48 protein-coding genes and 2 pseudogenes (1 of these 50 cut by a window edge) are annotated in these 45484 nt (G+C 67.1%); 30 read left to right on the top strand and 20 right to left on the bottom strand.

Translation table 11 applies throughout. The features are described 5' to 3' along the window. Positions 1 to 111 precede the first annotated feature (111 nt). On the top strand, positions 112 to 1185 hold the full coding sequence (locus tag ACFWDI_RS26210) for a hypothetical protein (protein ID WP_385307324.1): 1074 nt from the start codon (positions 112 to 114) through the stop codon (positions 1183 to 1185). Between the two features lie 83 nt (positions 1186 to 1268). Here the strand turns inward: ACFWDI_RS26210 and ACFWDI_RS26205 are convergent, their stop codons facing one another. From ACFWDI_RS26205 to ACFWDI_RS26155, 11 genes are all read right to left on the bottom strand, one after another. After that, positions 1269 to 1967, bottom strand: coding sequence for a hypothetical protein (locus ACFWDI_RS26205; protein WP_385307322.1), 699 nt, complete (start codon positions 1965 to 1967; stop codon positions 1269 to 1271). 93 nt (positions 1968 to 2060) lie between these two features. Beyond that, the gene (locus tag ACFWDI_RS26200; RefSeq protein ID WP_385307320.1) at positions 2061 to 2504 is read right to left on the bottom strand and encodes a hypothetical protein; all 444 of its coding nucleotides are present in this window, start codon (positions 2502 to 2504) and stop codon (positions 2061 to 2063) included. 82 nt (positions 2505 to 2586) lie between these two features. Continuing rightward, positions 2587 to 4311: a relaxase/mobilization nuclease domain-containing protein gene (locus tag ACFWDI_RS26195; protein ID WP_385307319.1), complete on the bottom strand. Its 1725-nt coding sequence runs from the start codon at positions 4309 to 4311 to the stop codon at positions 2587 to 2589. Next, complete coding sequence (locus ACFWDI_RS26190) at positions 4308 to 4847, bottom strand: plasmid mobilization protein (protein WP_385307317.1); 540 nt, start codon at positions 4845 to 4847, stop codon at positions 4308 to 4310. Before ACFWDI_RS26190 ends, ACFWDI_RS26195 begins: the two co-directional genes overlap by 4 nt. Before the next feature lie 128 nt (positions 4848 to 4975). After that, the gene (locus ACFWDI_RS26185; protein ID WP_385307315.1) at positions 4976 to 5143 is read right to left on the bottom strand and encodes a hypothetical protein; all 168 of its coding nucleotides are present in this window, start codon (positions 5141 to 5143) and stop codon (positions 4976 to 4978) included. Between the two features lie 164 nt (positions 5144 to 5307). Beyond that, a complete protein-coding gene (locus ACFWDI_RS26180; RefSeq protein WP_385307313.1) occupies positions 5308 to 5499 on the bottom strand; it encodes a hypothetical protein in 192 nt (63 codons plus the stop codon). Next, positions 5496 to 7196, bottom strand: coding sequence for a hypothetical protein (locus tag ACFWDI_RS26175; protein ID WP_385307311.1), 1701 nt, complete (start codon positions 7194 to 7196; stop codon positions 5496 to 5498). The genes ACFWDI_RS26180 and ACFWDI_RS26175 overlap by 4 nt, the downstream gene beginning before the upstream one ends. Then, positions 7193 to 7834, bottom strand: a complete 642-nt coding sequence (locus ACFWDI_RS26170; protein ID WP_385307309.1) for a WhiB family transcriptional regulator — start codon at positions 7832 to 7834, stop codon at positions 7193 to 7195. The genes ACFWDI_RS26175 and ACFWDI_RS26170 overlap by 4 nt, the downstream gene beginning before the upstream one ends. A gap of 223 nt (positions 7835 to 8057) precedes the next feature. After that, positions 8058 to 8747 (bottom strand): hypothetical protein, encoded by a 690-nt coding sequence (locus ACFWDI_RS26165; RefSeq protein WP_385307307.1) that lies wholly within the window; start codon positions 8745 to 8747, stop codon positions 8058 to 8060. Positions 8748 to 8752: 5 nt separating this feature from the next. Next, positions 8753 to 9658: a helix-turn-helix domain-containing protein gene (locus ACFWDI_RS26160; RefSeq protein WP_385307306.1), complete on the bottom strand. Its 906-nt coding sequence runs from the start codon at positions 9656 to 9658 to the stop codon at positions 8753 to 8755. Then, entirely contained in the window at positions 9655 to 9810 is a 156-nt protein-coding gene (locus tag ACFWDI_RS26155; RefSeq protein WP_385307304.1) for a hypothetical protein, read from the bottom strand. Before ACFWDI_RS26155 ends, ACFWDI_RS26160 begins: the two co-directional genes overlap by 4 nt. 1021 nt (positions 9811 to 10831) lie before the next feature. On the opposite strand from ACFWDI_RS26155, the gene ACFWDI_RS26150 reads away from it, so the two are divergent. Continuing rightward, positions 10832 to 11278 (top strand): Secondary metabolite protein, encoded by a 447-nt coding sequence (locus ACFWDI_RS26150; RefSeq protein WP_385307302.1) that lies wholly within the window; start codon positions 10832 to 10834, stop codon positions 11276 to 11278. Positions 11279 to 11323: 45 nt separating this feature from the next. Here the strand turns inward: ACFWDI_RS26150 and ACFWDI_RS26145 are convergent, their stop codons facing one another. Beyond that, on the bottom strand, positions 11324 to 12154 hold the full coding sequence (locus tag ACFWDI_RS26145; RefSeq protein WP_385307300.1) for a helix-turn-helix domain-containing protein: 831 nt from the start codon (positions 12152 to 12154) through the stop codon (positions 11324 to 11326). A 277-nt stretch (positions 12155 to 12431) separates the two neighbouring features. Between ACFWDI_RS26145 and ACFWDI_RS26140 the strand changes: the two genes are divergently transcribed. Genes ACFWDI_RS26140 through ACFWDI_RS26130 form a run of 3 tightly spaced genes read left to right on the top strand, consistent with a single transcriptional unit; the run spans position 12432 to position 15341 of the window. Further along, complete coding sequence (locus tag ACFWDI_RS26140; RefSeq protein ID WP_385307298.1) at positions 12432 to 12977, top strand: regulator component; 546 nt, start codon at positions 12432 to 12434, stop codon at positions 12975 to 12977. 17 nt (positions 12978 to 12994) lie between these two features. Then, the gene (locus tag ACFWDI_RS26135) at positions 12995 to 14158 is read left to right on the top strand and encodes an MAB_1171c family putative transporter (protein WP_385307296.1); all 1164 of its coding nucleotides are present in this window, start codon (positions 12995 to 12997) and stop codon (positions 14156 to 14158) included. 4 nt (positions 14159 to 14162) lie between these two features. Beyond that, on the top strand, positions 14163 to 15341 hold the full coding sequence (locus tag ACFWDI_RS26130) for a cytochrome P450 (RefSeq protein ID WP_385307294.1): 1179 nt from the start codon (positions 14163 to 14165) through the stop codon (positions 15339 to 15341). 34 nt (positions 15342 to 15375) lie between these two features. Here ACFWDI_RS26130 and ACFWDI_RS26125 read toward each other — a convergent pair whose 3' ends face one another. The 3 genes from ACFWDI_RS26125 to ACFWDI_RS26115 all read right to left on the bottom strand — a co-directional run bounded on the left by ACFWDI_RS26125 (position 15376) and on the right by ACFWDI_RS26115 (position 16471). After that, on the bottom strand, positions 15376 to 15729 hold the full coding sequence (locus ACFWDI_RS26125) for a hypothetical protein (RefSeq protein WP_385307292.1): 354 nt from the start codon (positions 15727 to 15729) through the stop codon (positions 15376 to 15378). Positions 15730 to 15785: 56 nt separating this feature from the next. Further along, on the bottom strand, positions 15786 to 16067 hold the full coding sequence (locus ACFWDI_RS26120) for a hypothetical protein (RefSeq protein WP_385307290.1): 282 nt from the start codon (positions 16065 to 16067) through the stop codon (positions 15786 to 15788). A gap of 80 nt (positions 16068 to 16147) precedes the next feature. Next, a complete protein-coding gene (locus ACFWDI_RS26115) occupies positions 16148 to 16471 on the bottom strand; it encodes a DUF6087 family protein (protein WP_385307288.1) in 324 nt (107 codons plus the stop codon). A 326-nt stretch (positions 16472 to 16797) separates the two neighbouring features. On the opposite strand from ACFWDI_RS26115, the gene ACFWDI_RS26110 reads away from it, so the two are divergent. After that, entirely contained in the window at positions 16798 to 16953 is a 156-nt protein-coding gene (locus tag ACFWDI_RS26110) for a hypothetical protein (protein ID WP_385307286.1), read from the top strand. 401 nt (positions 16954 to 17354) lie between these two features. Continuing rightward, positions 17355 to 18011: a hypothetical protein gene (locus ACFWDI_RS26105; protein ID WP_385307284.1), complete on the top strand. Its 657-nt coding sequence runs from the start codon at positions 17355 to 17357 to the stop codon at positions 18009 to 18011. 9 nt (positions 18012 to 18020) lie between these two features. Here ACFWDI_RS26105 and ACFWDI_RS26100 read toward each other — a convergent pair whose 3' ends face one another. Together ACFWDI_RS26100 and ACFWDI_RS26095 are read right to left on the bottom strand one after the other, a co-directional pair. Beyond that, positions 18021 to 18899, bottom strand: coding sequence for a hypothetical protein (locus ACFWDI_RS26100; RefSeq protein WP_385307282.1), 879 nt, complete (start codon positions 18897 to 18899; stop codon positions 18021 to 18023). Positions 18900 to 19046: 147 nt separating this feature from the next. Continuing rightward, entirely contained in the window at positions 19047 to 20642 is a 1596-nt protein-coding gene (locus ACFWDI_RS26095; protein ID WP_385307280.1) for an ABC transporter ATP-binding protein, read from the bottom strand. Here ACFWDI_RS26095 and ACFWDI_RS26090 point away from each other — a divergent pair. From ACFWDI_RS26090 to ACFWDI_RS26070, 5 genes are all read left to right on the top strand, one after another. Next, positions 20641 to 21021, top strand: a complete 381-nt coding sequence (locus tag ACFWDI_RS26090) for a DUF6177 family protein (RefSeq protein WP_385307338.1) — start codon at positions 20641 to 20643, stop codon at positions 21019 to 21021. The two genes, ACFWDI_RS26095 and ACFWDI_RS26090, sit on opposite strands and share 2 nt — an antisense overlap. 776 nt (positions 21022 to 21797) lie before the next feature. After that, complete coding sequence (locus ACFWDI_RS26085; RefSeq protein WP_385307279.1) at positions 21798 to 23312, top strand: N-6 DNA methylase; 1515 nt, start codon at positions 21798 to 21800, stop codon at positions 23310 to 23312. Continuing rightward, complete coding sequence (locus tag ACFWDI_RS26080; protein ID WP_385307277.1) at positions 23305 to 24513, top strand: restriction endonuclease subunit S; 1209 nt, start codon at positions 23305 to 23307, stop codon at positions 24511 to 24513. Before ACFWDI_RS26085 ends, ACFWDI_RS26080 begins: the two co-directional genes overlap by 8 nt. A 1-nt stretch (position 24514) precedes the next feature. Continuing rightward, a complete protein-coding gene (locus tag ACFWDI_RS26075; protein ID WP_385307275.1) occupies positions 24515 to 27589 on the top strand; it encodes a type I restriction endonuclease subunit R in 3075 nt (1024 codons plus the stop codon). Between the two features lie 158 nt (positions 27590 to 27747). Then, positions 27748 to 28302, top strand: coding sequence for an HD domain-containing protein (locus ACFWDI_RS26070; protein ID WP_385307336.1), 555 nt, complete (start codon positions 27748 to 27750; stop codon positions 28300 to 28302). Here ACFWDI_RS26070 and ACFWDI_RS26065 read toward each other — a convergent pair. Further along, entirely contained in the window at positions 28290 to 28757 is a 468-nt protein-coding gene (locus tag ACFWDI_RS26065; RefSeq protein WP_385307273.1) for an NUDIX hydrolase, read from the bottom strand. The genes ACFWDI_RS26070 and ACFWDI_RS26065 overlap by 13 nt on opposite strands. Continuing rightward, on the bottom strand, positions 28744 to 29517 hold the full coding sequence (locus ACFWDI_RS26060) for a helix-turn-helix transcriptional regulator (RefSeq protein ID WP_385307271.1): 774 nt from the start codon (positions 29515 to 29517) through the stop codon (positions 28744 to 28746). Before ACFWDI_RS26060 ends, ACFWDI_RS26065 begins: the two co-directional genes overlap by 14 nt. Positions 29518 to 29613: 96 nt before the next feature. On the opposite strand from ACFWDI_RS26060, the gene ACFWDI_RS26055 reads away from it, so the two are divergent. From ACFWDI_RS26055 to ACFWDI_RS25970, 18 genes and pseudogenes are all read left to right on the top strand, one after another. Then, complete coding sequence (locus tag ACFWDI_RS26055) at positions 29614 to 30306, top strand: HAD family hydrolase (RefSeq protein WP_385307269.1); 693 nt, start codon at positions 29614 to 29616, stop codon at positions 30304 to 30306. Positions 30307 to 30411: 105 nt separating this feature from the next. After that, positions 30412 to 31314, top strand: coding sequence for a radical SAM protein (locus ACFWDI_RS26050; RefSeq protein ID WP_385307267.1), 903 nt, complete (start codon positions 30412 to 30414; stop codon positions 31312 to 31314). 61 nt (positions 31315 to 31375) lie between these two features. After that, the gene (locus ACFWDI_RS26045; protein WP_385307265.1) at positions 31376 to 31948 is read left to right on the top strand and encodes a hypothetical protein; all 573 of its coding nucleotides are present in this window, start codon (positions 31376 to 31378) and stop codon (positions 31946 to 31948) included. Next, positions 31866 to 32528: a class I SAM-dependent methyltransferase gene (locus tag ACFWDI_RS26040; RefSeq protein ID WP_385307263.1), complete on the top strand. Its 663-nt coding sequence runs from the start codon at positions 31866 to 31868 to the stop codon at positions 32526 to 32528. Before ACFWDI_RS26045 ends, ACFWDI_RS26040 begins: the two co-directional genes overlap by 83 nt. A gap of 11 nt (positions 32529 to 32539) precedes the next feature. Further along, positions 32540 to 33127 carry a class IV adenylate cyclase gene (locus ACFWDI_RS26035; RefSeq protein ID WP_385307261.1) on the top strand — a complete coding sequence of 196 codons (588 nt, stop codon included), beginning with the start codon at positions 32540 to 32542 and terminating at the stop codon, positions 33125 to 33127. 19 nt (positions 33128 to 33146) lie between these two features. Beyond that, on the top strand, positions 33147 to 33521 hold the full coding sequence (locus ACFWDI_RS26030) for a hypothetical protein (protein WP_385307259.1): 375 nt from the start codon (positions 33147 to 33149) through the stop codon (positions 33519 to 33521). A gap of 227 nt (positions 33522 to 33748) precedes the next feature. After that, positions 33749 to 33983, top strand: a pseudogene (locus ACFWDI_RS26025) (NUDIX hydrolase); the annotation flags it as partial. After that, positions 33980 to 34368: pseudogene (locus ACFWDI_RS26020) on the top strand (NUDIX hydrolase). The pseudogenes ACFWDI_RS26025 and ACFWDI_RS26020, both read left to right, overlap by 4 nt. A gap of 521 nt (positions 34369 to 34889) precedes the next feature. Continuing rightward, positions 34890 to 35219, top strand: a complete 330-nt coding sequence (locus ACFWDI_RS26015) for a hypothetical protein (protein WP_385307257.1) — start codon at positions 34890 to 34892, stop codon at positions 35217 to 35219. A gap of 766 nt (positions 35220 to 35985) precedes the next feature. Next, positions 35986 to 37191 carry a tyrosine-type recombinase/integrase gene (locus ACFWDI_RS26010; RefSeq protein ID WP_385307255.1) on the top strand — a complete coding sequence of 402 codons (1206 nt, stop codon included), beginning with the start codon at positions 35986 to 35988 and terminating at the stop codon, positions 37189 to 37191. Between the two features lie 203 nt (positions 37192 to 37394). Next, positions 37395 to 38660 (top strand): 4-carboxymuconolactone decarboxylase, encoded by a 1266-nt coding sequence (gene pcaC / locus ACFWDI_RS26005; RefSeq protein ID WP_385307253.1) that lies wholly within the window; start codon positions 37395 to 37397, stop codon positions 38658 to 38660. A gap of 12 nt (positions 38661 to 38672) precedes the next feature. Further along, positions 38673 to 39305 (top strand): MBL fold metallo-hydrolase, encoded by a 633-nt coding sequence (locus ACFWDI_RS26000; RefSeq protein WP_385307251.1) that lies wholly within the window; start codon positions 38673 to 38675, stop codon positions 39303 to 39305. A 97-nt stretch (positions 39306 to 39402) separates the two neighbouring features. Continuing rightward, entirely contained in the window at positions 39403 to 40182 is a 780-nt protein-coding gene (locus ACFWDI_RS25995; protein ID WP_385307249.1) for an exodeoxyribonuclease III, read from the top strand. Between the two features lie 58 nt (positions 40183 to 40240). Continuing rightward, entirely contained in the window at positions 40241 to 40693 is a 453-nt protein-coding gene (locus ACFWDI_RS25990) for a DUF6278 family protein (protein WP_327326899.1), read from the top strand. Positions 40694 to 40845: 152 nt separating this feature from the next. Further along, positions 40846 to 41589: an amino acid ABC transporter ATP-binding protein gene (locus tag ACFWDI_RS25985; protein ID WP_327326900.1), complete on the top strand. Its 744-nt coding sequence runs from the start codon at positions 40846 to 40848 to the stop codon at positions 41587 to 41589. 15 nt (positions 41590 to 41604) lie between these two features. Beyond that, positions 41605 to 42528, top strand: a complete 924-nt coding sequence (locus tag ACFWDI_RS25980; RefSeq protein WP_385307246.1) for a glutamate ABC transporter substrate-binding protein — start codon at positions 41605 to 41607, stop codon at positions 42526 to 42528. Positions 42529 to 42535: 7 nt separating this feature from the next. Beyond that, entirely contained in the window at positions 42536 to 43180 is a 645-nt protein-coding gene (locus ACFWDI_RS25975) for an amino acid ABC transporter permease (protein WP_385307244.1), read from the top strand. Next, complete coding sequence (locus ACFWDI_RS25970; RefSeq protein ID WP_385307242.1) at positions 43177 to 44034, top strand: amino acid ABC transporter permease; 858 nt, start codon at positions 43177 to 43179, stop codon at positions 44032 to 44034. The genes ACFWDI_RS25975 and ACFWDI_RS25970 overlap by 4 nt, the downstream gene beginning before the upstream one ends. Positions 44035 to 44070: 36 nt before the next feature. Here ACFWDI_RS25970 and ACFWDI_RS25965 read toward each other — a convergent pair whose 3' ends face one another. Next, a protein-coding gene (locus tag ACFWDI_RS25965) for an alpha/beta fold hydrolase (RefSeq protein WP_385307241.1) crosses the window boundary here: on the bottom strand, positions 44071 to 45484 show its 3' portion. Its footprint extends 188 nt past the window's final position; 1414 of the gene's 1602 nt are visible here — the last part of the coding sequence; its start codon lies beyond the right edge, outside the window; its stop codon occupies positions 44071 to 44073.

Below are 45484 nucleotides of genomic sequence, written 5' to 3'. Positions count from 1 at the left end.
GTTCCACTCTCTTCACGAGAGTGGAACCACCGGGCCTTCGCCGTGCCCCGGCAGCCGCGAACCTGACGGCACCCTGGAACCAAGATCAAGGCCGTGCATAGGATCACCGTCGTGGCAGGCAAAGTAATCGGCAAAGGCCCCTTGCGCGGCTACCTCCTGGAGGAGGTGCTGGCCTGGTTGTTGCGCTCCAGCGGCTTCGAAGTCCTCACGGCCGACGACGACAAGGACAAAGAGCCGTGGAAGGTGCTGAAAGAGGACAAGAACGGCCTGCTAGTCCGCGGGCGTGGGGCATGGCACCAGGTCGACGCGCTCGGACAGTTCCGGTACGTCCCGCCGTTCTCCCTGCCGGTCCGCCTGTTCGTCGAGGCAAAGTACCTGACCACAGCTCCAGTTGGTCTGCCCACCGTACGCAACGGCCACGGCGTGATCCACGACGTGAACGAGGGCGAGACCACCACGCTCACCGCCCCGGGGACCGGCCGGCCACGGACGCGATACCGCTATAGCTACGCGATCTTCTCTACGTCCGGCTTCAGCCCGGAGGCACAGGACTACGCGCTGGCCCACCAGATATCCCTGATCGACCTCTCCGCACCGGACTTCGCCGTACTGCGGAATCTCGTCAAGACCACGGCAGACACCATTCACGCAGCACTCGAAGCCACTCCCGCAGCCGAGCGGCCGAAGGTGCACGAGATACGGGCGTATCTTCGCGGCCCGCTGCTGGAAATGGCCGCCGGCGATGTCGACCTGTCCGACACGTTTCGCGCGCCACTCGATTACCTGGCTCAGGCCCTGTACAGCCGGTCGCAGTTGGGTCTTGTCCTGGCCTTTCCTGCCGCGCCGTTCGTCCTGGGACTCGCCTCGGATGATCTGTACGGCTTCGTGGATTACGCGAGGGGGCATCCTACGCATGCGGTGCGCCTGCGCCGCATCAATCAGGCAGCGTCACATCCCGTTTGGGAACTGCGCTCCGCGGAGCACCCAGAGGCATACGCGTTGAGGTTCGGTCTGCCGGAGCGGGTGGAAGCCTGGATTGTCGAGCAGGACGAAGGAATGCCCTCGCGAACGCGGTATATCAAGCGCAGCATGCTGTCGACCATGACCCTGTACTGGATGGACGGGGAGCACGCGCAGACCTTCCAACTCCGTTACGAACCAGGCGAACTCCGTCTCGACGGCTGATCGCCCGATACGACGAAACCCCGGTGTCCGGGCCTGTCGGGACTGAGGACAGGCCCGGACACCGGGGAAAGCGGAGGAGCGGATCAGCGTGCGGTGCGCGCCTTGGCGATCGCCTTGTCCAGGTGGGCATCCACGAGGCCCGGCGAGCCGGAGACGGTCACCAGGATATTGCCGGTGCGGATCGCCGTCTGCTTGACGACACTGCGCTGCCCGCCGGCGGAGAAGGTGAGCAGCTGGCTCCACTGCTCGTCGCCGAGGTCCGGCGCGGCCGACTTCTCGGTACCCATGTCGACGACGGTGCTGCCCGACGCCACCTGGTAGGAGGGGCAGGAGAGCATCGCGTCGAAGACCTTCCCAGTGCCCTTGGACAGCTTCACGGCGCTGTCGCTGTACAGCTCCTCGCTGACCTCGGAGCTGCTGCTGCCGGTGTAGGTGAAGGACGCCTTCGCCTTGCGGGTGAAGTCGAGGCCGGAGCCGGTGGCCGCGTCGCTGCCGAGCTTCTCCAGCGCCGGGCAGCCGATGACCGTGACGTCGTCGTTGCGGCGAGCGGTCTCGGGCTTGCGGTTGTAGCCCTCGCCCAGGTCGCTGTCGTTCAGCAGCCGCTTGTTCAGCTGGGCCGAGGACAGCGGCACGGATGCCGAGGGGGTGCTGCCGCCCCGGTGTACGGGTGCGGAGGATGCGGCCGAGGAGTCGGCGGGCTCGGTGTGGCTGGCGCAGCCGGTCAGGGCGAGGACGGTGAAGACGGCGCCGAGGCCGAGGGTGGTCGTGGTGGAACGGCGCATGCGAAACCCCTTGGTGATGCGAGACGGATGGTCTGACCGGGTCGGCCCTCCGGGTGCCGACGAACGCAGGGGTGGGGAAGGGGTTTTGCGCTTTCAGTGGCCGAGGTGGCGCAGGCCGTCTTCGAGGGTGGGGTGGAAGTGGTCGACCGGACCGGAGTTGCGGTTGTACCAGGCGGTGTCCAACCGGGTCTCCTCCGCTTCGTGGCCGGCCTCGCAGCGCAGCCACACCGAGTCGTCGCGCATGTTGAAGACGATCCAGTTCCGGTACGCACCGCAGTGGCACGCGTGGACCTCGCTGTCGATGACGAGCGGCTGGTCCCAGCGCATCATGAAGCCCGAGACGTCCTGGCGGGACGGTGCCCGGAAGTCCGGCGGCAGGAAGTCGGGCACCACCGTGGCCGCCGGCGCGGCCGGGGCCGGCGCAGCGATCGGGCCGGGTGCGTCCGGCAGTGGCCACTCGGTGTGCATCGCCAGCACCGCCTGGCCGGAACGCTGGGCTTCACGGAACTCTCGGTCCGCACGGTTGCGTCGGAACATGCCGTCTCCATCTCTGTCGTCTCGCCTGCACGAGGAGAGTGCCGTAAGTCCCTGACCTGCTGCAACTCTAAGAATGTTGAATTCAGCGGGACTTGGCGGAGCGCTCCTTGCGGTTCGTCGGACGCTGCGCAGTACTGCGGGCAGCGGTGGGCGCGGTGGCCGTGGGCTCGGGCACGGCGGAAGCGTCGGCGGGCAGATCGGCCATGCGCCGCAGCCGCCACACGAGCACGTCGCTGATCGAGTCGGCGGTGTCCAACTCCCGCCGCTCGGCAGCCTCGGCCAGGAGCGCGGCCGGGTCGTGCCCGGCGCTCTCGACGTCGGCGAGCGTGGCGGCCAGGGCGTACCAGCCTTGCTCGGTGAGGACCTGCTCGGCCAGCTCCGGCACCGCCTGGCGCAGGTAGGCGGTCTGCTTGCGCTGCAGGGGCTGGGACAGACGCCGACCGCGCTGGTGCATGACGCCCAGGTACATCGGAGCGGCGGCCTGGTAGGCGGCGCGCAGGTGCTCGGCGGCCTGGCGGGCAGCAGCGGCCTGCTGGGCGTGCTCCTTCATTCCGTGCCAGTGGGCGGCGGCGGTGACCAGGAAGAACACCATGTCGATCAGCATGGCGGTGGTGGCGCCGCCCTCCCCGCGGCCGAGCGCCGGACCGCCGTGGACGAGGTCACGGGCTGCCTGCCGCAGACCGCGGGCGTGCCCTCGCCCGGCCCGGACGTGGGAGCGGGTAGCCCGCTCGAACGCGAAGGCGGCGTCTCGCAGTTCGCGCCGGGTATGCGCGGCCGAGGTCTTGGCGAGCGCGTCGAGGACCTCGCCGGCCCCGGCGAGCTGCGCGGCGATCTGCCCGTCGTCGCCCTGGTCGACGACGAGCACGGCCTGCCAGACCGCCCACGTCGCCTGACGCCGGGCGGCCGACGGGCTGACCCGGGCGGAGCCGGAGGAGCGGTCCGTGGTGGCCTCGCGGTCGGGTTCGGAGGCGTTGGTGGCCCACCGTTCGCGGATACGCGGCAGGGAGAGGTCGGGCGCGAGGGTGGAGCCCGAATAGTAGATCGGCTCCTGGTCCTCGTTGCGGTCGTCGGACAGCGCGACCTTGTAGCCGAGCAGATCGCCGGAGGGCGCGACGCGCTGACTGACCAGGAGGCCGGAGGCGGCAAGCCGGTCGAAGAACTCCTGCTCGCTGGCGACGCCGGCGGCGGCGCGGCGCACCGCCTCCCGCAGTTCCTCGCGCGGGGTGCGTTCCTTGCCCTGGCGGTTCGCCTTATGGCGTTCGGCGCTGGTGGGGCGCTTGGCGGCGGTTCCGTCGCCGGTGTTCAACCGGCGTAGCCCGTAGTCCACTTCGATCTTCCGGGCCTCGGCCTGGGAGCGGGCGCCATCTTGGCGGATGCGGGCCTGGCGGCCGTCATGGCGGACGACGGTGGCGATGATGTGGATGTGGTCGTCGGCGTGGCGGACGGCCGCCCAGCGGCAGGCGGCGTCGTCGCCTTCGGGGGCGATGCCGGTGGCGGCGACCATGCGGCGGGCGATGTCCGCCCACTGCTCGTCGGTGAGGATCGGGTCTTCGGGGGCGGCGCGTACGGACAGGTGCCATACGTGCTCGGCGGGCCTGTCGCTTTCGGGCAGGGCCATGACGGGCTGGTCGAGCAGGCGCTGCAGGTCGCCGTACGTCGCCTTGGGGTCGCGGCCGGGGTCGGGGGCCAGGCGGTCCCATGCCGCGACGAGGTGGGGGTCGATGTGCTCCTCGGCCTTGCCGGGGCCGTACAGGTAGGCCACCAGGCCGCGGGTGTCATCGCCCATGTCGTGGACTTTGGGGATCATGCAGCCGGACGCTCGCCGTCCAGGTAGCGCTGGACGAAGGCGTCCACACGCAGCGACACCTTGTCAACGGCAGCGAGTACTGCCCTGGCCTGCGGCGCGGGCTCGTCCGAATTCAAGGCTGCCGCAACCTGGTTGAGGTTGTTGCCGATCCGGTTCAGCGCGGGGCGTAGGGCGAACAGCTCACGCATCATTTCGCGTTCGCCGGCGACCTCGGCTTCCGTGCGCGTCAGATTGCGGGCGGCGCTCAGTGCAGCGTGGGCGAGGAAGCCGGACGGTGTCATGGCACACGCTGCCGCGGCGTCGAGCACAGACTGCTTCTCGGTGTCGTTGAAGCGGCTGGCGATCAGATGCGTGCGTTTGCTGGACTTGGTCTTTGGCGTGCGATTACGCGCAGGCGGCTGGCTCGGCGGCGCACTCGCGTGCTGTGCGCAGTGCGGGTTGTGGCACGGGTGAGTCATCTCCTCCTTGGGATGCGAGCCGCCCTCGGTCGCATCCCCACGGTCCAGTGCCCCCTGGCGCTGGACCGCCTCCGCCACCCCCGGGGCGGAGGACGCGAGAGTAATACTCCCAACGGGAGTATTACTCTCGCACCAACTTGCTCGCGTTGAGGTCGAGTTGGTTTCCGGCTCACCTGGCGCGGGGGTGGGGTTTGTCGTGGGGTTCGTCATCGGGTGCGGTTCCTCGTGGTGCGGATGCGGTGCTGGATTTCGGCGGCCAGGTCGACCATGGCGGTCGGGCCGTCGAGGACGTGGATGGGGGATTCGGTGCGGTGCTGGATGAGCCACTGGCCGGTGGGGGCCAGTACGGCTGCGTGTAGGAGTTGGTGGTGCACGAGGACCTCCGCCCAGGCGCCTGCCTCGGCGGCGGATGGTGCGTGTGTACGCGGGTGGCGGGCAGGAATGGCGATCCCTCCAGGGCGGGGGCGGTGGCCCGGCGCAAGGCCGGGCCACCAGACGGATAGCGGGAGCAGGCGCCTGACCTGCTTCTTTGTGGCTGTTAGCCGCACTCGGGGCAGTGATCGAGGTGCCGGTTCAGGGCGCGCGCCATGTTCTGTTTCACCGAGATGGCGTTCTTCGCGCTGGTCTTCGCCGGCGAGGTTCCCTGGTGGCGCTCGGAGTGACTCCGCAGGAAGCGGATGTCTTGCTCGAAGCCGGACTTGATGCGCGTGAAGCGCTGGCAGGTCTTCATCGGGTCGTGCTCCTTGTCGGGGTGGTGCCTGCCTCGTCGCGCAGTCGCTGCAGAACCGGTGTCAGGCGTTCGTTCCGGCCGCCCTGGAGGTTCTGGGCGCGGAGGATCTCCCGCAGCTGGGGACGGTTGACGGTTGCGTTTCCGTCGCGCTTCAGCAGCGCGGGCACGTGGGGACGGACCCGCTCGACCATCTCCTCGACGGTCAGCTGCGGCTGCTTGCGGGACCGTTTGGACTGGGTGCCGCGGGGACGGTTCCGGGACGCCTTCGCCTTGTGCTTTCGCCGTACGGGGACGGTGTGGGGACGGTCCCCGTTGGGCTTGGTCCCCGATTTGGTGTCGGGGTGTTCGCGGTCCCCGTCGTCGTTGGGGACGGTGTGGGGACGGTCCCCGTCGGGCTCGGTCCCCGTTCTGGTGTCGGGGTGCTCCCGGCTCTCCTCGCCGACGGGGACGGCCGCCGGGGACGGGCCTGTGCCCCCCTGAGCAGCGGCTTCGCGGACGCTGTCGGCGCTACCGCCCGCGTCGTCGCCAGCTTCGTCGGTCCCGGGGACCGGGACCTCTCCGTCCCCGATCGCTGCTTCTTCGCCCACGCTGGGCAGGCTCGAGGCGTGCTCGTCGGCTCGGTCCCCGTTGGTGTTGGGGACGGTGTGGGGACGGTCCCCGTTGGGCTTGGTCCCCGTCCCCGTCCCGGCTGCTGTGCTGCCGACAGGCCGGTCCCCGATCGATGCGGTGCTTTGGGGACCGGAGTCGGGGACGTTGCTCAGCCACGGACTCGCCTGCTCCTTGTTCGCCGCCGGAGTCACGAGGGACGGAGCGAGAGGGGACTGGTCCCCTCGAGGCTCGTCCTGGTCTTGCGCGGGCTGGATCCAGGGGGACGGCAGGGTCACGGTGGCGAGCGCTGTGGCGTGCCGGCGGGCGGCCAGCTGCTCCAGAAGCGCCCGACGCTGGTGCGGGTCGGTGCCGACACCGGATCGCGTGAGAGCAGTCTGGAGCCGACGCGTGATCCGGGTGTCCTTCTCGCGCTCCTTCTCGGACATCCTGGCCAGCCGGGAGGCGAGGGCCACTGCCCGTTGAGTGGCGCGGTCCTTGGTGATCTGCGCGGCATCGCGGTTGCGGGTGGCGACGCCCAGGCGGGAGAGGAGGCGCTCACGTACTTCGCGTCCGAGCGTGGCCAGGAGCCCCTGCGAGGCGGCGTCCGGCTTGTGCAGCCGCAGCTCGATGCCCATGGCCAGGTGCCAGAGCACGGCCGCCATGACCGGGCCGACGAAGGCCCGCACGGTGCCGCCCACCGTGCCTGACTCGGCGTACGCAGGGATGACCTGCACCCCGGTGATCACCCAGACCAGGGCGCCCGGGAGGCCGGGCGCTCCTTGGGTCTTCAGGTTCTGCCGGGCCATCAGCGCGGTCGCGAACAGCGCCAGCTCGGCCGCGCTGAACATCATGGCCCGTTCCACGGCGCCGGCCATGTCGAGGTAGTCGGCGGCGAAGCGCCAGCTGGTGTCGGCGCTGTAGGCGGTGCAGTTGAGGGCGGCGAGGGCCGCGACCCAGACCGCGGGGGTGCCGGCTCGCGTGCCGCCCGCCCGGGTCCGGTTGCGCTGCATCGACCATCCGGCCAGCACCAGGGCGAGCACGCCGACGGCTGTGACCACGTAGACGGGCTCGATGCCGGAGGGGAGGGACAGGGCGATGGGGTGAGTCATGCGGCCTTTCGGAGAGCGGCGATCAGGGCGTGCGTCTGCACCTGGCGGGGCACCTGCACCGGCGAGGCGGCGTCCTCGTCCTCGGCGCCTTTGTCCTCGGCGTGCTCGTCGTCGGCTGCCTCGGCCTCGTCTGATTGCCCCCAGTAGCGGTCGCGGTCGGCGACGGCGTGTGCGGCGTTGCGCATCAGGTCTCGGGCCCAGTCGAGGTCGAGCCGCAGTGCGTAGGCGAGGCGCTCGGGGCTCCAGCCGCGCGTGTAGGCGTGGCGGGTGACGGCTTCGCGCTCGGCGTCGCTGAGGTGGACGTCACGGCCTTCGAACGCGGCCTTGACGCGGCTGTAGTCCAGGCGCTTGTTGACCCGGGCGTGCCAGGGGCGGCGCTCGTCCTCGGTGAGCCCGCCCCACATGCCGTGTCGGATCTCGTTGTCGAGCGCGTAGTCGAAGCACGCCTTCTTCACCGGGCAGCTGCCGCAGATCGACTTGGCCTCGTCGATGGCCGCGCGGTCGCGGGACGCGTGGAAGAACAGCGCATCGATGGTCTTGGCCAGCAGGCGGTGGCACAGGCCCCGCTCCTGCCAGCTGTGGTCGGCGATGCCCCGCAGGGCCGGGGCAGGAGTGTCGTTGGTGGTCTTGTGACGCAAGGCAGTCTCCGGAGGTCGCCTCGTCGGGCGGGTAGCGCGGCACCGGTGGTGGGCGGGTGCGGCTGGGCGCGTCTTCGAGGCGGGCAGGGGCACGGCGGCAGGCCGCACCGGAGGCGGATCGGTTGCGAGGAGTCGGCTCAGCGGCCGGAAGTAGGCAGGCGCATCGCCCTGCTCCGGGCTCCGTGTCGGAGCCGGATCAACCGGGCGAGTGGGCGGCTGGCGATCACGCCGCTACCTGCTGGGCGCGTGCTGCCACGGCGAGGTCCACGCGGCTCGGGTGCGGGGTGGCACGCGAGGCGTTGCCCCGGGCATCTCCGTCGAGGCCGACACGCCGGCTGCGACAGGGCTCGCCCTCGCTGGCCTGGCACCACGCGCATCGCACACCGAGCACGTCGGGGCCTCCGGCGGCGATGGCCGCCTCGCGGGCCGCTCGGGCGGGCCGGAAACGGGCCAGCTCGGCGCGCACGGCGGGCGGGATACACGAGCCGATGGCCGCCAGGCGCGCCTCGATGTCGGGGTGCGGGCCGCCGCTGGTGAGCTGCCGGTGCGTGGCGGGGGCGGTGGCCCCTGCGGCTACCGCGTGCCGGGTGCCTACCAGTTCGGCTCGCCAGGCGGCCGGGTCGTCCGGGTTGGCGGCCGGGGTGGGGTCGGTGTGCCGGGCCAGGCGGTCGCGGCGGTAGCTGCGCCACTGGCGGGCGACGTCCACGGGCAGGATCGGGTACGGGGAGGCAAGCACATGGGCCTTGATCGCCTCGCGCACGTCCCAGCCGTGGTCGGTGGTGAAGGGCACGTCGCCGAGCAGTTCGTGCCACTGGGCGATCTGGTCACGGGCCTCGCCCGTGTCGGTGCGCATCGTGCGCGGGTCCAGGCGGCCGAGGTAGGCGAGGACGGCAGCAACTTCACGTGGGTTCAAGGCAGTTACTCCGTTCCGGTCGGTTCGTCGAGCGCGGCGAGCAGGGCGGCGGTGTGCGCCTCGGCGCGGGTCATGCCGGCCTTGGTGGCGGGGGTGCCGCCGGGCAGGGCGTAGAGGTTCGGTCGTCCCGGTGCGGGGTTGTGCTCCCGGGCGATCCAGGTGCGCCAGTCGGCGCCCCACGTGGCGGTGGAGCGCGGGCTCCAGGCCGCCCGGTGAGAGCGCCACTTCGCATCGGCGGCCTGCAGGCCCTGCTCGCCGAGGCGGGCGAGGTGCCCCTCCTGCTGAGCCCAGGAGCGGCTCGCGTCGTCGATCTCCCAGTCCGCGGCGGGGACGAGGTCGGCAGCACCACTGCTGCTGTACCTACGGTTCACCTTCGGTTCACTACGGTTCTGGGGGTCAGAATCGGACCCGGGGCGGGGTCGGGATCTGACCCGGGCTGGGGTCGGATTCTGACGAGGGGGTGCAGGATCTGACCCGGTCAGGTTCTGACGAGGCGGGTCGGATTCCGACCCGGTCTTGGGCCAGATGCGGTGTTTGCGCAGCCGGTTCTCGTCCAGCTCGGGCACCGGATCGGCCCCGGTCAGGGGCTCGACGTACGCGTCGGGGTCGTCCTCCCGGGCCGCCGCGACCTTGGCGAGCCACGCTGCGGCGCGCGGCAGCCGGTAGACCGTGCTGTGCTGCGGCCCGTCGAAGTCGTCGAGCACCTCCAGCTCGCCGCTCTCGGCCAGGGCGGCCAGCGCGCTGCGCACGGCGTTGCGGCTGGCGTTCGTACGCCTCATCAGCGAGGTGAGGGACGCCCAGGCGACGCACTGCTCGTCCGGTACCCGGTCGGCGATCGACAGCAGGACCAGGCGGGCGTTTCCGCGACTGGTACTGGACTCCCACGCCCACTCGCGGGTGTCCCGGCTCATCGGGTCACCGCCGGATCGAGGCGGGCGCCGAGGGCCGACGGCGGCGCGACGGCGCCGAGCAGCCGGTGTGAGGGCAGGGCGCCAGGCGGGGAAGCGAGGATGGCTGCCGCGCTGGCCGGGGGCTCCGGCCTTTTGCGCAGGGCAGGCGGCATGTAAGACTCTCCTCCGTAGTGAAACCCGCGCCGGTGTGCCCCGTAGGAAAGGGCCGGTGCGGTGAAGGTGGGTGTGTCTCCCGCCCTTGCCGGGGCAGGAGTGACATTTGGCGTTCGGCGTCCGGGAGTTACCGCTCCATGGACGCCGTCGCTGTTTTCTGGGCGGCCTATGTCACCTGTCTGGATCCCGCGTTCCGCATCTCGCTCCTTCGCTGTCTGTCACCGGGCGGGCTGCCCGGTGAGGGACGACGAACATATGCAGGCCCTGCGCCAAGATCCAGACCTTGCTAAAGAACTCTCCACAACTCGCGACGAGCGCCGCCGCTGCCCGGTCCTGGGCACTCCGGCGTTGGGGGGGCGAGACCTGTGGGCCGCCTGCGGACGGGGCGTGACACCCGTCGGATCGCAGTCCGCAGCAGGAGACACATGCGGCATTCCTCTCGGTGACCACTTGCCAGGACAGGGAGCAGCCGGTTAGGTGATCTTCACGCCCGCCTGGTGGAGCGGGGCGATGTACTGTCCGGCGTCCGGGAGTACCGCTCTCGGGCGCCGCCGCTGCAATGCGGACCTACACGGCCTGGTTGGTACCTGCTGCCGCGCTCCTCGTGTTCGTAGCGCCGGGCGATGTGCCCGGGGGACGACGAACATACGCACGGACCCGTGTCAAGATCCAGAGTTGGTTCTTAACCTCTGTACCAGTTGCAGAGAGTCACCATGTGTGTCGTTCGTGGACGCCCAGGTCTGTTCGCAGGGCGCCGGGGGTTTGGTGACTCCCCGATGCGAGCGCTCTGCGCCCTGTCGGCCGGACGGCCCGTTCGCGTACATCGCCAGTCCTTCCCGGCCGGTGGTCCGTTCTTTACATCCGCTACCGATCAGCTGCGAAACACTGCACTGGATGGAGCGGGGGTAAACGTACACTCCAGTTGCGCCTGTTCGTCAACTGTAGTGTCGGAGTCTGGGACGGTGGGGGTGCGATCGCCACTGGAGTGGATAGGATGGAGGCTATGAGGGAGGGGTGGAGATGACTGAGAAGAACGAGCGCGCCTTCGCGGAGCTGCTCGACTATCTGTTCCGGGAGGTGCACCCGAAGGGCCGCGGCCCCTACACATACGCGGAGGTGTCACAGGGCATCCGGGACACCTCCGGCGTCGCCATCTCCGCGAGTGCCATCCAGCAGCTCCGTACCGGGACGAACACGAACCCGAAGATGCAGACCATCCGAGCGCTGGCTGGGTTCTTCGGCGTGACCCCGGGCTACTTCTTCGACGAGGCGGAGGCCGAGCGGCAGCGCGCGGAGATTCAGGTGGTTGCCGCCATGCGCGATCAGGGAGTGCGCCGGGTCGCCTTGCGTGCCTCCGGTCTCAGCACGTCGAGCCTGCACATGCTGAACGCCGTGATCGACCAGGCCCGCCGGCTAGAAGGGATGCCGGACGAGTCGGATGACTCGGGTCTGCTCGACGAGGAATGATCTGGCCGCCCAATCGGCAGCGCGCATCGGCCTCCCTCTTGCCGATCAAGCGCTGCCGGTCCGGTGGTCCTCCATCAGCACGATCACCCGGAGGTGGTCGCTGCGCACGGGTTGCATGGCGACGATACGCACAGCGACCTCCCGCCCCTGGTGGTACGGGAGCCTGAGCCGGCGAAGGTCGCCGTCGGGGTGATCGACCATCTCACGGCGATCCCACATCTCCCGTGCTTCGGGCGAACCGGCGAGGATGTCGCGCTCCAGGTCCCGCAGAGCCTTGTTCGTTGGGTGGTGGGCTCGCTCGTAGCGAATCTGCCCCAGGTAGGAGCGGGCCCAGTCCTGCTCCCAATTCACGAGCTGCTCCCGGGCCTCCGGCGTGCGGAAAGTCCATCGCATCTGATTGGCCTGGTAGGCGGCCCACGGGAACCAATCCAGCCATGGCCGGTTGAAGCCGAGCATGTTCCAGGCGAGGTCCGTCGCGCAGGCGGGATTGGGGGCCTGGTTGTCCAGAAACTCCTGGAGCGCCTCATCCATCTCGGCCATCGCGTCGGCTTCCGGCGCGGTGGCAAGTGCCGGCGGATGGCCAACCGCCCCCACGTAGAGCGTGCGACGTTCCGCGGGGCTCAGCCGTAGCACCGACGAGATCCGGTCGAGGAAGTCGGCGGAGTATGCGGCTTCCTTGCCTCGTTCCAGGGAGCCGTACCAACGCTCGCTCACACCAGCCAGGCGAGCCACATCGCTCTGCGTCAGCCCAGCACTCCGGCGGCCAGAGACCTTCAGGCCCGGAACTGTTCGGGGGCTTGTGCGGCTCCGCCACGATCGCAGCAGTTCGGGCAGGTACTCGCCGTCGCCCTCGACCTGCCCCTCCCGGGGGTCCATCATCTGAGTTTAGGTCCCATGATCAAGTGACATTCGCCACGACACACCCCGTGTGCCGGTCAGAGGATTTGCGGGCGGTCATTCCGCGTAATCAGACATAGCGGATATCAAGACAGATAGGTCCTGTCGGGCCGGGGTGGCCTTCCGGATCCAGTCACCATCTGTAACCGGAATTTCTGGTTCCGGGAAGCGTGACTTCCGCCTTCCTCTTGGCATCCTCATGCCTGCGCCCACCAGTAAGTCGCTACACGGCCGAGGCCGAGGAGGGGGGATTGGCATGCCCTTGCCAGAAATCGATGAGAGTCGACTGCGCAAATCATGCGAAAAGAAGATCGATCGTCTGCGCCTGCCGCATCGATTCAGTACGCGTGAATTGCGCGACGCGATAGCGACCCTGCGGGGGAAGCCGATCATCCTCAATCCCTTGAGGACCCTCGGTGCGGTCGACGCGCCCTGCGGCATAAGGATCGAGACCCCATCAGCCGACCTTCTCTATTGCGAGGAAGGTACGTCCGTCCACCACCAGCGGCACATCCTCACACACGAGCTGTGCCATGTGTACTGCGATCACCCCGGAAGCCTGGAGGTCGACGCCGAGACAGCCCAATCCCTCGGTGTTAACCCCACGCTGGTGATGCGCATGTCGGGACGCACGAGTTACTCGACAGCTGACGAACGCGAAGCGGAAATGATGGCGACGGTTATCCGGCAGCGCATCTACCGCGCACGCGAGACCCCTTCCCGGCAGCCCGAAAAAGGATCGGACAGCTGGGACGCACTCTTCGCCCAGCCCATTAAGAAAGGCCGGTTCCGCCCGCGATGAATGCAGTTTTTCTGGGCATGGCCTGCTTGCTTGCAGCGGCTGCCGGCTACTGGGTCTTTGGCCGAGGTACGCCCCGCCCGACCGGCACGTGGGCCATGGGCGCGCTCCTCGGCTCATTCGCCCTGGCCTTCGCCTCCTACGCGCCATGGTTCGAGAACGCTGTCGAAGCAGTGGTGCCGCACGCGGCCCGGCTGCTGAGCAACTGCGCTTCCTTGGCCGCTGCCACTGCGGTCCTGGCGGTCTCCTTCCAGCTCAACTTGGACCCCGAGGAGGCACGGCGCCGAGTCCGACTGCGCCTCGTTCTCTTCACCACGTCAGCCTTCGGCATGACTGCGCTGTTCGCGTACGAGCAGATGACACACCGCTCTCCGCAGGTATACGCGCTCTACCTGCTCCTGTTCATCTCCTACCTCGGCTTCGCCATCGTCGACTTTCTGCGGCAGGCGGTGCGTCAGTCGAAGTCGACTCGCCGAACGAGCGTCCGGCTGGGGCTGCGGATGGCGGCAGCAGGCTGCGCGTTCGCGCTGGTCTACTCCGCGTACAAGTTGACGGTCCTCATCTCCTTGGGATTGGGATTCCATCTCGTACCCGACCACTCGGAGTGCACGTCGCTCGTCGTCGCGCCGTGTGTCTTCAGCGTGACGTCGCCGGCGCTCGCCGTCCTGCTGATCTGTCTCGGTCTCACCCTGCCGGCTGTGGTCTACCCGATCAGCCAGGCCCGCCGCCGCCGGTGGGAGGTGCAGTCCTTCGAGGCGCTCGGGTCTCTCTGGCTGGACCTGTCGGCCGCGATGCCGCAAATCGTCCTGTCATCTGCAGACTTCGCCGAGGACACCACCAAGGACGTCGACTTCCTGCTTCAGCGGCGGGTCATCGAGATCAGCGACGGCATCCTCGCGCTCCGCCCCTACCGCTCGCGCAGAGTGCAGGAGATGGCCCAGGAGACGTTCGACGTCGGAACGGAAGAAGGTGCCGCGGCTGTCGAGGCGGCTGTCGTGAAAGCAGCGCTGGCGTCCTCGAAGGTCGGCCGGTATGCCGACGAGATTGCCCTGCCGCCGGGGGACGTCGCTTCGCGCACGGACCTTCGCGCGGACACGAAGTGGCTCCTCCGGGTGGCCGAGGCATACACGAACCGAGTTGGGCGTGTCGCCGACGATGGTCAGCCGGAAAGGATCGGAGCCTGACAGCATGACCGACCCGACGCAGGATCCCCGTTTTCTCCAGGACCCCTATCCCACTTACGCGGCTATGAGGTCCACGTGCCCGGTGCAACCTGTGCCTACCGGCTCCGGTGGGCACTCCAGCTACCTGGTCACCGGCTACGCGGAAGCGCGGGAAGCTCTCGGTGACGCTCGGCTCTCGAAAGACACGGCCGCATTCTTCGCGGACAAGGGGTCACGGCGCCGCCTGCACTCTGCAGTTGCACACAGCATGCTGGCCAGCGACCCGCCCCAGCACACCCGGTTGCGCAAGCTGGTGATCAAGGCATTCACGACCGGGGCTGTCGCAGAGCTGCGTCCGTTCATTGCCCGAGTCACCAACGACCTGCTGGATCAGTGGCCCGCCGGCGAGCAGGTCGACCTCGTCGCCGGCCTGGCGGTGCCGTTGCCCGTGATCGTGATCTGCGAGCTGCTTGGCGTACCGGAGGGAGATCGAGCCGACGTTCAACGCTGGTCTGGAGAGTTGTTCGCCGCCGGGAAACCGGACCTCATCGACGCGGCTTCGCACTCCATGGCCGGCTACATGACCGGCCTTATCGCCGCCAAGCGCGCGCGTCCGGGCGATTCACTCCTGGACCGTCTCATCTCGGCACGCGACGGCGACGACCACCTCAGCGAGGAGGAGTTGGTCTCCCTCGCAGTGCTACTTCTGGTCGCCGGGCACGAAACCACAACCAATTTCCTCGGCAATGCCGTCCTGGCGCTGCTCCAGCACCCTCAGGAGCTGGATCGCCTGCGGAGAAACCCGGACGATGTGCCAGCCGCATTGGACGAGCTGCTTCGGTTCGATTCTCCCGTCAGCGCAGCCACTTTCCGGTTCACGACAGAGGCTCTCACTCTCGGTGGCACTGAGATCCCAGGAGGTGTCCCCGTGCTGGTGTCGCTTGGAGCCGCCAACCGCGACCCTGAGCGGTTTCCCTCACCCGACCAGCTCGATTTGAACCGGGACGCAGCTGCCCATCTCAGCTTCGGTCACGGCATCCACCGCTGCGTCGGCGCCCCCCTGGCGAGGGCCGAGGCCGAGATCGCACTACGAGCGATCTTGGCCCGGTTCCCCGGAATCCGCCTTGCCGCACCGCCTGATCAACTTGGCTGGCGGCGCACCCGCCTTGTTCGCGGGCTGGTGTCGCTCCCCGTCCGGATGTAAGCGATCAACGGAACTTCAGCAGTGGCGCGGCAGCTCAGTCGCTGGCAGGTGCATGCTGTGACATCTCGTTCCGACCGGGTGACATGACCAGCTCGCTTACGCGTGCCTTCCAGTACACCGGCAGCCCTGCGGCCTTCCTCGCCCGCCGGTACGTCAGAGCCCACCCCATGTCCCGGTCGACCGTTCCGTCCTCCGTCACGCTGGCGTGCCACCACAGCCAGCCGAAGAGGTGCTGCCGGCCATCCGTACATGGCGGGGCGAAGACGTAGGTCGTGGTTGCGCTGAGCTTTGCCATCGACTCGGCGATCTGCGCCTTGCCGCTGAGCGCGACAAGGTCGCGCCGCACCTGTTCCCTGGCAGCCTGCACGACGCCGCGCACGAAGCTCACGGCCCACATGGCGAGGACCAAGGCAACAATGGCACAGAGGACCGCCCAACCCCCGCTCACTGGCTGGCTCTTACAACTTCATCGGAGAAGGGCGCGCGGCACGCTTCGATCGTCTCAGCGAGGGTGGAATGCACCCGCAGTCCGGGGCGGGCGTAGCCGAGCTGTGCCACGACGTTTGCGCGGCGAACGTATTGAGGGTCGGAACCGACCACCAGCGTGATGCCGTGGTCCGCGACGGCCATGCCCAACCCCGGGGCGCGGGTTGCTACGGCGAGTTGCGCACGCCAGGCCAGCACGCTCTCTCGCCGGGCGGTTTTCCGGTTGAACCAGTCGGGCACGGCGTCTTCCCCCTCGTGAACAGCTCGCGCGTCACACGCCTGTCTACCCGACCGGCCCATCCCGCCACAACGCGGCGCGGTCAGCGGTCTCCCTCCGCCGGAGCTGTACGACGATGCCGGGCCCCGGCCTCTCCCCAGCGGCGGACGGCCCCACTCGGTGGGAGCCTCCCTGACGGCCCGAATCGGATAGAGCGCGGCCTGTGCCGCAGCCAGATCGTCGACGACACCCAACGGCACACCCAGCCGATGCCGTCCCACTCCTGGATCACCCGTGGTGCGTGCGGCTCGACATGCTGGGCACGGTGCGATCCCGACGTCAGCGGCACTGCCCGCAGCTTCCCCTTCGACTGGGCCAGGCGCTCCTCGCGCCGATGCGCCCATTCCTCCAGCGGCTCCTCGTCCATCGCGCCGTGCTGACGCAAGCGTGCCCGCCGCACCAGCCTGGGCCTGTGTTTCCCCTACGGCGTACGAGCGGCGCGCCGCCGGTGAGGTTCCCGGGAAATCGCACTGGTAGGACACTGGGACGACGACCAGAAGAGGGGCGCGTCAACTGGACTCGACAGCAACCGTGGTTGAACCGACTACCGTCGAGAGCACGGTGCGACACGATCGCGAGGTCGTGCAGGTCTGCCTGACCCTTCATGTCTCGTAGCCGCCCCGCGACGACAGCGGACGTGCGGCGCATCTGCTCGACCCGCCGCACGCTCTGTACCTCAGCACGAGTGCTTCCGTGGTGATCGCCGATGCTCGGGCGGTCCGTTACGAGGAGTCCTTCGGCATGCTGGAGGACATGGTCCGTGAGCATCCCGGCGCCTTCATCGTTGGCACCGTGACCAGCAGCCGCTGCGCGCTCGTGTGGGTCAGGGCCCAGCCCCGCTCGGTGTGAGAACCCACTGGATATACCGTGCGTGTGCACAGCAACGACCCCGGTCCGGTTGAGTTCTACCCGTCCGCGGTCTACGGCTGAGCCCGCTGGTGGGCGGAGCAGCCCAGCGTGCCGAAGGACATCCCGGCCGGCCTGCTGCTCGCGCGGCCACCCGCCCGTTTGGACCTAGTTGTAAGGGGTGAAACGCACCAGCTGTAGGTCGCTCATGCCGAGCGGCCCCGCCCTTACACCTTCCACGATCCGGAGGACCCCACCGAGTGGCGCTGATCGGCCACGGGAGAGCACGCCGAAGCCTCACAAGGGGGCTAGTTTCCGCCATCCTGCGGCGATCAGGCACGCATCACTCCGGGCGACCGATACCTTCCCGAGCGGCAATAAGGCCACTACCAGGAAGGTGCCCCATGCAGCGGTTCACGCCGAAGTTCCAGGGCGAGCCGTGGACCGACGGATTGGAAGTCATCCACGCCTACGTGCTACCGCGGCCCGGTGTTGACGATGAGCTACTGGCCCTCGCCCACGGCTGCCGCCCTGCGCTGCTGGACCACCCCATCGATCCAGCCTGCCCGCCGCAGGCCGGCGACCCCGGCACCCTCCACGTCACCATCGAGATGATCGCCGACACCCCCAGCGCCAGAATCAGCGCAGAGGAACGCCAAGATCTCATTCGCGCACTGCGCAAAGAACTAGCCGATGCGGTGCCCTTCGACACCGAGGTGGGCCCCCCGATCGGCAACATCGCCGGCGCCGTGCTCGACCTGTGGCCCGAGCACGAAGCCGCCGTCCTCCAGGAGCGGGTGCGCTCCGCAATCCGTACAGTGCGCGGAGACACGGCACTGCAGCACAATGGCGGCCGACTTCACATGTCACTGGGCTACAGCTACGACACCGGGGACTCGGACGTCCTGAACAGCAGGCTCCGCAACGCCATCACCCCGCGCCGCGCACCGCTGCACGTGGACACCGTGCACCTGCTCAATGTCCGCTACGGCATCGCGGCGGACACCGGTGGCTGGCGTATGTCCTGGGTGCGCATCGCTGAGATCGCACTCGGTCGCTAACCCCCGACGTCAGAAGACGACATGCCCGCGGTGGAACTGCGAGAGCACCACGAGCAGTCCGGTTTCGCCCGCCTGCCCGACGCGGGCGGCGGGGCTATCTGGGTCCGGCTCCGGATACTCGTAGCACAGGGCGCGCCAGCGGACCATGACTGGATCGTCGGCGTCGTCCATCCGGTGCCCCAGGGCTTCCAGCCGGTCGGTCCACCGCTCCTTGAACTGCGGTTGCCCGGTGTCGCGCCAGTCCCCGGTCAGCTCCTCCACGTCCTGCCGTGTGATCGCGGAGACGGGGACGGAGCGTTCCTTGGCCAGCAGGTGGAAGCCGATGGCCAGGGCCCCGGCACCGTCCACGTACTCCTCACCGGATGTCGTGGGATATCCGGTGGTGCTGATCTCCGTGTCGCCGAGGGCTGGTGCAACCGCGGAGCGCGCCCGATCCCACGCGTCACGCCACAGCTCGCTGCCTTCCCTGGCCGCTTGGGCGGCCAGCTCGTCCAGGCGTTCGCGGACCGTGAGCTTCGGTTGGCCGCATATCGGCAGCGCGGCGAGGTGATCCCGCGTGTAGTAGCCGAGGGCGAGGTCCTGTCGCATGTACACGGCGTGCAGGCGGTTGATGTTGATCTCCACCCGGCTGGGCCGTATGGCGCGCAGGCTGCGGTTGAAAGCGGCGTCGTGTACTTCGCCGGAGCGGTAATAGGCCGCAGCGGAGTGCGGCCAGTACCTTTCGCCAGGCGCCCGAAGATTGATGCCGTTCACCGTCGACACGGCCTTGCGCACCATGGGCGTTCTCGGAGCGCTCGAAGGCGACTGCCACACGGCCTGCTCGGTGTGGCTGCCGGCGTCTTGAGTCGACAGCGGTACGGGCGATCCGCCCTTGTGGCGCCGAGACACGCCACGAACGTGCTCCGCTCAGATCAATGGGGAGCGGCCAGGGCGTGGGCGTGCCGGTATACGCCGTGGCCCATCCCGCCACTTGGGCCGGAATCGGCGTCGGCGGCACGGGGGGCGCCTGGCGGGAGCGGGCGGAGGGATATGAGCTCATGAGGGCGTGGTGGAAGACGAGGTATCGGAAAGAGAGGAGCGGGGGGACGGAACCGGGGTGCCGTTGGAACGGGGCTGAACGAATTGGCTTGCTTGAAGATCAAAGAGCTCGGCGTAGACCCCGCCGTCTGCGAGGAGCTGGTCAGGACTGCCGGACTCCACGAGGCGCCCGCCGTCGAGGACGTGGATCAGGTCGGCGTGCCGCACTGAGGCGAGCCTGTGGGTGATCAGGACCACCGTCTGCCCGGCCTCAGCCAGAGCCCGAATGGCAGAGAAAACCTCCAGCTCAGCACGGGCATCGAGCGCCGCGGTCGGCTCATCCACGACCAAAATGTCGCCCTTGCGGTATGCGGCTCGCGCGATGCCGATTCTCTGCCACTGACCGCCTGAGATCTCGTGCCCGCCGCGGAAGCCGCGGCCGAGAAGGGTGCCCAGTCCGCGCGGCAGGCTGTCGATCACCTTGCCGGCCCCGGCCTGGTCGATCGCCTCCTGAATCCGGTTGGTGGTGAGCGGCACTTCGGGGCGGCCGACGCTCACGTTGACGCGCGCGGTAAACGTCCAGCGAACGAAGTCTTGCGCCACCATGGCGACGCGTCCGGCGAGTTGGTCGCGGTCCGCCTGAGCGGTGTCGACGTCGTCCCAGCAGATGCGTCCCGTGGATGGCTGGTACAGCCCGGCCAGCAGCTTCACCAGGGTGGTCTTGCCGGCGCCGTTGACACCCACGAGGGCGACGATCTTTCCCGTGGGAATGGTCAGGGAGAGGTCGGTCAGGGCCGGTTTGCTGTCCTCGCCGGGGTAGCTGAAAGACACGTTCTCGAAGCGGATCTCCCGTGGCTGCTTGGGGAGGTCCCCACCGCTGGTGGGGATGGCCCGCCTCTCTGCCTCGATGTTGAGCTGCTCAAGGTCGCCGACGAACAGGGCTTCGGCATTCAGGGAGTTGAGTTCCAGCACAAGGGTGTTGAGGCTGCCGGAGCCCGAGCGAATGGCGATGACGGCGGTTCCGGCGACGGCGAGGGCCATGATGCCGGACAGGAGCAGTGCGCCGAGGGTGAGGTAGGTGGCGATTGTGGCGAGACCCGTCCCGGTGGCGGCGATCAGAAGCGTGCGGCCCTCTAGCCGTGCGAGGCGGGCTTGTTCGTCCTCGGCTGCCTCCGACATGCCGCGGAAGTGCTCCAGCAGAAACGGCCCGAGCCGGTGCACGCGGATCTCGGGAGCAGCCTTCGGATCGACGAGCATCCTCGCGATCACCTGGCAGGCCCGCGAATGCTGCACCCACGTGTGGTACGAGCGGTAGCGGCGCTGGGCCGTGACCAGCGCCGACCAGGCACTGGGCAGCGCCATCAGCACAAGCATCGGCAACAGGCTCCAGTGGAGAACGGCGAGTACGCTCATCGCCGCGACCAGTGAGAACAGGGCGTTGATGACGCGGGTGGAGAGCTTGATGGCGCGCCGCGCCGCCATCGCCCCGTACTGCGCCGAGTCGAGGAGACGGTGGAAGGCGTCGTCTTCGATCGCCGACAACTCCACCCGTGAGGCGCGTGTCAGATAGGTCTCGGTCGCGAGCCGCACCACCGCAGGCGTCGAAGAGGACATCACTCTCACGCTGGGCTACGACACCAGCGAGATCCCACCCCTCGACACCATCGAAGCCCTCGCCGAGACACTGGCCACCGAGCACCACCTGACCTCCATGCTCACCTCGCTCCGTCCCGCGCGCCGCGACCTCACCGTCCCCCCGCACTTCGAGGCGCCCCCAGTCCCCCTCTCATTCACGCTCGGCACCGACGCAACCCACGGCATCGGGCTGAACCACGCCCGCCGGCCACCCCTGAACTCGCACATCATCCTGCTCGGCCCCGCTACCCGCCCCGCCCTCCACTACCCCCTCGGGAATGGCACCAACGCCCATGCGTGGACGGCACTCCAGCGGCTCACCCAGCACCTGAAGAAGGCGCAGCCCAGATCCCGCTAAAGGACAAAGGATTGGTATCTGATTCTCCATCAGCCGCCGTCGCGGATCCCCCGAATTTATGGGAACCCCCCAACGGCCCTGCTGCCAGCAGCCCGACGCCCAGTGCCTCGCAGCCCCATCGCCACTGGCGCGATGGTCCGCTTCCCGCGCATTTGCTCGTCCACCGCTCTGCACGCCCACTGCACGCGTGTCCACCGGCGGCCCTCAGCAACGGTGCTCGGGCTGGTCCGTCCCTGTGACACAAGGCAAAAGGCAAGGAAAAAGACCAGGTCACGGTGAGTGAGTCCTGGGCCTTTCCGGAGCCGCCTCCGGGATTCGAACCCGATACCTACGCATTACGAGGGCCTGCAAGATCATCCTGGACTGTGCGGGACCGTGCCACAGAATCCTGTTTTCGCTGATCAGAAGCCCATAGCCGTGACCGCCATGCCGCCTGGTCCACCAGGGTGCCAACCCGTCCGCTCACGCATCGCTCACGCGGTGCCAGCCTGGTGAGGGCCTACCCGAGCTCAGCAAATGGGCCACCCTGCGGCTCTTCGGCCTCCTTCTTGAGCCTTCATGTTCAGCTCCGAGGAGAAGGGCCCGTCTCATACTCTGTGACTCGGACGCGGAGACGCAGAGGTGAACTCTCAGTTTGTCCGCGATCACGCTCGGTTCCGGACTGTGGGTGCTGGTCATCGTCTACAGGTCGTTGTTGCCTGCCGTACCGGACTCCCGAAATGTCAGTGCCCTCCTCCATAATCGGGGTACCGTCTTCAACGAAGGACCTCATCTCTGTGACGATCACCCAGCACGAGCTCGAATCACGGCTGTGGGACGCCGCGAACGCGCTCCGCGGCCCCGTCGACCCGGCTGACTTCAAGACCTACGTCTTCCCGATGCTGTTCTGGAAGTGGATCAGCGACACCTGGGTCCACGAGCACGACGCGGCGTTCGATGCCTACGGCGACGACCTCGACGACGAGATCGAGGCCGACTTTCACCGGTTCGAGCTGCCCGAGGGCACGCTATGGAGCGAGGTCACCGAGAAGTTCACCAACCTCGGTGCGGAGATCGCGAAAACCTTCCAGCGAATCGAAATGGCCAACCCCCGCTCGCTCGCCGGCGTCTTCGGCGACGCCTCGTGGGGCAACCAGGAGCGGATCCCGGAGTCGGCCCTGCTGGGGCTCATCCGAGCGTTCAACAAGATCAGGCTCGACCCGTCGACGGTCTCGCATGACCTGCTCGGCGCGGGCTACGAGTACTTGCTAAAGAACTTCGCCGACGAGTCGGGCAAAAAGGCCGGCGAGTTCTTCACGCCCCGTGAGGTCGTGAACCTGCTCGTCGGGATCCTCCAGCCTGAGCCGGGCGAGTCCGTCTACGACCCGTCCTGCGGCTCCGGCGGGATGCTTGTCGCGACGATCAACCAGCTGCGCGAGTCCGGCAAGGATCACCGCACGCTCAGGGCGTACGGCCAGGAGATCAACCTGACGACGGCCTCTATCGCCCGGATGAACTTGTTCCTGCACGAGATCGAGGACTTCGACATCAAGCGCGGAGACACCCTCCGCGCTCCAGCGTTCAAGGCCCCCAGCGGTGCCGTCCGCCAGTTCGACACCGTGATCGCCAACCCGCCCTTCTCGCTGGCGAATTGGGGAGCGGACCGCTGGTCCTCGGACCCGCGAGCCATCTGCGGCGTTCCGCCGGCGAAGAACGGCGACTACGCCTTCGTCCAGCACATGGTCTCGTCGATGAAGCCTGGATCCGGCCGCGTCGGTGTGGTGATGCCTCACGGCGTGCTGTTCCGCGGAGGCGCGGAGGCGAATATCCGCCAGGGCCTCATCGAGAAAAACCTTCTGGAAGCCGTTGTCGGGCTGCCGCCCAACCTCTTCTACTCGACCTCGATCCCGGCGTGCCTGCTGATCTTCCGTGATCAGAAGCCTGTCGAACGCAAGGAGCACGTCCTCTTCATCGACGGCTCGGCCCGGTTCGTCAAGGGCAAGAAGCAGAACCGTATGTCCGAGGCTGACGTCAGGGCTCTCATCGAGGCGTACCAGACAGGCAACGACCCGGACGGTGAGGGTGGGGCGAACGTCCGGCTGGTGCCGTTCGAGGAGATCGAGCAGAACGGCTTCGACTTGAACATCGGCCGCTACATCAAGGTTGCTGCCGAGGAGACTGCCGATCTGGGTGCAGCGCTCGTCGCGTATGCCGATGCTCGCCAACACCGGATGAATACCGAGGCTGTCATGTTCGAGCGGCTCGCAGCGGCAGGAGTCGACCTGAGCGTGTTCGGGGTGCCCAGTGAGTGAGTGGGAGGGGGTCCGGCTCGACGAGGTCATCGCGCTGGACGTCGACGCGGTCCCGGTCACGGCGACGACCTCCTATGACATCGTCGGTGTCTTGAACCGCGGTCGGGGCCTGTTGTTTCGGGAACCGATCACTGGCAGTGAGACCTCATACAAGACGCTGAATCGCATCCGTCCAAACCAGATCGTCTACAGCCGCTTGAAGGCGTTCGAAGGGGCGATCACCGTTGCTCCGAACGATCTTGGCGAGGTTTACGCGTCGCAAGAGTTTCCGACATTCACGTGCGGTGAGCGAATGCTTCCCGAATACTTCCGACTCCTTACCACCACAAAACAACTGTGGGAGCAACTGCAGGCGTTGTCGACCGGCATGGGTGGCAGGCGTGAACGAGTCAAGCCTGCTGACTTTTTGACGATGGAACTTGCTCTCCCCTCCTTGTCGGAGCAGCGCCGCATCGTTGACGTCGTGGTCGCGGTCGATGCGTTGGTCCAAAGGCTGGCGATTGAGACGGTGGCGGCGGAGATGGCCCTCAAGGCAACTCGTGATTCGCTACTCACGGCAATGAATGGCCCTGAAGTCCCGTTGAAGATGTTGACGACCAAAATCGGTAGCGGAGCTACCCCACGTGGAGGTGAAGCCGCGTACGCGATAGAGGGCGTTTCACTGATCCGCTCCCAGAACGTGTACGACGGTCGGTTCGAGTGGAATGGCTTGGCGAAGATCCTTGACGACCAAGCTCGCTTGCTCGACAACGTAGCTCTGGAATCGAGCGATGTCCTCATCAACATCACGGGAGCCTCAGTCAACCGGGTCGCAATTGTGCCGGACGAAGCACTACCTGCACGGGTGAACCAGCACGTCGCAATCTTGCGATGCAATCGAGATGTCCTCGAGCCGTCGTACCTCGCTCACGTGCTCAGACGTTCGGATCTGAAGGCTGCCCTCGATGTCATGTCCGGTTCCGGCACCACTCGGCAAGCTCTTACGAAGGCTCAGTTGGAGACGTTCAGTATCCCTTCCTCGCCGGTCGACGAGCAGCGGGCGGTTGCAACAGTCTTGGACGGCTTCCTTTCCGAGAGCGCTGCCGCCCATTCAGAACTCGCTCAACTCAGGGCGTTCCGCTCGGCCCTTCTGACCTCTCTCCTGAACCAGGAGATCGAGATTCCCGAGTCCTATGACGCTCTGCTCGAGGAGGTTTCCTGACATGGGTTGGACAGAAGCGAGCACGATCCAGCGTTCACTGCTCGAGTGGGCGGAGGAGGCCGGCTGGGAGCGTCTCCAAGGGGAAGGATTACCGCGCGATGAGCATGACGTCATCGTCGAGGACTGGGCACGCGAAGCCTTGCTCGCGCTGAACCCGGAGCTGGTCGACGACCCCGAGTCGGCGGACCTCGTTCTGCATGAGCTCAATCAGGCTGTCCTCGATGCGCACAACGGTCTCGTTGCGGCCAACGAGCGGCTGACCGTGATGCTTCGTGGCGACCACTCATTCACGACGATCGACGGTAGGCATGTGCCTCGTCGGCTGATCGACTTCAAAGACCTCAACAACAACCGCTTCACCGTCGCTGACGAGGTCACCGTCAACGGTGCGACCAAACCGCGCCGGTTCGACGTCGTCTACTACGTCAACGGGTTCCCGCTGGTCGTTGCCGAGACCAAGACGCCTGTGAAGCATCAGGTCTCATGGGTCAACGCCGCGAAGGACCTTTACGACGTGTACGAGGAGGAGTACCCGAACTTCTTCGCGACGAACGTCTTCAACGTCGCCACCGAGGGCCTGGAGTTCCGGATGGCTCCGATCCGCGCGGTCCCGGACCCCGACTCCGAGATCTGGGCCCCGTGGGGGTCCACTGAGGACGACCCAAAAACCGTCACGGGCCCGGCTCGAGTCGAGCGGTCCGCGCGCTTGCTGCTGCGGCCGGAGACGATCCTGCCGATCCTCAAGGACCTGGTGATGTACCGGCACGCTCGGGACGCCTCCGAGGTCGACATCAAGTTCTTGCCTCGTTACCCGCAGTTCGAGGCGGCTCTGGCGATCCAGGCCAAGGTGCTCGCAGGCCGTCCTGGCGGACTGATCTGGCATCACCAGGGATCGGGCAAGACTGAACTCATGGCGTTCGCCGCAGCCCGTTTGCTGCGCGATGACGCGGTGACGGGGAAGTTCGGGAGCGCGCCGACGGTCATCGTGATCGCCGACCGTAAGGATCTGGTCCGGCAGACGGCGGAGATGTTCGAGACTGCCGGCATGCCGCGGATGTCGGTGCCCCGCAACCGGCGGGAGCTGCACACTCTGCTGCGTAGCGGTGAGCCCGGTGTGGTCATCACGACGGTGCACAAGTTCGCTGAGGCCGGCCATCTGAACAACCGGTCGAACATCGTGGTCCTCGTTGACGAGGCGCACCGCTCGCAGGAGGGGAAGTTCGGCGATGCGTGGCGTGCGGCGGTGCCGAACGCGAAGTTCTTCGGTGCGACGGGTACTGCGATCGAGGACAAGGACCGTTCGACGTTCAAGCTGTTCGGCGACCCTGACGACCCGGACTTTGTGATGTCGCGGTATACGCCGGAGCAATCCATCGCCGATGGGTTCACCAAGCCAGTGATCGTGGAGGGCCGGTCTGTCGGGTTCAACCTCGACAAGGAAGCCTTGGACGAGGCATTCGACGAGCTGGCCACGGAGGAGGGCCTGGACGAGGAGGAGAAGGTCTTCCTGTCGGGGAAGGCTTCTCACATCGAGACGATCCTCTCCAACCCCGAGCGCGTGGCTGCTGTGTGTGCCGACATCGTCGACCACTTCCTTACCTATGTCGCGCCTCTGGGGCAGAAGGCTCAGGTCGTGGCCTACAACCAGCGCCTTGTGATCGCGTACACCAGGGCCATCGAGGCCGAGCTGGAGCGCCGTGCTGCAGTCATGCCGGATGGACGACTCCGTGAGGTCGGTGTGGTGATGCACGTCGCCGACAGCAAGGAGACCCCTAAGGAGCACAAGAAGCACCTGCTCACGCCGGAGCAGGAGGAGGCGCTTAAGCGCCGCTTCAAGAAGGTCGATGACCCGATGTCGTTCATCGTTGTCACCGCGAAGTGGATGACCGGCTTCAACGCTCCCATCGAGGGGGTGCTGTATCTCGACAAGCCCGCTAAGGACACGAACCTGTTCCAGACGATCACGCGGCCCAACCGTCCGTGGAAGAATCCTGTCACCGGTCAGCGCAAGGACTTCGGGCGGGTCGTCGACTACATCGGGCTCGCGAGGGCCATCGGCAAGGCAGTTGCCGGCCCGAAGGTGAAGGACGACGAAGAGGACGAGCTCAACGTCACCGACGCCTCAAAGCTGGCGGGGAAATTCGTCGCCGACCTCACGCGTCTGCTCCATCTGTTCGACGGCATCGACACCAGTGACTCCTCGTTCGAGTCGCTCGCCGAGGCCCACGAGCGGATCCCCGAGGGCGGCGCGCAGCGCACCGAGTTCATCGAGACCTACGTCGCGCTGCAGACGGTGTGGGAGTTCCTCGACCCGCACCCGATGCTCCGGCCATTCAAGGGGCAGTACTTCTGGCTCGCGAAGGTGTACGAGTCGATCCGGCCCAAGGACGTCTCCAAGACGTTCCTCTGGGCACGTCTCGGCGCGAAGACCACTGACCTCATTCACGGTCACATGACCGATGTGGGCGTTAGGTCGATGCCGTCGAAGACAGTCACGCTCGACGCTGCCGGTCTGGCGCTGGTGAAGAAGATCGCCGAGCAGCTGAAGCTTTCCAAGCAGCAGACGCCGGAGTCGAAAGCCGATGACGTGTATCAGGAGGTCCTCGACTCCATCGAGGCGCGCCTCAGGCGTCGGCTCGCCGATACCGAGAGCCCGGCGTATCGGTCGCTGGCGGAGCGGATCGAGAAGCTTCGTGCCAAGGCGATCGAGAACGTCGAGGACTCGCTGGCCTTCCTCGAGGAAGCTCTGAAGATCGCTCAGGATGTGGTCGCCGCAGACCGGGCAGCGGAACAGGGCGACCAGGGAGCGCTCGACCGGCTGGCCGATCCGAAGCGTGGGGCGCTCACTCAGATCGTCGCGGAGAACACACCGCCCGGGCTGCACAAGATCGTCCCTGACATAGCCTCCCGGATCGACTCGATCGTCGTCGAGGTCGCCTATGCCGGTTGGAGCGCGAGCGACGCGGGCGACAAACGCGTCCGCCGCGAGCTGCGTTCCGTCCTGAAGGAGTACAGCTTGCCCATCAAGGGCGAACTGTTTGACCGAACGTACGAGTACGTACGGGAGAACTACTGAACGACGTCCTCGCGGAACTCCTTCGGATACGGCTTGGGCATTGCGACATCCTTCCAGCCCGCCTCTCAGCCAGCCAGGTCAGGTGTCAACCGCCCCTGCAGCAGTCCCGTAAGGCTTGAGCAAAACGCGCCCTGGGCACGAACCACGACATGGATGACATGTTCGGTGAGTGGGCGATGGAAGTAGCGGAAGCCGAACTCGGCAGTCCGCTTCCACGGCGGTGGGCACACACACAAGGAGTGGCTGAACGCGCGATTAAAGTGCGTCAGGTTCTCGGCGTAGACGCTGACCTGCTCCTTGCCGCTGCCACGCTTCATGACGTCGGGTATGCACCCCGGCTCGCAGTGACCGGTTTCCATCCGCTGGACGGGGCCCGGTTCCTTCGCGACGAGCATGGGGCCGAGGAGCGGCTGGTGCGACTGGTAGCCAACCATTCGTTCGCGCTCCTGGAGGCCGAGGAGCGGGGTCTACGGGAGGAGTTGTCCACCGAGTTCCCCTTGCTGGACCACCCGCTGCTGGTGGACGCCCTCGTGTACTGCGACATGACCACGACGCCCGACGGGGGCCGGACCACCGCGCAGGACCGGGTCGCGGAGATCGTCAGCCGCTACGGGGACGACAGCGTGGTCGGGCGGTTCATCCGTCGGGCGGCACCGGAGATCTTTGCCGCCGTAGAGCGAGTGGAAGCCGCCGTGGCGGCTCAGCCGAGGTAGGGGTAGGTGCCGGCGAGGTAGTCCCCGATCTGCTGGCGCATGCTCGGGTGAATGTCGTACTGGTCGAGGTCGGCCGGCTGGACGAAGCGGACGCCGTCGGCCTCGTCGTTGATCGTGGGCGCTCCGCCGACGGGGCGGCCGATGTAGGTGTTCTCGTACTGCTGGCGAATCTCGCCGTCGGTGTAGGCGACGATGTGGTTCGGGTTGGTATAGACGCCGAGGAATCCGGTGAGCTCCGCGATGATGCCGGTCTCCTCCAGACACTCGCGCACCGCGCACTCGGCCGCGGTCTCGCCGATGTCCTGGGCTCCGCCGGGGAGGGCCCACTGGCCGGTGTCGCGGCGACGCTGGAGGAGGATGGCGCCCGTCTCGTCGGAGACGAGCAGGTTGCTGGCCGGGATGAGGGTGTTCGCCTTCGGAGCAGAGGGGTCGTTGTAGTACTCAGTCCTGCCCATGGTCAGCGGTCCTCTCCTGGTCGGGTGCCCATTGCCTCGCAGCGGCCCAGACGGCGTCGAAGCTTTCAGCGTAGTTGTCGAACCACCCTGTATCGCCTGCCCTCTTGAGGTGCAGAAGGGGGTTGGCGCTTGCCGGTTGACCCCAGATGTGTGGGTTGACGAGCAGGTTGTCGTCGTAGCGGAACATGGACGTGTAGAGGGTGGTGTCGTGGAGTCGTACGCCGCACCCGGCCTCGCCCAGCAGCGGACGGTAGTACGTCAGTGAGGCGCGGATCTTGGCGGCGAGGGTGTCGCCGATTCCCTCCTCACGACCCCGGATAGCGGCTGCCTGCCCGTCCGGATCGCCGAAGCACAGGCGCACCCGCACTCCCTCGGCGGCACGTTCGGAGAGCATCTTGGCGACGTGGGGGTTGGACTGGGCGAAGAAGGTGCCGGAGAAGACGAGGACGCCGATCTCGTGCCGGGCCTCTCGCAGCAGTGCGAGCCACACGTCCCGGGGCACGCTGGCCCGGTTCTGGTAGGTGCCGACCAGCTCGGTGCCTAACCCGTCCCTCGGCCGGCCTGGGCGCTTGGACGGCTCAGGCCAGAGGAAAGTCTCTTCGACGCGCAGGTGTCGCGCGACGCGGAAACGGTGCCGGGCATGGGGAATCCGTCCGCCCAGCCATCGGCTGACCGTCTTGGGGTCTACCTCGCAGACCTCGGCAAGCGCATCGGGCGAAACGCCGCGTTGGCCGAGCACAGTGCGCAGTCGGTTGTTCACAGCAGCTATCGAATCGGCACACCGCGTGATCGCGCAAGGACGTTTTGGGACGCAGTCCGCTGAAGTGGAACCCCGCCGACTGCCTACTCTGGCGGCATGGAGCTCTTCGTCCTGTGGGACATCGACCACACCCTCATCGAGAACGCAGGGGTCAGCAAGGAGATCTACGCTGCTGCCTTCGGTGCCCTCTCGGGACGCGAGCCCACGGAGCCCGCGCGTACCGAGGGGCGTACGGATCGGCTGATCATGCGCGACATGTTCGTCCGCGAAGGGCTGCCCGTGCCCGACTGGCACTTCATCGAGACCGCGCTCGCCCAGGCGGGGGAAGCGCGCCTGGAGGAGCTGCGCAGGCGCGGGACTGCCCTGCCCGGTGTTCATGAGGCGCTGGAGGCCGCCTCTGCTCAGAAGGGTTGGGTCTCCTCCGTACTTACCGGCAACATCGCTGCCAACGCTCGCGTGAAGCTTGCTGCGTTCGGCCTCGACTCCCTGCTGGATCTACCGGTGGGCGCATACGGAGCGGACGCCGAACTCCGTCCCCATCTGGTCGCTGTAGCCCGCGAGCGCGCGCAGCGCCTTCATGGTGTTTCGGCCGACATCCCCACCGTCCTCGTCGGAGACACCCCTCGTGACGTGGAAGCGGCTCTGGCCACAGGCTCAGGCCTCCTCGCCGTCGCCTCCGGCATCCACACCCCGGAGGAACTGACCGCCGCCGGCGCCGGCGAAGTCCTACCCGACCTATCGGACACGAGCCGTGTCCTCGGCATCCTGGAGTCCTTCGCAGGTCACTGAAAACGTCCCAGGACGTCCTCGGACCGTCCCTGAACGCGGTGTCGAGGTCCCCGAGCAGAAAGCCACTATCAGGCTCCCAACAGGCAATCAGCCGAAGGAGCCGATGTGATCGAGGAAGTCACCGGGATCAGGAAGATCCGGATGCTGTACCTGCAGCTGATCTACCGCTGCAACTTCACATGCCTGCACTGCTTCCACGGCAAGCGGCTCCAGTACGCCGACGCCTTTACCGTCGAGGAAGCCACGGATCTCCTCACCCTGATGCGGGACCAGTACGGCACGGAGGCCGTGACCCTGCTCGGCGGAGAGCCGTTCGTCCACCGGGACCTCGCGCGGGTCGTCCGCCACGCCAAGGAGGAATTGGGCCAGCGCGTCGAAATCTGCTCCAACGGGTACCGGATCGAGCGCCGCCTGACCGAGATCGCTCCCTACCTGGACTTGCTCAGGGTCTCGCTGGAGGGCGTCGGGTCGACCAATGACGGCATCCGAAGGCAGGGCAGCTACCAGAGCGCCCTGAACGCGCTCAGTCTGGCGCGGGATCTCGGCGTTCCGACGGGTGCGACCATGACCGTTACCTCGCGGAACATTGAGGAAGTCCTGCCCCTCGCGAGCGTCTTGGCGCAGCTCGGGGTCCGGCAACTCAAGCTCCACCACCTGCGGCCGGTCGGCAACGCCGCCGATCACCCCGAGCTGCTGGTCACCTCCCCCTCCGCCTACGGCCGGCTCCGCGAAGAGCTGGCGTCAGCCGACCTGCCCTTGGAGGTGATCGTCGACGAGGACCTCTCCGAGCACGTCGCCCCGCAGGTGTGCGCACCGTCCAGCGGTCCTCGCGAGATCGACCGCATCGAGGTCGACCCACGCGGTGCGTTGACCATGTCCTGCAAGGCCGTGGGGAAGGACGCGCACGCCTTCTGGTACGAGAAGGCGGCAGGACGCATCGTCCACAAGCCCTCGTCCGCCGACGAGCTCACCCTCGCGGTGCCGGACGTGGTGTACGGCAGTGCCTGATCACCCGCGTTTCGAGAGCCTAGAAGGATTACGCGGCACCGGTAAGTCCACTCTGGCGCCGATGCTCGCCGCCGCCCGACAGGCCGTACTCGTCGCTACCGTCCCGTTGCTCTACCAGCCGCTCAGACAGGCGGTGGACGAGCGGACGAACGTCGAGGCACGGATGTGCCTCTACCTTTCGGGTCTGTTCATAGCGGCCGAGGAGATCCAGCACCATCTCGACGCCGGCGTCCCGGTCGTCGTCGAGAGCTACTTCGCCCGGTGCCTTGCCAACCACCGGGCCCTGGGCGCCCGGCTCGGATTCACCCTGCCGAGCTGGCTGCCGACACCCGTCACGTACCACCTCGTCTGCGACAACGACGAAAGACAGCTTCGCGTCGCTGGACGAAACAAGCCGGCGTCGCGGTGGGACTCACTGATCGAGACCGTTACGGACCGGGTGACGGACGCCTATGCCTCGTTCCCGATGCATCGCGTCGACACCACGGGGCGCAGCCCCGACGAGGTCCTCCGCGTGATCATGGATACCGATACGCAAGGAGCGCACTCCCATGCAGACACAGAGCCTGTGGGAGCACACCCTCACATTCTTCCCGCAGTTCCTCGCCACGTTGCGGGAACGTGTCGCCCCTGACGCCACCGTCGCGGTAGTCGGCGCGAGCGACGGCAAGTTCGTCTTGCCCCTCGCCGCCGCCGGCTACCACGTCGTCGCCGTCGAACGCGACGCGGTCGCCCTCCACGGGGGCGACGTCCACCTCCCGGGTGACAGCCAGGCACACGCATTGGGCCTGATCGATCGACTGAAGCTCGAAGAACTCCACGAACGGGTACAGGTCGTTGAGGACGACTTCCTCGACGGCGACCCCCTGGGCCTGCAGTGCGAGGCGGTCTGGACAAGCTGCTCGTGGCACTACAGTGCCAACCACCACCGCCCGCTCGCCGAGTTCGTCGACCGCATGCAGCGCCTGGTCCGCCCGGGCGGCGTGTTCGGCGCGGAGTTCATGATGCCCGTCGAAAGACGCCACCACATGATCGAGCACTACACCTCCCCAGAGCGCCTTCACCGCCACTTCCTCGGCGACTGGGAGGTCCTGCTCACCCTGCGCACCACCGAGTTCACCGAGCGGCCCCACGTCGGCCAGCTGCACGACCACACCCACTGCATGGGCCTGCTGCTTGCGGCCCGGACGTCCACCCTTACCGACCACTTCTGAGAGAAGGCCCCATGAAGCACGAGTACGAGGCGAAGTTCCTGGCCGTGGACGTCGCCGGCCTCCAGGCCAAGCTGACCGCCCTCGGTGCCGTCCAGGCGTTCCCCCGCACGCTCCTCACCCGCAAGATCTTCGAGAACGACTCCCTTGACGGCGGGGCCTGGATTCGGCTGCGTGACGAGGGCACCCGCTCGACGCTCACGCTCAAGCAGGTCACCGACGCCACGACGATCGACGGCACCAAGGAGATCGAGACCGAGGTCACGGACCTGCACGCCATGGCCGACATCCTGCGCCGGGTCGGCCTCACCGAGGTTCGGTACCAGGAGAACTACCGCGAGGAGTGGCGCCTGGGCGAGGTCGCCTTCGACTTCGATACCTGGCCGGACCTTCCCACCTTCCTGGAGATCGAGGGTCCCGACGAGGCGTCGGTGCGCCAGGCCGCCGAGCTGCTGGACCTCGACTACTCCGAGGCCCGGTTCGGCAGCGTCGACGAGATCTACAAGAGCGAGTCCGGCCGCGACATCCTCGCCGAACCCACCCTCCTGTTCTCCGAGGCCGAGAAGCAGGAGGACGCTTCTCCTACGGCCCAGGACCGTTGATCACGGAGGCAGACGAGCGATGCTGACGGAAGTCGCCTTACAGCACAGGGTGATCCCCGGGATCGCCGAGTTCGCCCGCGGAGGACTGCTCGCACCGGCGGCCACCGACGACGGCAACGAATGGGTCGACGGATTCTGCTGGCTCTACTGCGGGCAGCGGTGGACGCGCGTCCTGTGGATCGGCCCCGCCAGAGTCGCCGGGGCCCAAGCGCCGATGTACGCGTGCGGCGCCTGTATCGGCGAGTTGCAGGAACGGGTCTGGCAGTCCTTCTTCAACGAGGGCCGCCAGGCCGGTTCCACCCGGCCGAGCGAAGCCGCCGCAGTGGGACAGTCGACCTCCGGCAGGAGAACCGGCAAGCACCGGGGCCAGAGCAGGTTCTTCCGCCGAGGTTAAGCCCCCGCCCTGGTCACGCAGGTGCCCGCTGTACCCCGCAGCGCGAGCCCCGTGGCCAGGGCGGGTCTTGGTGTGGACGCTTTCGGCGGAGGACTGTCCAAGACGAACGACCCGATGCTTCCCACTACCTGCGGCGTCGGTCGACTCGGATCGGACACAACGGCAACGGCTCCAACATGCGGAGAGTGAGCGGCTGACGAACCAGAGACCACCACGATGCGCGAAGCGACGCGACAGGAGTCCACTGCGCGGTACGGAAGCACCTCGGGAACCGCCGTGCACGCAGCGACCGGCGTCCTGTGCGAGTACTTCCTCTGTGAGTACCTGGCCGACGAGTCCGCCAACAGCGACACGGCCGAGAACATCGACGTGATGTGGGTCCCCAGGAACGCGGTGCCCCGCTTCATCTCCGTCGATACGATCTTCCCACCCATCCTGGCCGTCTTGGAGGAGGAGACGTGACGCAGCAGAACACGGACGAGCGGCCAGGTGTCGCCGCCGCCATCGGGTTCGCCGCCGGGTGAGTGAGGGACAGCTCTCCTGGCAGTTCCCGGCTGGCGAGGTCGAGCCCGGTGAGGAGCGCGAGGACGCCGCCATACGGGAGACCGAGGAGGAGACAGGGCTGACCGTGGCGGCGGTCAAGCTGCTCGGCGAACGCGTTCACCCGAAGACGGGCCGCCTCATGTCGTACACCGCCTGCCAGATGCTGAGCGGAACCGCTCACGTCGCAGACACCGAGGAGCTGGCCGAACTTGCCTGGGTCGCCCACAGTGACATCCCGGAGTATGTGCCCTACGGACTCTTCGAGCCGGTACAGGAGTACCTCGACGGTGCCATGCCGTCCTGAGTCGCCCCAGAGCTCTTCGGCGTCTCGTTCGGTGGGCAGCGCAGTGTCGTCAAGCAGACGGCTATCCGTGTCGGTGACGTCTTGGTAGTCGTCTCGGGAGCCCGCGGGGGAGTACGCGAGATATACCTCGCCCATGCTGCCGGAGCCGAGCTCCCGAGCCACCGTATAGCGGCCAATCTGAGTGGGGCTCCCGCTCATGAGCTCAGTCCACGCCTTTCCACGTCAGCATCTGTTTGGGCCACCTATTCCGCTAGTTTGCCTGGTTTCCGAGCACTCTCGGCAACCAGTCCCGTCCCAGTGACCATGAGAAGAAGGAGAGATGGCCGTGATCCAGGCTCTCAGGGACTGTGTGACCCCGAGCGCCGGACGTTGGCTTGAAATCGGTGTTTTGCATGCCCATGCCCAGAAGTGCGATCGCCTTCACGGTTCAGGCCCGCTGGCAGCAGCTCTGAGCCATGCAGGTGGCACGACACACGCCCGATACATCCCACCGATGCTTTCCTGCCGCCACAGGTGCCGGGTTGGTAATCGTCGAACACCGTGCCGACAACTCGATCGCTGTCCAGCTCCTGGAGCTCACCAACGTCCCCGCCGCCCAGCGCCCGCTGCGCATCGAGCTGGGCGTTCTCGGGGCGCTGGGAGGTGGCTGCCGCACCGCCTGCTCCGCGCACGCCGCGTACGACGACGCCGGCACCCAAGTGCACGTCATCGCCTCCGTGTTCGCCCCCGAGGGCGGCACGGCGGTGAACGTCAAATTCGCCCAGCCGGCCGGAGGCGACCAGGCCGTGGTCGACAAGGTCGCTCAGAGCCTTCGTGACGGGGGCGCCGGCACGCTCCTCCCGCCCGGATAGGTCCGGGGCGGCGCACGTCTCACGCGGGGCGTTGGCAGGGTATTCGCCCACGGCAGACGAGAAAGAGCCCCAAGGGACTGGAACCACCCCGGTGACCATGTCAACGTACAACCTCCCCGGAAAACACCAGGTCAGAGACACTCCATGCGGTGCAGATGCCAACCGTTCCGGCATCGTCCTCCCTCTCCTGTCTCGCGCCACGGTCCCTACCAAGGAGGTCCACCTGCCGAAATCCGCACTTCGATCGGCCCGCGTCACCGCACCGATCCTCCCCGCGCTCGGCGCCATCAACGCATGGACCGCTCAGACGAAAGCCGACTACGACGCCCTATCCACAGCCCTGTGCCTCTGCGTTTGCGCGGCCGGCCTGTTCGGCGAGGATCTGGCCCAACGCGGGTATCGCCAAGACCTGATGGTGCTCGCACATGTCGCGGCCCACCCAGATGCTGAGACCCGTGGCATTGCCCAAGCCGCCGGTGCCCCCGAACGCGTCGTGACCCGTAACCCTCAGCCGACTCACCGAGGACGGGCTCGTGGCCCTGGTCGAAGACGACGTGCACCCCGCGCTCAGGTCCTACCGACTGACCTCGTAGCCCTCGAATGCGGGGCGGAATATAGGCCACGATCCCCGGTTACCGAAACCGGGGATCGTGCAGACCATTGAGGGAGTTCGTACGCGGCTGTGCTTGGCGGTGGAGCCGTAGCGGATGGTGCCGCCAGTTCGCCTAGGCGCCGTTGTGGAGATATGTCCGCCTGTTCGAGGAGAGTGAGTGTTCTGCCCGATCCCATCAAGAAGCTTCCGCCGAACTCGAAGGGGAAGGTTAGATACCGATTTGTTGTCGACGTAGGAATCGACCCTGAAACTGGGAAGCGTAAGCAGTTGAGGCGCACCTTCGACTCCTTGAAGGAAGCTAGGGCTGAGTACGCGAACATAACTAATCGGCGGCATGAGGGGTCGCTTGTGCCGCCCAATAAGATCACCGTGAATGAGTGGCTCGATCGATGGCTGGCCATGAAGGCGGAAGACCTCGAAGAAACCACCATCTACAACTACAGGATTACCCTTGACCGAGTTCGTGGGAGGCTCGGCAATATCCGCCTCCAGGACCTTACTGAAGAGCACGTGGAAGAGTGGAGGGACTGGGTGCTGGCGCATGGCCGTGTGCGTGGCAAAAGGGCCGGAACGTCGCTCAGTGTCACGAGTGTGGATATGAGCCTCGCTCGGCTGAAGGAAGCGCTGGGGAGAGCTGTTGCCCGGCGATTGTTGTACGTCAATGTCGCTGCCCACGTGACAATTCCCCGGAGGGCGCGCAAGGAAGAGCGGAAGGGGAAAGAGGAGGTGCCGCCCTGGAACGTCCAGGAGGTTCAGAAGTTCATCCATGGCATTAGGGATGAGCGTCTCTATGCTGCGCTCCTTCTTTCGCTGATGGGGCTTCGTCCAGCTGAAGTCTGCGGCCTCCGGTGGGAAGACGTTGACTTGGAGAACGCCACGATCGTTATTGCCAACACGCGCACGATGATGGGTAACCGGTACGTGGTGGAGAAGGACACCAAGTCTCTTGCGGGTGAGCGGGATCTGCCGCTGCCAGCTCTGGTGCTGGGCGCCCTCAAAGCATTCCGGGCTCTCCAAGCCGAGGAGAGGCTCGCTCTGGGGGAGGCGTACACGGTGTCCGGCTATGTGCTGGTGCACGAGGCGGGCGATGCCTTCACGATCAAGCAACTTCGCCGGCGCGCGTACCGGCTTATGGAGCTTCTCGGGCTCCGTCGCGTCAGGCTCTACGACGCACGCTCGTCGTGCTTCACCTTCTTGGCCAACAACGGTGTCCCGGATCACATCCTCGCGCGATGGGCCGGGCATACAAATATCAAGACGACCAAGCGGTGGTACGTCAAGCCGGATGTAGAGGATCTTCGCGGAGCCGCCACCACTTGGGATGCCCTGCACGGGGTTGCGGTGGAGGGGCAAGCGTGAGCCATGCGGACTACCAGCCGAACGACTTGCCGAGCCGTATGGCCAGCAGGATTGAGGTGGGTTCGGAGTCCGGCTGCTGGTTGTGGATCACTCTCGTCGGCAGGTCCGGCAGCGCCGGAGCGGGACACGGCCCGCTGGGTCCACCCCCGGCGATGTGACATCTCGTGACAGATGAGAGGGTCAGGCGGGTGAGTGAGACACCGATGAACACCCTGCAATACCGCTTTGACGGGCCAGAAGACGCCCCGGTCCTGATCTTGGGTCCCTCACTGGGTACCACATGGCACATGTGGGACCGGCAGATTACCGAGCTCTCCCGCCGGTGGCGGGTGTTCCGGTTCGACCTGCCCGGCCACGGCGGCGCGCCCGCCCATCCCGCCACCGCCGTCGCCGAGCTCGCCGACCGGCTGCTCGCGACCCTTGACGAGCTGGGCATCCAGCGCTTCGGTTACGCGGGCTGCTCCATCGGCGGCGCGATCGGCATCGAACTGGCACTGCGCCAACCGCAGCGCGTGGCCTCCCTCGCACTGGTCGCCGCCTCGCCCCGGTTCGGCACCGCCGACGAGTTCCGCCAGCGTGGTGTGATCGTCCGCACCAATGGCCTGGACCCGATGGCGCGCACCGCGCCCGAGCGCTGGTTCACCCAGGGCTTCGCCTCCGCCCAGCCCGCGATCGTCGAGTGGGCCGTCCAGATGGTCCGCACCACCGACCCCGGCTGCTACATCGCCGCCTGCGAGGCGCTCGCGGCCTTCGACGTCCGCGGCGAACTCGGCCTCGTCGGCGTCCCCACGCTGGTCCTGGTCGGCTCCGAGGACCAGGTCACCGGACCCGCGGAGGCCCGCACGCTGGTCGCCGGGATTCCGGACGCCCGGCTCGCGCTGGTCCCGGGTGCCTCCCACCTCGCCCCCGTCGAGCAGCCCGCCGCCGTCACCGATCTGCTCGAACGCCACTTCTCCACGGCGTGGCAGGACACGCTGTCGGCCATTCCGGCGCCGCCGGTCGCGCCCGCGATCTCCGCACCCGTGGCGCCCGTCGCCGAGATCGCCGCGGCCTCGCCCGAGCAGCCGCAGGCCGTGCGGACAGGGCGCCCCGACCCGTACATCGCCGGGATGAAGGTGCGCCGCGAGGTTCTCGGCGACGCGCATGTGGACCGGGCGTCGGCCGAGGCCGACGACTTCACTGGCGACTTCCAGGAGCTGATCACCCGCTACGCCTGGGGCGAGGTCTGGACCCGCGAGGGCCTGGACAGACGCACCCGCAGCGTGGTGACGCTGACCGCACTGGTCGCGGGCGGACATCTGGACGAGCTGGCCTTCCACACCCGCGCCGCGCTGCGCAACGGACTGACCCCCGCCGAGATCCGGGAGGTCCTGATCCACGCGGCCGTGTACTGCGGCGTCCCCGCGGCGAATTCCGCCTTCAAGGTGGCCCAGGCCGTGATCCAGCAGGAGACCACCCCCGAGGCGTAGCAGGATGGGGGCATGAGGCTCACGAAGAAGACGCATGCCTGCATCCGGCTCGAGAAGGACGGGCAGACGCTCGTCATCGATCCCGGCACCTTCAGCGAACAGGACGCGGCCATCGGCGCGGACGTCATCCTGGTCACCCATGAGCACCTCGACCATTTCAACGAGGACCGGCTGCGCGCCGCCCTCGAGGCGAATCCGGCAGCCGGGATCTGGACCCTGCGGAGCGTCGCCGAGAAGATCTCGGCGGCCTTCCCGGGCCGCGTCCACACGGTCGGCCACGGCGACACCTTCAGCGCGGCCGGCTTCGACGTACAGGTCCACGGCGAGCTGCACGCGGTGATCCACCCGGACATCCCGCGGATCACCAATGTCGGCTTCCTGGTGGACGGTTCGGTCTTCCACCCCGGCGACGCGCTCACCGTCCCGGACCACCCGGTCGAGACGCTGATGATCCCGGTACAGGCCCCCTGGAACAAGATCTCCGAGGTCATCGACTACGTACGCGAAGTGAAGCCGCAGCGCGCCATCGACATCCACGACGCGCTGCTCACCGATCTCGCGCGGCCCATCTACGACAGCCAGATCGGTGCCCTGGGCGGCGCGGAGCACGGCCGGCTGGCCCCGGGCGAGGCGACCGATCTGTGACGGCCACAACCCTGACTGCCACGCCCTGACCGGCCCCCTGGCTGCCCCCTGACCGCCGCACCGCTCACTGTCAGACCCCCCGGATAGGCTGTCGGGCATGCGCATCGCCACCTGGAACGTCAACTCGATCACCGCTCGGCTGCCCCGGCTGCTGGCCTGGCTGGAGAGCACCGGCACGGACGTGCTGTGCATCCAGGAGACCAAGTGCACCGAGGAGCAGTTCCCCGCCGACGAGCTGCGAGAGCTCGGCTACGACTCCGCGGTCAACGCCAACGGCAGGTGGAACGGCGTGGCCCTGGTCTCCCGGGTCGGCCTGGACGAAGTCGTCAAGGGCCTGCCCGGCGGACCGGACTACGGGGGTGCGCAGGAGCCGCGGGCGATCTCCGCGACCTGCGACGGCGTCTGCGTCTGGTCGGTCTATGTGCCCAACGGCCGCGAGATCGCCCACGACCACTACGCCTACAAGCTGCGCTGGCTGGAGGCGCTGAAGGCCTCGGTGGCCGAGGACGCGGCGGGCGAGCGTCCGTTCGCGGTCCTCGGCGACTTCAATGTCGCACCGACCGACGAGGACGTCTGGGACCCTGCGCTCTTCGAGGGAGCCACGCATGTCACCCCGGCCGAGCGTGCGGCGCTCGCCGCGCTGCGCGAGGCCGGGCTGTCCGATGTGATGCCCCGCCCGCTGAAGTACGACCGTCCGTACACCTACTGGGACTATCGCGAGCTGCGCTTCCCCAAGAACAAGGGCATGCGTATCGACCTTGTCTACGGCAACGAACCCTTCACCAAGGCGGTCAAGGACAGCTATGTCGACCGCGAGCAGCGCAAGGGCAAGGGTGCCTCGGACCACGCACCTGTTGTTGTCGATCTGGACATCTGACGGCGGTTGACGCGCGCCCTGTGGTGCGTACGGCAGCGGGGATGCGAGGCTGAGCAGTATGAACATCCCTTTCTTGGACAACTGGCTCAAGCGCCACGGCGGTGACCTGGAGGAGATGGCGGTCACCGCCGGAGCCGAGAACGACCCGGAGAGAGCGGCGGCCATCGCCGAGCTGCTCTCCGAGTGTGAGCTGCTGCGTGTCCGAGCGGGGCAGGCCGGGCTCGAACTGGACGACTCCCCGGCCTCGTTGACCGCCCTCGACCAGTTGCCTCCGCGCTGGCGCGACGACCCGGAGGAGCTGCCCTGGCTGGGCAACGACGCGGGTCTCTACCTCGGCACCGTGATCGTCCGTACGGTCCCCGGCGCGACCTGGCACATCTGGCCGGCCGGCCATCCCGTGGTGCGGCTCGTCTCCGGTCGCGAGATCGGAGTGGTGGAGGCGGGTCTTGACTGGGCGGTCAATGGAGCGCCCGAGCTCTCCCAGGTGTACGCGGAAGCGGCTGAAGCCTGACGTCGCACCGGGCTCGCCGGCCCGGCGACGATCATGGACGGCCGTACTTAATACGGCTTATGCACCATTTATGCGTGTCGAGTGCGAAGTCTCTTATCGGGCTGGATAGTTTGCGCTGACCTCGACACAGCTGAGAGTGGGTGGGGCAACGTATGGCCGTCGATCCGTTGATCGAGCTGCGTAACGTCAACAAGCACTACGGACAGTTGCACGTTCTCCAGGACATTGATCTCACCGTCGGACGCGGTGAGGTTGTTGTGGTCATCGGCCCCTCCGGCTCCGGCAAATCAACACTCTGCCGTACGGTCAACCGGCTCGAGACGATCGAGTCGGGTCACATCAGCATCGACGGTCAGCCGCTGCCCGAGGAGGGCCGCGCGCTCGCCAAGCTCCGCGCCGACGTGGGCATGGTCTTCCAGTCCTTCAATCTCTTCGCCCACAAGACCGTGCTGGACAATGTCTCGCTCGCGCCCGTCAAGGTCCGCCGCCGCAAGAAGGAGGAGGCGGACAGGCGCTCCCGCGAACTCCTGCAACGCGTAGGCCTCGCCGACCAGGCCGAGAAGTACCCGGCCCAGCTCTCCGGGGGCCAGCAGCAGCGCGTGGCCATCGCCCGCGCGCTCGCCATGGACCCCAAGGTCATGCTCTTCGACGAGCCGACCTCGGCCCTCGACCCGGAGATGATCAACGAGGTGCTTGAGGTCATGCAGCAGCTCGTCCGCGACGGAATGACCATGGTCGTCGTCACCCACGAGATGGGCTTCGCCCGGTCCGCCGCGAACCGCGTCGTCTTCATGGCGGACGGCCGCATCGTCGAGGACCGCACCCCGGAGGACTTCTTCACCAACCCCGAGAGCAACCGTGCCAAGGACTTCCTCTCCAAGATCCTCAAGCACTGACGGGGGTGAGGACTCATGATGCGTACGAGACGTATGAGACGTGCTCTCGCGGTGCTGGCGCTCGTCCTGGCCGTCGCCGCCACCGCGGCCTGCGGAAAGGAGGGCAGCCCGCCCGTCAAGGGCCCGCAGACCGACCGGCTGCCGCGGTACACCGTGGCCACCGGCTTCCAGCTGCCCGACTCACCGACCTGGAACAAGGCCAGAAAGCGCGGCCATCTTGTCGTCGGCGCCAAGGAGGACCAGCCCTACCTGGGCGAGAAGGACCCGGCGAGCGGGCGCTACACCGGGTTCGACATCGAAATCGCCAAAATGGTCTCCGCCTCACTGGGCTTCGACCCGAACACCGTCCAGTTCATGACGATCGCCTCGGCGAACCGTGAAACCGCCCTGCAGAACGGGCAGATCGACTACTACGTCGGCACCTACACCATCAACGACAACCGCAAGAAGCTCGTCGGCTTCGCAGGCCCGTACTACCTGGCCGGCCAGTCCCTCCTCGTACGGGCCGACGAGCACGACATCAAAGGCCCCCAGGACCTGGCCGGCAAGCGCGTCTGCTCGGCCGCCGGATCGACGCCGTACCAGCGGATCGCGGCCGACTACCCGAAGGCCGACCTCGTCGCGTACGACACCTACTCCATCTGCGTGGACAACCTGCTGACCTATCAGGTCGAGGCCGTCACCACCGACGACGCCATCCTCACCGGCTACGCGGCCAAGGTGCCTGAAGAGCTCAAGGTGGTCGGCAAGCCCTTCTCCGAGGAGCCGTACGGCATCGGTGTCCCGCGCAGCGACAACGCCCTGCGCTTCGCCATCGACGACGCTCTCGAGGCCAACGAGAAGAACGGGAACTGGAAGAAGGCCTACGAGGCGACACTCGGCCTCTCCGGAGTGCCGGCCCCACAGCCGCCACCGATCGACCGCTACCCGGCGAGCTGAGGACACCGTGTACGTACTGATCGACAACTTCTCCCTGTACTCCAAGGGCTTCTTCGGCACCGTCAAGCTGACGGTCTATGCCTCGCTGCTCGCCCTGGTCCTCGGCTTCATCATGGCCTCCTTCCGGATCGCGCCCGTCCGCTCCCTCCGGGCGCTGGGCACGGTGTGGGTGACCGTGCTGCGCAACACCCCGCTGACGCTGCTCTTCTTCGCCGTTCTGCTCGGCCTGCCGCGCTTCGGACTCGTCCTGCCCTTCGAGCTCTTCGCGGTGATCGCGCTGGGCTGCTACACCTCCGCGTTCATCTGCGAGGCACTGCGCGCCGGCATCAACACCGTGCACAAGGGACAGGGCGAGGCGGCCCGCAGCCTGGGCATGAACTTCGGCCAGACCCTCAACAACGTCGTCCTGCCACAGGCATTCAGGAGCGTCATCCCGCCGATCGGCTCCACGCTCATCGCGCTCGCCAAGAACTCCGCGATCGCCGGCGCGTTCAGCGTCACCGAGCTGCTCGGCACCTACAAACCCCTCAGCGAGCTGGGCTACAGCATCATCTGGACCTTCGTCTGGATCGCCGTCGGCTACCTGATCATCACCCTGACCATCAGTGCGCTGTTCAATGTGCTGGAGAAGCGCTATGGAGTCGCCCGATGACCGATTCCACCGCCCTCTACGACATCCCGGGCCCCAACACCCGCAAACGCCACCTCACTTACGGTGTCGTCTCGACTGTCTTGGTCGTGGCGCTGTTCGGCTGGATCGTCTATCTGCTCTTCGACACCGGACAGTTCACCGCGACCAAGTGGACTCCGTTCGAGTACAAGGGCATTCAGGAGCTGCTGCTGCGCGGACTTGGCTACACACTCATGGCCTTCGCCTACGCTGCGGTGCTCTCGCTCGCCCTCGGCGGAGTCCTTGCCGCCGGCCGGCTCTCCGACCACCGGCCGGTGCGCTGGGTGGCCACCGCGGTGGTCGAGTTCTTCCGCGCCATGCCCGTACTGGTGATGATCTTCTTCATCTTCGTTGCGCTGAAGGTGCAGCCGCTGCCCGCGCTGGTGGCCGGACTGACGCTCTACAACGGCTCGGTCCTCGCCGAGGTGTTCCGGGCCGGCGTCAACTCGGTCGACCGTGGACAGCGGGAGGCCGCGTACACCCTGGGGATGCGCAAGACCCAGGTCATGTCATATGTCCTGGTTCCACAGGGAGTTCGCGCCATGTTGCCGACGATCATCAGCCAGCTGGTGGTGACTCTGAAGGACACCTCGCTCGGCTATCTGATCACCTATGAGGAGTTCCTCCACGCGGGCAAGCTCATCGCCTCGAATCTCGACTACGATTTGCCGTTCATCCCTGTGGTGATGGTGATCTCGCCTATCTACATCGGGATGTGCATGCTGCTCTCCTGGTTCGCCAACTGGATGGCCAGGCGACAGCGGCGCAACCCGAAAACAGAGGCCGCGGATGTCGCCCCGGCCGAACCAGGGACGCTGCTGCCGGGTGTGCAGTAGCTCAGGGGCAATGGCCCGCCCGGCAGCAGCCGGTGATCACTTCTCGTGCAGCGGGACCGACAGATATGACGGGTCGGCTGCGGACGAGGAGAAGGTCAGCTGCGCGCCGGACGGGTTGTGCTCGATGTAGAGCGGGTCGACGGTGTCGACGACCAGGGCGAGACGGTGGCCGGCCGGTACGTCGTAGGCGGTGGAGAAGAGCTCCAGGTCGACGGTGAACGGCTTTCCGGGTGTCTCGCCGTGGAAGGTGTACGGCGCGTTGCTGACCAGCTTGCCGAGGCCGAGCGGGCCCACGTCGTAGAGATACGCGACGAGGGTGCCGCTCTCCTTGGTGCCGGTGACCGTGGTGTGCAGCTTCGTGGTGCCGCGCACCCGCTGCTCGGAGCCGTACCGCTCCGACTGCCAGACGGCGGCGAAGGGGCGCGGCAGCAGTGGGATCCACGCCATCGGGGGCACCTTGGCGAACTGGTCCAGGATGCTGGAGAGGAAGATGATCCCGCCGTCGGCGCCCGAGTCGATGTTGGCGTGGATCTTCTTGGTGCCGTCCAGCTCGATCTTCCGCTCCGTCGCCGCCACCGACTTCCAGTCCGGATAGCTCTCGTACGCGCCGGTGGAACGGGACTTGAGGCGGACCGGCTGCTCGCGCTCGACGCCGTTGTCGACGCCCTTGAGATAGTGGTCGAGCCAGCGATGGGCGCTGGTCCAGGTGTCGTTGGGCAGGCCGAACAGTCCCGTGCCTTCGGCCGTGGCGTGGTCACCGGGGCGGAACTCCAGCCGCTTGGGGCCGGTGAGCTTCTCGTAGAAGTCCGCGTACTGGTTGGGTGGGAAGATCGTGTCGCCCCAGGCGTTGCCGAGCATGATGGCGGCGCCGTTGGCGTTGATCCGGTCCAGATGGGTGAGGGGGGAGCGCTTCTTCCCCCAGGCGATCAGTCCCGGTTCCTTGCTGACGTCGGCAGAGAAGAAGTCCGCCGTGATCCGCTGGAACTCCTCGCTCGGCCGACCGGTGAGATACCCCGCTCCGGCGAGCATCGCCGTTGCCTGCAGATGCTGGGTGCGGCGGCTGTAGATGGACTCGACGAGGTCGGCCCAGCCGCTGAGCGCCGCGACCGCCTTGATCCGCTTGTCGTGGCCGGCGGCCAGCAGACAGATGCCGGCGCCGTACGACATCCCGGCCATGCCGACCTTGGCGGGGTCGGCAGGGGTGTTCGCCAGCGCCCAGTCGATCACCTTGGACACGTCCGCGATGTCGGGCGGACCGGCCACCTCGATTTTGCCGCCGGACTGCCAGAAGCCGCGGACGTTGTAACTCACCACGACATAGCCCGAGTCGGCGAGCTGCTTGGCCTGGGCGAGGTATTCGATCTGGGGCAGGCCCCAGCTCGTGGGCAGCACGATCACGGGGTACTTCCGTGTGCCGTCGTCGTCGGCGGGCGTAACGACATTGGCCTTG

Source organism: Streptomyces sp. NPDC060064 (assembly GCF_042736455.1).
Classification (GTDB): Bacteria; Actinomycetota; Actinomycetes; order Streptomycetales; family Streptomycetaceae; genus Streptomyces.
The sequence above is the reverse complement of the archived record's forward strand: the minus strand, read 5'-3'. Positions and strand labels throughout refer to the sequence as shown.

What these genes read in the sequence shown, in the direction of transcription:
- ACFWDI_RS25985 (WP_327326900.1), top strand. Translation starts at nt 40,846, where the DNA reads ATGGCCGTCGATCCGTTGATCGAGCTGCGTAACGTCAACAAGCACTAC.
- ACFWDI_RS26070 (WP_385307336.1), top strand. Translation starts at nt 27,748, where the DNA reads ATGTTCGGTGAGTGGGCGATGGAAGTAGCGGAAGCCGAACTCGGCAGT.
- ACFWDI_RS26040 (WP_385307263.1), top strand. Translation starts at nt 31,866, where the DNA reads ATGCAGACACAGAGCCTGTGGGAGCACACCCTCACATTCTTCCCGCAG.
- ACFWDI_RS26145 (WP_385307300.1), bottom strand. Translation starts at nt 12,154, where the DNA reads ATGGACCCCCGGGAGGGGCAGGTCGAGGGCGACGGCGAGTACCTGCCC.
- ACFWDI_RS26045 (WP_385307265.1), top strand. Translation starts at nt 31,376, where the DNA reads ATGCTCGCCGCCGCCCGACAGGCCGTACTCGTCGCTACCGTCCCGTTG.
- ACFWDI_RS26115 (WP_385307288.1), bottom strand. Translation starts at nt 16,471, where the DNA reads ATGGACGAGGAGCCGCTGGAGGAATGGGCGCATCGGCGCGAGGAGCGC.
- ACFWDI_RS26150 (WP_385307302.1), top strand. Translation starts at nt 10,832, where the DNA reads ATGACTGAGAAGAACGAGCGCGCCTTCGCGGAGCTGCTCGACTATCTG.
- ACFWDI_RS26180 (WP_385307313.1), bottom strand. Translation starts at nt 5,499, where the DNA reads ATGAAGACCTGCCAGCGCTTCACGCGCATCAAGTCCGGCTTCGAGCAA.
- ACFWDI_RS26135 (WP_385307296.1), top strand. Translation starts at nt 12,995, where the DNA reads ATGGCCTGCTTGCTTGCAGCGGCTGCCGGCTACTGGGTCTTTGGCCGA.
- ACFWDI_RS26160 (WP_385307306.1), bottom strand. Translation starts at nt 9,658, where the DNA reads ATGAGCCGGGACACCCGCGAGTGGGCGTGGGAGTCCAGTACCAGTCGC.
- ACFWDI_RS25970 (WP_385307242.1), top strand. Translation starts at nt 43,177, where the DNA reads ATGACCGATTCCACCGCCCTCTACGACATCCCGGGCCCCAACACCCGC.
- ACFWDI_RS26055 (WP_385307269.1), top strand. Translation starts at nt 29,614, where the DNA reads ATGGAGCTCTTCGTCCTGTGGGACATCGACCACACCCTCATCGAGAAC.
- ACFWDI_RS26200 (WP_385307320.1), bottom strand. Translation starts at nt 2,504, where the DNA reads ATGTTCCGACGCAACCGTGCGGACCGAGAGTTCCGTGAAGCCCAGCGT.
- ACFWDI_RS25990 (WP_327326899.1), top strand. Translation starts at nt 40,241, where the DNA reads ATGAACATCCCTTTCTTGGACAACTGGCTCAAGCGCCACGGCGGTGAC.
- ACFWDI_RS26155 (WP_385307304.1), bottom strand. Translation starts at nt 9,810, where the DNA reads ATGCCGCCTGCCCTGCGCAAAAGGCCGGAGCCCCCGGCCAGCGCGGCA.
- ACFWDI_RS25995 (WP_385307249.1), top strand. Translation starts at nt 39,403, where the DNA reads ATGCGCATCGCCACCTGGAACGTCAACTCGATCACCGCTCGGCTGCCC.
- ACFWDI_RS26075 (WP_385307275.1), top strand. Translation starts at nt 24,515, where the DNA reads ATGGGTTGGACAGAAGCGAGCACGATCCAGCGTTCACTGCTCGAGTGG.
- ACFWDI_RS26205 (WP_385307322.1), bottom strand. Translation starts at nt 1,967, where the DNA reads ATGCGCCGTTCCACCACGACCACCCTCGGCCTCGGCGCCGTCTTCACC.
- ACFWDI_RS25980 (WP_385307246.1), top strand. Translation starts at nt 41,605, where the DNA reads ATGATGCGTACGAGACGTATGAGACGTGCTCTCGCGGTGCTGGCGCTC.
- ACFWDI_RS26030 (WP_385307259.1), top strand. Translation starts at nt 33,147, where the DNA reads ATGCTGACGGAAGTCGCCTTACAGCACAGGGTGATCCCCGGGATCGCC.
- ACFWDI_RS26000 (WP_385307251.1), top strand. Translation starts at nt 38,673, where the DNA reads ATGAGGCTCACGAAGAAGACGCATGCCTGCATCCGGCTCGAGAAGGAC.
- ACFWDI_RS26130 (WP_385307294.1), top strand. Translation starts at nt 14,163, where the DNA reads ATGACCGACCCGACGCAGGATCCCCGTTTTCTCCAGGACCCCTATCCC.
- ACFWDI_RS26105 (WP_385307284.1), top strand. Translation starts at nt 17,355, where the DNA reads ATGCAGCGGTTCACGCCGAAGTTCCAGGGCGAGCCGTGGACCGACGGA.
- ACFWDI_RS26175 (WP_385307311.1), bottom strand. Translation starts at nt 7,196, where the DNA reads ATGACTCACCCCATCGCCCTGTCCCTCCCCTCCGGCATCGAGCCCGTC.
- ACFWDI_RS26195 (WP_385307319.1), bottom strand. Translation starts at nt 4,311, where the DNA reads ATGATCCCCAAAGTCCACGACATGGGCGATGACACCCGCGGCCTGGTG.
- pcaC (WP_385307253.1), top strand. Translation starts at nt 37,395, where the DNA reads ATGAACACCCTGCAATACCGCTTTGACGGGCCAGAAGACGCCCCGGTC.
- ACFWDI_RS26035 (WP_385307261.1), top strand. Translation starts at nt 32,540, where the DNA reads ATGAAGCACGAGTACGAGGCGAAGTTCCTGGCCGTGGACGTCGCCGGC.
- ACFWDI_RS26140 (WP_385307298.1), top strand. Translation starts at nt 12,432, where the DNA reads ATGCCCTTGCCAGAAATCGATGAGAGTCGACTGCGCAAATCATGCGAA.
- ACFWDI_RS26065 (WP_385307273.1), bottom strand. Translation starts at nt 28,757, where the DNA reads ATGGGCAGGACTGAGTACTACAACGACCCCTCTGCTCCGAAGGCGAAC.
- ACFWDI_RS26095 (WP_385307280.1), bottom strand. Translation starts at nt 20,642, where the DNA reads ATGTCCTCTTCGACGCCTGCGGTGGTGCGGCTCGCGACCGAGACCTAT.